This window comes from Clostridium sp. (genome assembly GCF_050717535.1).
Lineage (GTDB): Bacteria > Bacillota > Clostridia > Clostridiales > Clostridiaceae > Clostridium_AD.
In genome coordinates this window covers 1-57,671 of sequence record NZ_JBOITM010000092.1, presented here as the reverse complement: position 1 = coordinate 57,671, position 57,671 = coordinate 1, and the positions used below count along the sequence as shown (strand labels likewise).

General features: G+C 31.6%; 46 protein-coding genes and 1 pseudogene (1 of these 47 running past the window's edge). 42 read left to right on the top strand and 5 right to left on the bottom strand.

Going from position 1 to position 57,671, the window contains the following annotated elements; translation table 11 throughout:
* From ACREVU_RS20425 to ACREVU_RS20305, 25 genes are all read left to right on the top strand, one after another.
* On the top strand, positions 1–516 hold the end of the coding sequence (locus tag ACREVU_RS20425; protein ID WP_431553441.1) for a tagaturonate reductase. Its footprint begins 933 nt before the window's first position; 516 of the gene's 1,449 nt are visible here — the last part of the coding sequence; the start codon falls outside the window, past its left edge; the stop codon is at positions 514–516.
* A 19-nt stretch (positions 517–535) separates the two neighbouring features.
* Entirely contained in the window at positions 536–2,023 is a 1,488-nt protein-coding gene (locus tag ACREVU_RS20420; protein ID WP_431553440.1) for a UxaA family hydrolase, read from the top strand.
* A 55-nt stretch (positions 2,024–2,078) separates the two neighbouring features.
* Positions 2,079–2,528 carry a NanQ anomerase/TabA/YiaL family protein gene (locus tag ACREVU_RS20415; protein WP_431553439.1) on the top strand — a complete coding sequence of 150 codons (450 nt, stop codon included), beginning with the start codon at positions 2,079–2,081 and terminating at the stop codon, positions 2,526–2,528.
* Positions 2,529–2,564: 36 nt separating this feature from the next.
* Positions 2,565–2,990, top strand: a complete 426-nt coding sequence (locus tag ACREVU_RS20410) for an HIT family protein (protein ID WP_431553438.1) — start codon at positions 2,565–2,567, stop codon at positions 2,988–2,990.
* 164 nt (positions 2,991–3,154) lie between these two features.
* A complete protein-coding gene (locus ACREVU_RS20405; protein ID WP_431553437.1) occupies positions 3,155–4,663 on the top strand; it encodes a sensor histidine kinase in 1,509 nt (502 codons plus the stop codon).
* Entirely contained in the window at positions 4,641–6,191 is a 1,551-nt protein-coding gene (locus tag ACREVU_RS20400) for a response regulator (protein WP_431553436.1), read from the top strand. The genes ACREVU_RS20405 and ACREVU_RS20400 overlap by 23 nt, the downstream gene beginning before the upstream one ends.
* Before the next feature lie 188 nt (positions 6,192–6,379).
* Positions 6,380–6,703 (top strand): cupin domain-containing protein, encoded by a 324-nt coding sequence (locus ACREVU_RS20395; RefSeq protein WP_431553435.1) that lies wholly within the window; start codon positions 6,380–6,382, stop codon positions 6,701–6,703.
* A gap of 178 nt (positions 6,704–6,881) precedes the next feature.
* Positions 6,882–7,937, top strand: coding sequence for a TRAP transporter substrate-binding protein (locus ACREVU_RS20390; protein WP_431553434.1), 1,056 nt, complete (start codon positions 6,882–6,884; stop codon positions 7,935–7,937).
* A 108-nt stretch (positions 7,938–8,045) separates the two neighbouring features.
* Positions 8,046–8,579 carry a TRAP transporter small permease gene (locus ACREVU_RS20385; RefSeq protein ID WP_431553433.1) on the top strand — a complete coding sequence of 178 codons (534 nt, stop codon included), beginning with the start codon at positions 8,046–8,048 and terminating at the stop codon, positions 8,577–8,579.
* The gene (locus ACREVU_RS20380; protein WP_431553432.1) at positions 8,569–9,861 is read left to right on the top strand and encodes a TRAP transporter large permease; all 1,293 of its coding nucleotides are present in this window, start codon (positions 8,569–8,571) and stop codon (positions 9,859–9,861) included. Before ACREVU_RS20385 ends, ACREVU_RS20380 begins: the two co-directional genes overlap by 11 nt.
* A gap of 8 nt (positions 9,862–9,869) precedes the next feature.
* Positions 9,870–10,340, top strand: a complete 471-nt coding sequence (locus ACREVU_RS20375; RefSeq protein ID WP_431553431.1) for a YcxB family protein — start codon at positions 9,870–9,872, stop codon at positions 10,338–10,340.
* Positions 10,341–10,607: 267 nt separating this feature from the next.
* On the top strand, positions 10,608–11,639 hold the full coding sequence (locus ACREVU_RS20370; RefSeq protein ID WP_431553430.1) for a TRAP transporter substrate-binding protein: 1,032 nt from the start codon (positions 10,608–10,610) through the stop codon (positions 11,637–11,639).
* Between the two features lie 248 nt (positions 11,640–11,887).
* A complete protein-coding gene (locus ACREVU_RS20365; protein ID WP_431553429.1) occupies positions 11,888–12,874 on the top strand; it encodes a LacI family DNA-binding transcriptional regulator in 987 nt (328 codons plus the stop codon).
* Between the two features lie 29 nt (positions 12,875–12,903).
* A complete protein-coding gene (kduD, locus tag ACREVU_RS20360) occupies positions 12,904–13,686 on the top strand; it encodes a 2-dehydro-3-deoxy-D-gluconate 5-dehydrogenase KduD (RefSeq protein WP_431553428.1) in 783 nt (260 codons plus the stop codon).
* A gap of 63 nt (positions 13,687–13,749) precedes the next feature.
* The gene (gene kduI, locus ACREVU_RS20355; protein WP_431553427.1) at positions 13,750–14,580 is read left to right on the top strand and encodes a 5-dehydro-4-deoxy-D-glucuronate isomerase; all 831 of its coding nucleotides are present in this window, start codon (positions 13,750–13,752) and stop codon (positions 14,578–14,580) included.
* A gap of 503 nt (positions 14,581–15,083) precedes the next feature.
* On the top strand, positions 15,084–15,272 hold the full coding sequence (locus ACREVU_RS20350) for a hypothetical protein (RefSeq protein WP_431553426.1): 189 nt from the start codon (positions 15,084–15,086) through the stop codon (positions 15,270–15,272).
* A 1-nt stretch (position 15,273) separates the two neighbouring features.
* Entirely contained in the window at positions 15,274–16,329 is a 1,056-nt protein-coding gene (locus ACREVU_RS20345) for a Gfo/Idh/MocA family protein (RefSeq protein ID WP_431553425.1), read from the top strand.
* A gap of 118 nt (positions 16,330–16,447) precedes the next feature.
* The gene (locus ACREVU_RS20340) at positions 16,448–17,440 is read left to right on the top strand and encodes an NADH:flavin oxidoreductase (protein ID WP_431553424.1); all 993 of its coding nucleotides are present in this window, start codon (positions 16,448–16,450) and stop codon (positions 17,438–17,440) included.
* Positions 17,441–17,618: 178 nt separating this feature from the next.
* The gene (locus ACREVU_RS20335) at positions 17,619–18,911 is read left to right on the top strand and encodes a VTT domain-containing protein (protein WP_431553423.1); all 1,293 of its coding nucleotides are present in this window, start codon (positions 17,619–17,621) and stop codon (positions 18,909–18,911) included.
* Positions 18,912–18,971: 60 nt separating this feature from the next.
* Positions 18,972–19,772 carry a M50 family metallopeptidase gene (locus tag ACREVU_RS20330; RefSeq protein ID WP_431553422.1) on the top strand — a complete coding sequence of 267 codons (801 nt, stop codon included), beginning with the start codon at positions 18,972–18,974 and terminating at the stop codon, positions 19,770–19,772.
* Between the two features lie 142 nt (positions 19,773–19,914).
* On the top strand, positions 19,915–21,249 hold the full coding sequence (locus ACREVU_RS20325) for a ferredoxin reductase family protein (RefSeq protein ID WP_431553421.1): 1,335 nt from the start codon (positions 19,915–19,917) through the stop codon (positions 21,247–21,249).
* An 806-nt stretch (positions 21,250–22,055) separates the two neighbouring features.
* Positions 22,056–23,291 (top strand): DUF3798 domain-containing protein, encoded by a 1,236-nt coding sequence (locus ACREVU_RS20320; RefSeq protein ID WP_431553420.1) that lies wholly within the window; start codon positions 22,056–22,058, stop codon positions 23,289–23,291.
* 142 nt (positions 23,292–23,433) lie between these two features.
* Entirely contained in the window at positions 23,434–25,059 is a 1,626-nt protein-coding gene (locus ACREVU_RS20315; RefSeq protein WP_431553419.1) for a sugar ABC transporter ATP-binding protein, read from the top strand.
* A complete protein-coding gene (locus ACREVU_RS20310) occupies positions 25,047–26,081 on the top strand; it encodes an ABC transporter permease subunit (protein ID WP_431553418.1) in 1,035 nt (344 codons plus the stop codon). The genes ACREVU_RS20315 and ACREVU_RS20310 overlap by 13 nt, the downstream gene beginning before the upstream one ends.
* A gap of 3 nt (positions 26,082–26,084) precedes the next feature.
* A complete protein-coding gene (locus tag ACREVU_RS20305) occupies positions 26,085–27,194 on the top strand; it encodes an ABC transporter permease subunit (protein WP_431553417.1) in 1,110 nt (369 codons plus the stop codon).
* 195 nt (positions 27,195–27,389) lie between these two features.
* Here the strand turns inward: ACREVU_RS20305 and ACREVU_RS20300 are convergent, their stop codons facing one another.
* A complete protein-coding gene (locus ACREVU_RS20300; RefSeq protein ID WP_431553416.1) occupies positions 27,390–28,106 on the bottom strand; it encodes a YesL family protein in 717 nt (238 codons plus the stop codon).
* 426 nt (positions 28,107–28,532) lie between these two features.
* On the opposite strand from ACREVU_RS20300, the gene ACREVU_RS20295 reads away from it, so the two are divergent.
* From ACREVU_RS20295 to gnd (ACREVU_RS20280), 4 genes are all read left to right on the top strand, one after another.
* Positions 28,533–29,384: a MurR/RpiR family transcriptional regulator gene (locus ACREVU_RS20295; protein WP_431553415.1), complete on the top strand. Its 852-nt coding sequence runs from the start codon at positions 28,533–28,535 to the stop codon at positions 29,382–29,384.
* 137 nt (positions 29,385–29,521) lie between these two features.
* A complete protein-coding gene (locus ACREVU_RS20290; protein WP_431553414.1) occupies positions 29,522–30,865 on the top strand; it encodes a GntP family permease in 1,344 nt (447 codons plus the stop codon).
* A 202-nt stretch (positions 30,866–31,067) separates the two neighbouring features.
* Positions 31,068–32,591, top strand: a complete 1,524-nt coding sequence (gntK, locus tag ACREVU_RS20285) for a gluconokinase (protein ID WP_431553413.1) — start codon at positions 31,068–31,070, stop codon at positions 32,589–32,591.
* A gap of 18 nt (positions 32,592–32,609) precedes the next feature.
* On the top strand, positions 32,610–34,025 hold the full coding sequence (gene gnd / locus ACREVU_RS20280; protein ID WP_431553412.1) for an NADP-dependent phosphogluconate dehydrogenase: 1,416 nt from the start codon (positions 32,610–32,612) through the stop codon (positions 34,023–34,025).
* A gap of 69 nt (positions 34,026–34,094) precedes the next feature.
* Here gnd (ACREVU_RS20280) and ACREVU_RS20275 read toward each other — a convergent pair whose 3' ends face one another.
* Positions 34,095–35,552, bottom strand: a complete 1,458-nt coding sequence (locus ACREVU_RS20275; RefSeq protein WP_431553411.1) for a polysaccharide deacetylase family protein — start codon at positions 35,550–35,552, stop codon at positions 34,095–34,097.
* A 333-nt stretch (positions 35,553–35,885) separates the two neighbouring features.
* Here ACREVU_RS20275 and gnd (ACREVU_RS20270) point away from each other — a divergent pair, with 333 nt between their 5' ends.
* Positions 35,886–37,301 (top strand): NADP-dependent phosphogluconate dehydrogenase, encoded by a 1,416-nt coding sequence (gene gnd / locus ACREVU_RS20270; RefSeq protein ID WP_431553410.1) that lies wholly within the window; start codon positions 35,886–35,888, stop codon positions 37,299–37,301.
* Between the two features lie 71 nt (positions 37,302–37,372).
* Here the strand turns inward: gnd (ACREVU_RS20270) and ACREVU_RS20265 are convergent, their stop codons facing one another.
* The 3 genes from ACREVU_RS20265 to ACREVU_RS20255 all read right to left on the bottom strand — a co-directional run bounded on the left by ACREVU_RS20265 (position 37,373) and on the right by ACREVU_RS20255 (position 40,138).
* Entirely contained in the window at positions 37,373–38,620 is a 1,248-nt protein-coding gene (locus ACREVU_RS20265) for a hypothetical protein (RefSeq protein WP_431553409.1), read from the bottom strand.
* Between the two features lie 115 nt (positions 38,621–38,735).
* A complete protein-coding gene (locus ACREVU_RS20260; protein WP_431553408.1) occupies positions 38,736–39,506 on the bottom strand; it encodes an ABC transporter permease in 771 nt (256 codons plus the stop codon).
* Between the two features lie 2 nt (positions 39,507–39,508).
* A complete protein-coding gene (locus tag ACREVU_RS20255) occupies positions 39,509–40,138 on the bottom strand; it encodes an ABC transporter ATP-binding protein (protein WP_431553407.1) in 630 nt (209 codons plus the stop codon).
* A gap of 306 nt (positions 40,139–40,444) precedes the next feature.
* Here ACREVU_RS20255 and ACREVU_RS20250 point away from each other — a divergent pair, with 306 nt between their 5' ends.
* The 12 genes and pseudogenes from ACREVU_RS20250 (at position 40,445) to ACREVU_RS20195 (ending at position 57,118) form a co-directional block, all read left to right on the top strand.
* Positions 40,445–43,396, top strand: a complete 2,952-nt coding sequence (locus ACREVU_RS20250) for an EAL domain-containing protein (protein ID WP_431553406.1) — start codon at positions 40,445–40,447, stop codon at positions 43,394–43,396.
* A 196-nt stretch (positions 43,397–43,592) separates the two neighbouring features.
* A complete protein-coding gene (locus tag ACREVU_RS20245) occupies positions 43,593–44,627 on the top strand; it encodes an ABC transporter substrate-binding protein (RefSeq protein WP_431553405.1) in 1,035 nt (344 codons plus the stop codon).
* Between the two features lie 91 nt (positions 44,628–44,718).
* The gene (locus ACREVU_RS20240; RefSeq protein WP_431553404.1) at positions 44,719–45,828 is read left to right on the top strand and encodes an ABC transporter ATP-binding protein; all 1,110 of its coding nucleotides are present in this window, start codon (positions 44,719–44,721) and stop codon (positions 45,826–45,828) included.
* Entirely contained in the window at positions 45,818–47,482 is a 1,665-nt protein-coding gene (locus ACREVU_RS20235; RefSeq protein WP_431553403.1) for an ABC transporter permease, read from the top strand. Before ACREVU_RS20240 ends, ACREVU_RS20235 begins: the two co-directional genes overlap by 11 nt.
* 24 nt (positions 47,483–47,506) lie before the next feature.
* Complete coding sequence (locus ACREVU_RS20230; RefSeq protein WP_431553402.1) at positions 47,507–49,192, top strand: sensor histidine kinase; 1,686 nt, start codon at positions 47,507–47,509, stop codon at positions 49,190–49,192.
* 3 nt (positions 49,193–49,195) lie between these two features.
* Positions 49,196–50,011 carry a response regulator transcription factor gene (locus tag ACREVU_RS20225; RefSeq protein ID WP_431553401.1) on the top strand — a complete coding sequence of 272 codons (816 nt, stop codon included), beginning with the start codon at positions 49,196–49,198 and terminating at the stop codon, positions 50,009–50,011.
* 243 nt (positions 50,012–50,254) lie between these two features.
* The gene (locus tag ACREVU_RS20220) at positions 50,255–51,007 is read left to right on the top strand and encodes an NYN domain-containing protein (protein ID WP_431553400.1); all 753 of its coding nucleotides are present in this window, start codon (positions 50,255–50,257) and stop codon (positions 51,005–51,007) included.
* A 206-nt stretch (positions 51,008–51,213) separates the two neighbouring features.
* Positions 51,214–52,230: a LacI family DNA-binding transcriptional regulator gene (locus ACREVU_RS20215; protein ID WP_431553399.1), complete on the top strand. Its 1,017-nt coding sequence runs from the start codon at positions 51,214–51,216 to the stop codon at positions 52,228–52,230.
* Positions 52,231–52,387: 157 nt separating this feature from the next.
* Positions 52,388–53,629: an ABC transporter substrate-binding protein gene (locus ACREVU_RS20210; RefSeq protein ID WP_431553398.1), complete on the top strand. Its 1,242-nt coding sequence runs from the start codon at positions 52,388–52,390 to the stop codon at positions 53,627–53,629.
* 118 nt (positions 53,630–53,747) lie between these two features.
* A complete protein-coding gene (locus tag ACREVU_RS20205) occupies positions 53,748–54,596 on the top strand; it encodes a carbohydrate ABC transporter permease (protein WP_431553444.1) in 849 nt (282 codons plus the stop codon).
* Positions 54,596–55,423 (top strand): annotated as a pseudogene (locus tag ACREVU_RS20200) (carbohydrate ABC transporter permease). Before ACREVU_RS20205 ends, ACREVU_RS20200 begins: the two are co-directional and overlap by 1 nt.
* Positions 55,424–55,438: 15 nt before the next feature.
* Complete coding sequence (locus ACREVU_RS20195; protein WP_431553397.1) at positions 55,439–57,118, top strand: glycoside hydrolase family 13 protein; 1,680 nt, start codon at positions 55,439–55,441, stop codon at positions 57,116–57,118.
* Positions 57,119–57,671: the final 553 nt, after the last annotated feature.

Here is a 57,671-nt window from a genome sequence, read left to right as displayed (position 1 = left end):
ATTGGAAAATTTATTAAAGACACAATATACGAAGAAATAATCCCTACACTAGATCTACCAGAAGAAGAATTATCATACTATGCAAAAGTTGTTCTAGAAAGATTTATGAATCCTTTTGTTAAGCATTATTTAATGAGTATATCTTTAAATTCAATGTCAAAGTATGAAACAAGAGATTTACCTTCATTACTTGAGTTTGTAAAGATAAAGGGTGAACTACCTAAAAGGTTAGTATTCTCACTAGCAGCACTTATAGAATTCTATAAAGGAAAAAGAGGAGAAGAAACAATTAAATTATCTGATGACACCGTTGTTTTAGAGCTTTACAAAACTCTCTGGGATAATTATGATGGAAGTGAATCAGCATTAAGAAATCTAGTAACTAAAGTACTTAATTATAAAAAAGTTTGGAAAATGGATTTAAATGAGGTTCAAGGTTTAACAGATGCAGTAACACATTATTTAACAAACATTGAGAAACTTGGTATGCAAGAAGCTATTAAAAAAGTTCTTTAATGAAAGTGAGGGTGTGCTCATGAAAAATATAATACAGATAAATGAAAAAGATAATATAGTAGTGGCTTTAACTGATTTTTTAAAGGGTGAAGTGATTTCTATAGGTAATAGTGAAGTAATATTAAAAGAAGATATTAAAAGAGGTCATAAAATAGCTACTCTTGATATTAAAATAAATGATAATATTATAAAATATGGATTTCCTATAGGACATTCAATTATTGATATTTCAAAAGGACAATGGGTTCATACTCATAATATAAAAACAAATCTAGATGGAATAAAGGAATATATTTTTAACCAAAAGCTTACAGAAAATAGTTTTATAAATAGAAAATTAACATTTAGTGGATATAAAAGAATTGACGGAAATGTAGGCATTAGAAATGAACTTTGGATAGTTCCTACTGTAGGTTGTGTAAACGGTATTGGGGATAGAATTATCGATAGGTTTAAAGAAATGGTAGGGAATGAGTCTATAGATAATACTTTTATATTAAAGCATAATTATGGTTGCTCACAGCTTGGAGAGGATCATATAAATACAAGAACTATATTAGGCGATGCGGTTAAACATCCCAATAATGGTGGAGTCTTAGTATTAGGGCTTGGATGCGAGAATAATAGTATGTCTGATTTTAAAAAATCCCTAGGCAAATTTAATGAAAAAAGAGTAAAGTTCTTAATTTCTCAGGAAGTTTCAGATGAAATAGAAGAAGGTGCCAAACTTCTTGTAGAACTTTATGAAAACATGAAGGGCGACGTTCGGGAAGTTTGCAGTTTATCAGAGCTCAAAATAGGATTGAAATGTGGAGGATCTGATGGGCTTTCGGGTATAACTGCAAACCCTCTTGTGGGAAGATTTTCGGATTTCCTTGTAGCTCAAGGTGGAACCACAATATTAACAGAAGTGCCTGAAATGTTTGGAGCAGAAACACTTTTAATGGCTAGAGCTGAAAACAAAGAAATATTTAATAAAACAGTTCATTTAATTAATGACTTTAAAGAATATTTTATGGGTTATAATCAGCCAGTATATGAGAATCCTTCTCCAGGAAACAAAGCAGGGGGCATAACTACTCTTGAAGATAAATCACTAGGTTGTACACAAAAATCAGGTACGGCAACCGTGATGGATGTGCTTAAATATGGAGAAGTTTTAAGGAAAAGTGGACTTAATCTTTTAAGCGCTCCTGGGAATGATTTAGTAGCATCCTCTGCGCTAGCAGCTGCTGGTTGTCAAATGATTCTATTCACAACAGGAAGGGGCACTCCATTTGGAAGTTTTGTACCTACAATGAAGATTTCAACAAACAGTCAAATATATGAATTAAAACCTCATTGGATTGATTTTAATGCAGGAGGATTAACTAAGGATAAGTCCTTAGAAACCTTGACTGAGGAATTTATAGAATATGTAATCAAAGTAGCTAGTGGTGAACTAACTAACAATGAGAAAAATAATTTTAGAGAGCTTGCTATATTTAAAAGTGGAGTTACACTTTAATTAATATTATTTTGATGAACGATAGGATTAGATAAAAATATTGGAGGAATAACAAATGGTAATAGATAAATTAAGTAATGCGGCACAATATTATGGTCTTTCTAGTAGAATAGAAAAAGCTTTGAAATATTTACAAAATACAGATTTAAAAAAGCTTGAAATAGGAAAACATGAAATTGATGGAAAGAATGTTATCGTTGTTGTATCTGAATACGATGCAAAAAATATAGAGGCAGGTAAGTGGGAAGCACACAAAAATCATTTAGATATACAATATGTGGCTTCAGGGAAAGAAAAGATTGGGTATGCTAGTATTGATGAGATGAAAATGATTGGTGAATATAATGAACAAAAAGATGTAATGTTTTTACAGGGCGAAGGCGATTTGTTATTACTTAATGAAGGTACTTTTGCTATATTCGCACCCCAAGATGCACATATGCCAGGGATAAAGGTTAATAACGGACAACATGTTAAGAAGGTTGTTGTGAAGATTTTAGCATAGATATTACTGGAAATTCAAATAAAAAGGAGATTTAACATGAATTTTGATAAAAATTGTTTTTACTGTGTTAAAGATGAAAGACTTACTGATTTAATGATTGAAATATGTAAGCTTGAATCTTCAACCTTATATTTATTTAAAGAACAGACTTATAAGGGAAGATGTGTTGTAGCATATAATGGACATAAAAGTGAGCTTTTTGATTTAAATGATGATGAGCGTTCACTTTACATGAAGGATGTGGCTAAAGTTGCTAATGCTTTAAGTAAAGCATTTTCAGCTGATAAAATTAATTACGGTGCTTATGCTGATACTATGACTCATCTTCATTATCATATAGTTCCTAAATATAAGAATGGACCTAGTTTTGGAGGAACATTTGAAATGATGCCTAGTGATAAGGTTCTTCTTAAAGATGAAGAATATAATGTGTTAATAAACAAAATCAAAGAAAACTTATAGATTTTATTTAATGATTAAATTGTAATAATATATATTGAACCTCAGACAAACTTTTTAGGCTTGTCTGAGGTTTGGTTAAATATACTAAGGATAAAATATTGATTAATATTTATCATAATGTAGAGCTAAATAATTATTTGTTATTTTATTTTAAGGAGTTTAAAATGAAATTTAAAAAAGCTGTTAATAAAAAATCTATAGCAAAGATATTTTTCAATAATTTTATACTTATTATTTTGATAATGGGCATTGGTTTTGCTTTTTCACTATATGAAAGTAAGTTTACCTCTCAGAAGTATGATGAGGTTACCGAGATAAATATTAAATTGAGTAAGCTGTCTTTAGAATTTAGTAATAGTTGGGGTTTTTTTGATATGTTTATAAAAACCAGGGATACTGAAAATATTCAAAAATATGATGAGTCAAATAATAAAATTAAAAATTTAATAATAGAAATTGAGCCATATATTCGAGAGGACAAAGATAGTGGTGTTTATTTACGAAATTTAAATAATATGTTTGGCTCTTATAAAGACCAATCCTACCAGTTAATGAGTAAAGTAATATATGCCGAAACATTAGATTCAAAAAGTTATGATAAATTAACGGAACTAAAGACATTGTTTACTTATATAAATAAACATTCTAAGTCATTAATGGTCTCATATTTGAATTACTCTAATTTACAGTATTCTACTACAATTGTAAGGTATAAAAATACAGAAATAAAAATCTATATTGCATTAATTTTAATCCTATTAATTAGCTTTGTATTTACTATGATTGTAAGTAGAGACTTGAACAACACTATGGGTAGGCTCCGAAAATATGCAGGTCTGTTATCAGATGCAAAATGGGAAATACCAGATCTTGAAGATCAAAAATACGATGAGTTAAACAGTCTGGCAAGGGCTTTTGATAAAATGAAACATAGTATTCGTGAATTTATTGAGGAATTAAATGAAAAAACTGAGATTGAAAAGAATTATCATATAGAACAACTTAAAAATGTTGAAAAGGACAAATTAATTAAAGAAACCCAATTATCAGCCCTACAATCACAGATGGACCCTCATTTTTTATTTAATACACTAAATACTATTAGTAGAGTTGCTATGTTTGAGTACGCAGATGAAACTGTGAAACTAATAGAAGCCACCTCAAAAATACTTAGATACAATTTAGACTGTAAAGACAAAATGGTGAAATTAGAAGAAGAAATACGCATGACAAAGGCTTATGTTATTATACAAGAAACTAGATTTCAAGATCAAATGAGCTTTAACTTTGATATTGATAAAAACTTATATGAGGTAAAAGTGCCTCCAATGCTCATTCAACCTATAGTGGAAAATGCAATAATTCATGGTCTTAGGGAAAAAGATAGTGGTGGCATAATAAGTATTACAGTAAAAGAAAAAAACAGTTTTATTGCTATTAGTATTAAAGATAATGGTGTAGGAATGGACAATGAAAAAATAAATACTCTTTTGAATGAGGTTAAAGACGAATCAATGGGACTTGGAGTGTTTAATGTGAAAAAGAGGGTAGGACTTTACTTTAATAGAAGTGATTTATTTATGATCAAAAGTCAAAAGGGAGAAGGTACAGAAGTGGTAATTTTGATTCCAATTGATGGGGGTGAAGATAGTGTTAAAACTTTTAATAGCTGAGGATGAGGCATTAGAAAGAAAAGCGCTTAGATTTCTTTTGGACAAATACTTTTCTGATAGTATTGAAGTAGTTGCTGAAGTAAACAATGGTAGGGATGCTGTAGAGAAAGCTAGTTTATTTAAACCTAATATTGTATTAATGGATATTCATATGCCTATAATGGATGGACTAGAAGCATGTAGTCTTATTAAAAATAATTACAAGGAAACCGAATTTATAATACTAACTGCTTTTAATTATTTTGATTATGCTAAAAAAGCAATACATATTGGTGTAAGTGATTATTTACTTAAGCCATTTTCAAATGAGGAATTTGTGAGTTCTCTAAATAAAGTAATTCTTAAAATTAACTCTAAAAATTCAATTATAAACAATAATAATGAATTGAAGGAAACTTATAAGAAAATTTCCCCTTATGTTGAAAAGCAGATGGTGGCAAACATAGCTTATGGTGTTACCTTAACTGAAATTCAATTTAATGAATACAAGAATATACTAAATATTGATAGTACTAAGTTTTGTTGCATAATATTTAATTTAGATAAGAAAATTTTTAATGAAAATAGTATTGTTGTGATAAAAAATAAATTGAGTATTTTATTCCCTAAAATGGTTGGAGGGTTATGTTTAAATCATATTATATTATTTGTTTTTGATGAAGCGGTAGGAAATAAAATTCTAAGTAAAGTTTTTAATGATTTGTTAAATAATCTTCAAGAGAATTTTAAACTAAACTATGAGGCAACTTTATCTATAGGTGTCTCATCAACGTATGTGGGTTTTAAACAATTATATCTTTCTTATAAAGAGGCAGAACGTTGTTTTAAAAAGAAAATAAATAAAAATTCTCTTTCGGAAAAAGAAGTTATAAACAATAATAACAATGTGAAAGAAGTTAATCATATTATAAGTTGTAAAATTGTAAATGAAGATTTAAATGGAGCAATAATTGAAGTTGATATTATGTTGAATAATTTACTTTGTGCAAATGATTGCTCTAATCTTTTAGTTACTAAAAAAAATCTTTTAGTTATTTTGGATAGAATTATTGATGACATAACTGAATTTGTTGGCAAAGATTTTAAAAGCTTTAACAAAGATAAAATATTGAATGAATTGGTTAATTTAACAGAAATTCTAGATCTGAAGAATTGTGTAAACATGGTATTGAAAGATCTTATACATTACATATCAAGCTATAAAAGAAGCAAAAATATTGATTTACTAGAAAAAGTGAAGATTTTTATTGAAAATAACTATATGAATGATATAAGCTTAGATAATCTAGCACAATATGTTTCAATGAGTAGCTTCTATTTAAGTAGAATATTTTCTAAGGCTTACGGCATGAACATTAAGGAATACATAATTAAAATTAGAATGGAAAAAGCAAAGTGTTTGCTTATGGAAGGAAATAAATCTGTTAAACAAATTGCTAGTGAAGTTGGATACTTAGATCAAAATTATTTTAGTAAAGCATTTAAAAAATATACTAATATTTCACCTAAGGAATACTGCAATTTATAGTTTTAACGACATTTCAGAAGGAAAGTCTCCTACTTCTATAAGTGGGAGTTACATGCTGTAACAAAGAGAAAACTTTAGTGGGAATCTAAATCTCCTTCTGAAGTCGTTAATCTGCAGCTCCGCAGGAGATGATTTAAGGATATGAAAATAGTGATTACTAATTAAATATAAAATAGGGGGAAAGATATATGATAGTAAGAAATGATAATGTGAAATTAAGTGATCTTGGCAAGGGGGTATCCCGCAAGATATTAGCACATGTGGAGAGCATAATGATGGTAGAGGTAAACTTTATTAAAGGCTCAGTTGGAGAAATTCATGCGCACATACATGAACAAATTAGTTATATTATAAAAGGAAGTTTTGAGGTAAATATTGATGGAAAAAAGGAGATAGTAAAAGCTGGTGATACTTTTTATGTTGTGCCAAACGCACTACATGGTGTTTTAGCACTGGAGGATTCAACCATATTAGATGTTTTTACTCCACAAAGAGATGATTTTCTAAAATAAGTAGCATATCGTTTACTTCCTCCATATCCTGTGTTTTTCGCAGGATATGGAGGATTTTTTTAATAGGACAATGAATTACATATAATCGCAAGTTATTCGTCTAGTAAAGGGTTACACCAAATAGTATGATAAGTACATAGATAAAACATAAATAAAACAATTAGTAGGGGGGAAAATTATGAATAAAAAGAAATTTATCGCTATATTTTCATGTCTTGTACTTACTGTAGGAATGCTTGCAGGTTGTGGTATGAAAACACCAACAAAAACAGAGGTAAAAGAAACAACAGCTGCAGCAGCAGGAACGGCAACAGCACCAGAGGTAACTCTAGTATATGCAGAGGTTAATCCACTAGATACTATTGTTGGTCAAACAGATACTAAATTTAAAGAAGAAGTAGAATCACTTTCAAAGGGAAAGATTAAGATTGATATTCAGGCAAGTGGAGTTTTAGGAGCAGAAAATGATGTGCTTGATTCAATGCTTGGTGGTGGTGGAACAATTGATATGTCCCGTATCTCAGCATTTGCTCTTACAAGTTACGGTGGAGCAAAGTCAAAACTGCTTTCCATTCCTTATACATTTGTAAGTCGTGAACATTTTTGGAATTTCGCTACATCTGACTTAGCTCCTGAATTCCTTATGGAGCCTCATGAAAATGGTAAGGGTATTAGAGGCTTATTCTATGGAGAAGAAGGGTTCCGTCATTTCTTTACAGTTAAACCCGTTAAAACTATAGCAGATTTAAAAGGTATGAAAATAAGAGTATCAAATGACCCTGTTATGAATGGTATGGTAAAAGGTCTTGGTGCTTCGCCTACAGTAGTATCTTTTGGTGAACTTTATTCGGCACTCCAAACTGGTGTAGTAGATGGCGCAGAACAACCTATTGCCAACTATAAATCAAATGCGTTCCAAGAAGTTGCACCGAATATGATTCTTGATGGCCATACACTTGGTGCAGTACAAGTAATCATTACAGATAAAGCTTGGGATAAACTTACAAAAGAACAGCAAGATGTTATTACAGCAGCAGGTAAAGCTGCATCGGCATATAATAGAAAGATATCTGCAGAAGCTGAAAATAAAGTACTAGTAGATTTAAAAGCAAAAGGTACTAAGATTATAGAAGTTAAGGATATCAAACCTTGGCAGGAAGCATGTAAAGCTGTGATTGATTCTTCTACAAAAGACAATGCTGCACTTTATCAAAAAATTCTTGACATGAAATAAGATTCACAAAAGGGTAGATTGAAAACCAGTACAAGTAGTTTTAATAGATGTTTATATGAACACAGAGGAGGATTACAACCTCTGTGTTTAATTTTGAGGAGGTAGCGAATGCCTAAAATTTTTAATACAATGGATAAGATTCAACCGGCATATGATTTGGCTTATAAGATTGTTCTTTTCTTATGCAAGTTACTTTTAATAGGGGATATTCTCATTACTACGATGTCGGTGGCTGGTAGATATATTTCTTTCATTCCAGATCCAGCATGGAGTGAAGAAGTGGTTTTAAGTTGCATGGCATATATGACAGTTCTTTCTGCGGCTTTAGCCATCAAAAGAAATGCACATATTCGTATGACAGCATTTGACAGATATTTGCCAAAACATTTGCTAACTGTTTTGGATATTATTGCAGATGTTGCTGTTTTAGGACTTGCTTTGGTTATGATAATAGTAGGTTGGAAATACGCAGTGCAAATCGGTAAAGTAGGAACTTATGTGAGTATGCCAGGTCTTTCTAGATTTTGGATGTATTTTCCGGTTCCGGTGGCAGGTATAGCAATGGTTATTTTTGAAATAGATTCTATATATAATCATATTAAACAATTTTTTGTAGAGAAGGAGGGTATTCATGGATGTTAATAGTATGGCAATATTAATTTTACTTGGTACATTTTTCATAATGGTATTTTTAAGATTTCCTATTGCTTATGCGGTAGCGCTTTCATCACTATTTTGTCTTTTGTACCTAGGACTTCCACTTATTACTATTTGTCAACAGATGGTAAAGGGAATTAGTTCTTTCAGTCTTATGGCTGTACCTTTCTTTATTACAATGGGATGTCTCATGGGATCAGGAGGTATCTCTGAAAAACTGATTGCACTAGCCACTGCTTGTGTTGGCTGGATGCGAGGAGGTATGGCCATGGTTAACATTGTTGCATCATACTTCTTTGGAGGTATTTCTGGTTCTGCAGCTGCGGATACGGCATCTCTTGGTAGTCTTTTAATCCCTATGATGGTAGAACAAGGCTACGATGCTGACTTTTCAACGGCAGTTACCATTACTTCATCTGTTGAAGGACTCTTGGTTCCACCAAGTCATAACATGGTTATTTATGCCACAACTGCAGGTGGTATTTCGGTGGGAAGTCTTTTCCTTGCAGGGTATATACCGGCCGCAATACTAGCAATATCCCTTATGATAGGATCCTATATCATTTCTGTTAAAAGAAACTATCCAAAGGGTGACAAATTCAGAATGAAGATTTTGTTAAAACAATTGAGTATTTCTTTTTGGGCTCTTGCCGCCGTTATGATAGTTGTAGTGGGAGTAGTATTTGGTGTATTTACAGCAACAGAGTCGGCAGCTATTGCAGTTATTTACAGTTTGCTTGTTAGTTTATATATTTATAAAGGCCTTGATTGGAAGGGTGTTTGGAAAGTTCTTGAAGGTTGTGTAGATATACTTTCAATAGTTCTCATACTGATTGCGACTTCTAGTATTTTTGGATATTGCCTTACTTTCTTGCACGTTCCAGATTTAGCAGCAAAAGCAATTATAAGTATTTCGGATAATCCAATTATTTTAGCACTGCTTCTAAACCTTATTCTTTTAATACTTGGATGTATTATGGATATGGCTCCAATTATACTGATTGCTACCCCAATTTTGCTACCAATTGCAACTTCAATTGGAATTGATCCTATTCAGTTTGGTATTATAATTGTCTTAAATTGTGGGATAGGTCTTTTAACACCACCTGTTGGTGCCGTGCTGTTTATTGGCTCTGCAGTTAGCAAGGTGTCCATGGAGCGAATTGTAAAAGCCACATTACCATTTTATTTGTGTATGATCATTACACTTTTAATGCTTACATTCATTCCGGAAATTAGTTTGTTTCTTCCATCATTATTTAACTAAGGAGAGATATGAAATATAAATTTACTTATCAAACAACAGCTTTTGATCTTTGGAAGTTATCCATGTACTCTACTTATGCTTCAATAGTAGGGATATGTAATATTATATTTACATTTGCCATGATTCTTGTGTCGATAAAGGTTTGGGAAGATGTAAATAGTGTTATGAAAGTACTTTTGATAATCGTGATATGTTTATTTACGGTTATTCAACCCACAGTCGTTTATAGAAGGGCAAAAATGCAGGTAAGAGCAGTTTCCCATGATATGGAGATAGGTTTTGATGATAGTGGGATTCATGTAAAAACTAAAAATCAAAGTTCAGATTTATTATGGAATACGGTAAAAGGTGTATCAAAAAAGATGAACATGATTGTTGTATTTTCAACGACTAAGCATGGTTTTGTACTAACTAATAAAGTGCTTGGAAAACAAAAAAAAGACTTTTATGAATATGTAGTTTCTAAGATTGAAAAATGAATATAATTAATTGCCTATCATCTTTCTACGAAATGATGATGGGCAATTTTTCATTCATTATATAGTGTAACAGATAAACTCAGTAGTAAAGCAATTGACTTATTTTACTGCTAGATTCATAATAAAATCATAACTTTATTTAAGTTATGATTTTGTTCAAAAGAATTGCTTTTGCTTTTTCAATATATAAAAGAAATATTACCTCTGAGAAGTATTATAAATACATAGATGAAAAAACAAACAAAAAACGATTAAGAGGGGGGAATAATGAATAAAAAGAGATTTATTGCAATATTTTCGTGCCTTGTACTTACTGTAGGAATGATTAGTAGCTGTGGAAACAAAGCTGATAATACAAGTAAAAAGAAGGAGACACTTAAGGTAGAAACAAAATCAATTACTTTAAGATTATCAGACAATCAACCTGATGGTTACCCAACAATACTTGGAGATCAAGCATTTGCAAATGAAGTAGAAAGAAATACTAATGGAAGAATAAAAATTGAGGTATATGGAGGAGCTCAACTTGGAGATGAAAAAAGCTCTATAGAACAAGCTCAATTTGGAGCAGTTGATATAATACGTATAGGTGCTGCACCACTGGCTGAAGTTAATAAGCAAGTGGGTGTTTTAATTCTTCCCTATCTTTATAAGGACAAAGATCAAATGTTTAGAGTTTTAGATGGAGAGATAGGAGATAAAATATTTGCTGATTTACAAGCAAATAGTAAAATTGTAGGACTTTGTTGGCTAGATTCTGGAGCAAGAAATTTTTATAATGCAAAAAGAGTTGTAAAAACACCAGCTGATTTAAAAGATTTAAAGATTAGAGTACAAGAAAGTAAGCCTATGATGGATATGGTTAAAGCTTTAGGTGCATCACCTACTGAAATGGCTTATGGTGAAGTTTATAACGCAATGCAAACTGGAGTAATTGATGGAGCTGAAAATAATTGGCCTAGTTATTTATCATCTAATCATTATAAAGTAGCAAAGTTTATTACAATAGATGAACATACAAGAGTTCCAGAAATGATAGCTTTTAGCAAGATTTCTTGGGATAAAATATCAGCAGATGATCAAGTAATAATAAGAAAAGCTGCGGATGTAGGTGCAAAGGTAGAGAGATTTGAATGGCTTAAACAGTCAGATGAAGCAGAGGCTAAAATAGTGGGAAAAGGTGGAGTTACAATTACCAAACTAGATGATAATCAAGTATTTCAGAATAAAGTTAAAGGTATGTATGCAGCGCATCCTGAATGGAAGGTTTTAATTGATGAAATAATATCTACAAAATAATATCTACAAAATAATTAAAGTAAGGTATTTAATAATATTTATGGAATTGACAATGGGACTTGTACCATTGTCAATTGTTTTAACAGCGAAGAAAATAAGGTGAATTTATAGTCAATCATTTTTTTTGGTAATTACGTTATCGTTAACGATTTATCTATATAAGTATTGTATTATATATTGTTAAGTGGTATAGTTTATATAGAACGTTAACGTTAACGAAAATACTAGTTAGTATTGAGGAGATAAATATGGTAGGAATAAAGGATATAGCAAGAGAATGTAATGTTTCTGCTACAACAGTATCTAGGGCATTAAATAATAGTAGTGAAATTTCTAAAAAAACAAGAGAGCTTATATTGAAAACCTGTGATGAAAGAGGTTATATTCCAAATTCTTCTGCTAGGAACCTCATATTGAATAAAACAAATATGATAGGACTTTTAATACCAGATATAACCAATCAATATTATGCTTATGTGAGTAAGGGAGTTAGCTCATATTTAGAAAAAATAGGTTATGGACTTGTTCTTTGTAATAGTGATAGAAATAAAGAAAATGAAACTAGATACATTAATTTTTTATCACAGAAAAGGGTTGATGGTATAATTCTTATTCCTGTAAAGCCTAAAGCCTCTGATTATAAAAAGATAATTGAAAATGTTCCACTGGTAATGGTAGATAATTATGTTAATGATTTAGATATAAGTTATGTAGGAAATGATAATTATGTTGGGTCTAGAAAAATAGTTTCGCACATGTTAAGTAAGGGATATAGAAAAATCGGAGTAATACTTGGCGATGAAAGTTCCTCTGCAAGTAACGAAAGGTTAAAGGCTTATAGAGACTTGTTAATAGAAAATAACATAGAAATCAATGTAGAAATTTTACTAAATAGCAGTGCGACATTTGAAGATGGATTTAAGCTTGCTAAAATACTTATAGACCAAAAGGTAGATGCAATTTTTACTATAAACGATACGGTAGCAATGGGAGTTATGAAGTACTGTCATATGAACAATATTCAAATACCGAGAGATATTGGCATTGCAGGTTATGATGATATTGAGCAGGCTGCTATGTTACCCGTTCCACTAACCACAATTCATCAAAGAAAATTTGAATTAGGAAAAATTGCAGCAAAAATATTAATGGATGAAATCAATAATAATGAAAGTGCAAAACAAAAGATTATATTGCAACCTGAGCTTATTATAAGAAAATCTTGTAATGAATAAAAAATAAATATGGAAAAGGAGTTAATAAAATGAGTACAAATATAAATGAATTTTCAATGGATTTTTTTTCACTAAAGGGTAAAGTAGCAATTGTAACCGGAGGTAATACTGGACTTGGACAAGGCTATGCAGTAGCACTGGCGAAAGCAGGAGCGGATATTTTTATTCCTACATATGATACTAATTGGGATGAAACTAGAACTCTTGTAGAAGAACAGGGAAGAAAAGTTTCTTTCTTTCAAGCTGATTTATCGAAAAGAGAAGAAATAACTGCCACTGTAGAAGCTTGTGTAAAAGCATTTGGCAGAATTGATATTTTAGTTAATAATGCAGGTACTATTAGACGTGCACCACTACTTGAATACAAAGATGAAGATTGGAAAGCAGTACTAGATATAAACTTAAATGCGGTTTATTTTTTAAGTCAAGATGTTGCAAAGATAATGGTTAAGCAAGGATCAGGAAAAATTATAAATATTGCATCTATGCTTGCATTCCAAGGTGGAAAATTTGTACCAGCATATACTGCAAGTAAACATGCGGTAGCAGGGGTAACTAAAGCTTTTGCAAATGAGCTTGGAGATAAAAATATTCAAATAAATGCTATTGCACCTGGATATATAGCAACTGATAATACAGCACCAATTAGAGCAGATGAAGCAAGAAATGCAAGCATTTTAGATAGAATACCAGCAGGCAGATGGGGAGAGCCATTTGATGTAATGGGAACTGTTGTATTTTTAGCAAGTCGTGCTTCAGATTACGTTAATGGTCATATTTTAGCTGTAGACGGTGGATGGTTAGTAAGATAATTCAATTAGTAATGTTCCAATAATAAAATGTTATAGAAAAAATTAATATTAGGAGGAATTATAATGGAAATTAGATATTCAAGTCATAATGAAGATGCTAAAAAATATGATACTACGGAGCTCAGAAAACACTTTTTAATTGAGGACCTATTTGTACCTGGAGAAATAAAGATGGTTTATAGCCATATAGATAGAATAATAGTTGCAGGTATAGTACCAACAGATAAGGTGCTTTCACTAGAAGGAAGTAAAGCTTTAGGTTGTGATTACTTTCTTCAAAGACGTGAGCTTGGAGTAATTAATATTGGTGGAGCAGGCATAGTTACCTTAGATGGTAAAAAATATGATTTAGGATCTAGAGACGGCCTTTATGTTGGACAAGGAATTAAGGAAGTTACATTTGAAAGCATAGATGCTAAAATCCCTGCAAAATTTTATGTGAATAGTGCTACAGCACATAAAAGTTATCCTACAGTGAAAATCGGCTTAGCTGATGCTAAAAAAGTAAAAGCTGGTAGTGATGAAGAATGTAATAAGAGAGTAATAAATCAATATGTACATCCAGCAGTTTGTAAAAGCTGTCAATTAGTTATGGGAATGACAATACTTCAGCCTGGTAGTGTATGGAATACAATGCCTTGTCATACACATGATAGAAGAATGGAAGTATATTTATATTTCGATATGGATGCAGATAATGTAGTATTCCATCTAATGGGAACTCCTGATGAAACAAGACATATAGTTATGAAAAATGAACAAGCAGTTATTTCTCCAAGTTGGTCAATACATTCAGGTGTGGGAACAAAAAATTATACTTTCATTTGGGGTATGGTTGGGGAAAATCAAGAGTTTACAGATATGGATGCAGTGTTAACTAAAGATTTAAGATAATTTATTTAATGTAAATTAAGTAAAATTTGTACAATACATAATCACTATATCAACTTAGATTTTAAGCTGCTATAGTGATTATTATTTAAAACTGAATTTATATAGCTGTTTATATTGCTTAAGGGAAATATTTTTGTAATCTTTAAATTGCTTTATAAAATACACCTTCTATTATGGTGAATATTTGATGCTTTTTTTAAATTTACTATATCATATAATATTTAATTGTGTTAATTTGTAAGTATAAGTACTTATACAATAGAAAGGTACTGCTTTTTATTGTTTCTAAAATTCTTGAAACAATATATGAATCTACAAATACAGGTAAAGCTATATACTTTCAATAAAAGGAGGAAAAAATCATGTTAAATAAATTATCAGCACAACTATAGTCAGTTAAAGATTATACAAATAGTGATTTTTTTGGAACACTTGAGGAAATATCTAAAATAGGTTATACAGGTGTTGAATTTGCAGGATACAAAGATATAACAGCAAAATATATGAATAAAAAGCTTAAAGAGCTTAATTTAATTGCTTTGTCTGCACATGTTGGAATAAACAGCCTTAAAGACAACTTAGATGCTGAAATAGAGTATCTTAATACTTTAGGTGCAAAATATATAGTCTGTCCATATGCAGAAAATATGGAAAAATCATTTGAATATATAATGGGAAAGAGGGTATTATAAAATGTTTAATTTAGGAATTATAGGTTTTGGAGGTATGGCAGAGTATCATTTCAAATCTCTTAAGGATTATAAGCGACTTAATGTAAAAGGTGTGTTTGATATAAATCCAGAAAGATGTGATTTTGCAAAAGAGCAAGGACTTAAGGCATATGGTTCAAAAGAGGAGCTATTTGCGGATTCCGATATTGATATAATTCTTGTTGCTACAACTAATGAGGTGCATAAAGAATTATTGATTGAGGCGATGAGAGCTGGAAAACATGTAATTAGTGAAAAACCTGTAACACTATCCTCAGTGGAACTTGAGGAAGTAATAGCCGCATCTATTAAGTATAATAGAGTATTTACTATTGATCAAAATAGACGAACAAATAAGGATTTTATTTTAATGAAAAGAAGTGTTGAAGAGGGGCTACTTGGAGATGTGTATGCTATAGAATCTAGAGTTGAGGGATCCCGTGGAATGCCAACTGGTTGGAGAACTATCAAAAGGCTTGGTGGCGGTATGATGGTAGATTGGGGGGTACATTTAATTGATCAAATGATGTATATGGTCCATGAGAAAGTTACAAATGTATTTTGCAAAATGTACAATATTGAGTACAGTGATGTGGAAGATAACTTCCGTCTTACATTGACATTTGAAAGTGGATTAACAGCTCATATTGAGGTATCTACCAACAATTACATAACACATCCAAGATGGTATGTTCTGGGGAAAAAAGGTACACTTCAAATTGATAATTGGGATTGTAATGGGAAAATAGTAAGGTGCATAGATAAAGAAAGTGTTTGGGTAGATGAAATTGTTTATACCAAAGCTGGACCTACTAAAACTATGGCGCCAAGAAACGCAAATTCTACAGAAGAAATAACTCTATCTGAGCCTATGGATGTTGTGGATAATTTAACAGTTGTGTATGATGGGCTTTTGGATGCTATTGAAGGAAAAGCAGCTCTTAAAATAACACCGCAGCAAGCAATGCGTGTTATCAAAGTAATGGAAGCAGCATTCTTATCTAGTGAAACGTCAACTGCGGTCAATGTTGAAATATAGAGTATATAGGATGAAAAATTGAAACATTGAAACATTGAATTCTGTGGGTAAATTTGATAGAATAAGAAACAATGATAAATATTTAAGGATAATGATTAATTATATCAGGAGGTAGAAAATGTCATATTTACTTAGACCACTAGAACAGTGCAAATTAATGTTGAAAAATAGATTGGTTATGCCACCAATGGCTACTTCTAAATCTGAACTGGATGGAAGGGTCAGTAAAGGAATGTTAGATTATTATGATGAAAAATCCCAAGGTGGGTATATTTCGTTGATTATTATCGAACATAGCTTTATAGCCCAGCAAGGTAAGGCTAGTGAAAGAATGCTTTCTATAGCAGATGATAGTATTGTGGAAGAACTAAAAAAGCTGGCAAATGTTATTCATAAAAATGGTTCTAAAACAGTAATGCAAATCAATCATGCTGGAAGTGCAGCAAATAAAGAGATTACAGGATGTGATCCAGTTGGACCATCGGCTATAGCTAATCCACGCTTAGGCAATGTTCCAAGGGAACTTAGTAAAAGTGAAATTAAAATTATAATTTTAGAATTTGCTAGTGCTGCAAGGCGTGTTAAAGAAGCTGGCTTTGATGGAGTAGAAATTCATTCTGCTCATGGATATCTTCTCAACCAATTTTTCTCTCCTCTGACTAACAAAAGGACTGACGAATATGGTGGAGATATACTCGGAAGAATTAAAATCCATTTAGAAATTATTAAAGCGGTACGTGAAGCTGTTGGTAATGATTTTCCAATCCTGCTTAGATTAGGTGCTTCTGATTATATGGAAGGTGGTAGTACTATTGAAGATAGCAAAACTGCAGCCTTAGAATTTGAAAATGCAGGTGTAGATATCCTAGATATTTCAGGAGGCTTTTGTGGGTATACTATTCCAGGTAATACTAGTCAAGGTTATTTTTCACCATTAACTGAAGCTATTAAGGAGGTTGTATCCATTCCAGTTATATTAACAGGAGGAATTAATGAAGTTCTCGCAGCTGAAAAATTGTTATCTTCTGGAAAGGCAGATCTTATTGGTGTAGCTAGGGCTATATATAAAGACTCTAAGTGGGCTAAAAATGCTATTGAAAGTTTAAAATAGATATTTAAAAAAATCATCAAATAAAAAAAGACATTAAGGGAGAAAAAACCTTGATGTCTTTTTTTGCATTTTACATAAAAAAATAGCCTATTATATAAATTATGGTATAATAATAGCAGTAAATAGTAGTATTAAAACCTGTTGAGATATAATCGCTTATTAAGTGAGGTGTGATTTATTGAACTCTGTCATAGGACTAATTAATCATTATGGATATATTATTTTGTTTACTTCACTAGTTCTTGAATTAATTGCATTTCCTCTACCAGGAGAGTTAATGATGACTTATTGTGGATTTCTTGTGTATCAATCCAAAATGAATTGGATTATAAGCATTATTGTAGCTACTTCTGGTGTAGTAGTAGGAATTACAATATCATACTTTGTAGGTGCCAAATTAGGAATAAAATTTTTTGATAAATATGGTTCCTATATTCATCTTGGACCCAAGCAAAGGGAAAAAACATCAAAGTGGTTTAAATCATCCGGTAATAAATTGTTGATTTTAGCATATTTTATACCTGGAGTTAGACATATTACGGGATATTTTTCTGGCATAACGGAGATTACATATAAAAGATTTGCAATAAATGCTTATTTTGGAGCTTTCCTATGGACTACTACTTTTATTTCACTTGGTAAGGTTCTTGGACCAAACTGGGATAAATTTCATAGTTATATATCAAAATATTTAATTATTGGCAGCTTAAGTATAGCTCTTATTTTCATTATTGCGTATGTTTATAAAAATCATAAGATACAAATAATGGAAAGCACTTATAAATTGATAAATAGAACTATAATTACCTTTCATTCCATGGGAAAAATCAAAGTTGTTATAGCTGGTGTTGCAGTTGCTTTCTTGGGGTTTGTGGTGCTTGTAATTGCTGTAATCCAAGATTATTTATCGCATGAATTCCTGCAATTTGATCTTGTAGTATCTTATTTAGTAAAAGCAATTTTTCCAACAGATGGATCTCATATTATCCGTTTGTTTCAAATGATAACTTCAATTAAAATCTTAGTACCGCTTACTATTCTCATATTTATATGGATTATAAGAAAAAATAGAAAGCCTGTTCTTGAATGTGAGTTTCTATTTATTGTAATAGCTGGAGGAGAGGTTTTACAATTTTTATTAAGATATATTTTCAGGCGCAGGGGGCCTTGCATCATAAGGATGCTGGGAAATAGTCAATATACTTTTCCTAGTGATAAGTCATTAATGGCAATTGTAGCATATGGTTTTTTCGCTTTTTTAATAATGCGAAACTTAAAGAAAGCTTGGATTTCAACTGCAGTGGTAATTATGACATTACTTATTTGCTTATGTGCAGGACTAAACCCTATATTCTATCAAACTGCATATCCAAGTGATGTTTATGCGGGGTATATTTTTGGTGGAGTTTGGCTTACTATAAATATTGTTTTATTGGAAGTCTATCGAATACTACCTGAGATAGAAGTATAAAGTAAGCCCAAAAGGCTTCCTTTATACATAAAAACTGTAGGCATTAGAAAGGGTGATTTAATGGATTTTTTAGTTAATTTAATAATAAAGACAATTTTAGATACTTTATATTTGACAGGAATGATAATTTTAGTAGGATTTATTCTTGGATTTTTGAGGGAACATTCAATGGAAAATTTTCAGAGGAGTTTTGGATGGAAGGCGATTGCTATTACAGCTGTTATAGGTGTGCCAATTCACGAAATGTCACATGCTATTTTTTGTGTTCTCTTTGGACACAAAATAAAAAAAATAGTTCTTTTGCAAAAGAGAGATGAAAATGGTGTGCTTGGTTACGTAAGTCATGCTTACAGCCCTAATAGTGTATATCAACAAGCAGGTAATTTTTTCATTGGAATTGCACCAATTTTTGGAGGAGTTTCTTCTATAATAGCACTAATGTATGTGATAATCCCTAAGACATATAATGAATTTGTAACTATATCTATGAATAATTTGAATATAACCAAAATAAGTAATGTTGCACTAAACGGCATATTGAATTCTTATGTGGATTTAATAAAAATAATTTTTTCTATTAATAACCTCACCAATCCATACTTTATATTATTCTTATTTTTAGCTATATGTATTTCAGCTCATATATCCTTAAGCACTGCGGATATTAAAGGGGCTTCTAAGGGATTAATTATAATATTTTTATTAATATTACTTGTAAATAGCCTTGGATTTTCTAGATTTGTTTTGGCTGAAAGCATATTGAAATATAACATTTTATTAATAGGGTTTCTCATAGTAGCCTTGATTTTTTCATGCATAACATACTTAATAAGTTTGATTCTAGCAGCAATAAAGAATTAATACAGTATAAAAGCACAAGCTGGTAGTCTCTATTAGATTACCTGCTTGTAATTTTATAAGTTCTCATAATCCTAACAAATTAATAGGGAATTATGGTATAATAATTTAATTGTAAAACTAGTATAAATAAGGAAGTGTTTGTATGAAAATAAAAAAAGCATTTTGGATCTTATTATATTTCCTTGCACCCGTATTACCTGTATATTTTTATGTGGTCCAAGCGTCAAAAAGTAATAAGGATTTTATATTTTTATTAGGTGGAGCACTAGGAATTTGTTCTTACGTTATTTTTGTTAATCAATTTATAATTACGGCTAGGCCAAAGTTTATTGAAAAAAACTTTGGCATGGATAAAATGTATAGATTCCATATGGTTATGCCCATAGTTGCTTTTATTCTAGGACTTATACATAAGCAGCTTAAAGAAAATTATTTTGGTGAATCTTTTCAAACATCTTTAGGAGATGCAACTCTTGTAATATTTGGCGCTATAATTGTTATTAGTACTTTGTTAATGGTTAATAAGCTATTTTTCAAAATAAAAATAGTGGATGAGGTAAGAAATTTACTTAAGAAAATTTTAAAGCCAAAGCACGAAGTTCTTGTTACGGTCCACAATATTACAGTACTAGGAGTTTGCGTTTTATTAGTTCATATACTTTTGAGTAGTGCTGTAAAGGTCAATATTCCATTAGAGATAACACTTGTATCTTACTTTGTAATAGCCTTATCCATGTATTTTTATCATAAAATATTAAAAAGAAATATGGCTAAGAGCAAGGAATATACTATATCGGAGATTATAAAAGAATGCGATAATATAATCACTTTAAAATTCAAACCTAAAAATCATGAATTATTTAAATATAAACCAGGACAATTTTTATATGTTAAAATTTACAATGAAGAAATTCCAAAAGATGAACATCCATTTACCATATCATCAAGCCCCATAGTAGTGGATTATGTTTCAGTAACAGTTAAGCAACTGGGAGACTTTACTAATAGCCTTGTAAAAGCCAAGGTAGGAGACAAGGCATACATTGATGGCAGTTTTGGAAGCTTTACTCATTTAGATTTACCAAAAGATAATAAGTTATGTTTCATTGCTGGGGGAATTGGAATAACACCATTTTTAAGTATGCTAAGATACTTAAACTTAAAGGAAAAAGATAGACAAGTTGTTTTGATTTGGGGTGTTCGCGATAGTAGTGAACTAATTTGCAATGAAGAATTAACTTTAATAGCAAATAACATGGAAAATTTAATCATTATACCAGTTCTATCTTCAGATAGAAACTATAATGGAGAGCAAGGATACGTTGATTTCAGTAGAATTAAGAGGTTATTAAAAAATGATTTTGATTATGACTTTTTCATATGCGGACCTCCAATTATGCTTGGAAAGGTGGTTTCTGATTTAAAAGCCTCTAATATTGATTCTAAGAAGATTCATTTTGAAAGATTTTCAATTTAACGACATTTTAGAAGGAAAGTCTCCTACTTCTATAAGTGGGAGTTACAAGCTGTAACAAAGAGAAAACTTCAGTGGGAGTCTAAATCTCCTTCTGAAGTCGTTAATATGCAGCTCCGCAGGAGATGATTTAATAAGTAATTTTAAGAAAAAACAGCATTTCTGTAATAGCGGAGGTGCTGTTTTGTTATTTGTTAATGAAACAGCCTTTTATTCGTAGAAGGGTTAATTGCATAAAGTATGAATATCATGTTCATTTGACAAGCAATTAGCAAAAACATTTAACAACCTAAACAAAGTAATAGAATACATAATTTAGGATTTAACTTGCGGATTAGTATTAGAATAAAAGAATATAATAATCAAAAAATTCATATATTATTTTGAAGGTGATACTAGTATATGTAGCTTTTAATATAGACGAGTTCATAATTTATTTATATCTTGACAAAGAATATTAAACCTTGTATTATTATAAATAATAATAATACAAATAAATACAATATTTAATTAAATGAATTTCATATTAAGCATTAATTCAATTTGGAGTAGTAGAGGGACAACCTATTTATCGAAAAGAAGTGTTTTATAGTAAATGATGGAATGATATGGAGAATAAGTGAATGAAATCACAATATGAATTATTATGAGCAGTAAATTTCTCTGAAACCATTCAAATTTTTACAACTTATAACTTTGGATGCTAAATTCTTTGTAAAACTAATTCCTTATGAACAAGGAGATTTTTGACTTAGAATTTTTGTATTATAAATGAGCTTTGCTCTGAAAAATAAAAAGGGGGATTCTAGATGTTAAAACGATCATTAGCAATTGGTTTAAGTTTAATTCTAACATTTGGTATGGTAGGATGCGCAAAAAAAACACCAACAACAGGAACTACAACGGCACCTGCTGTAACTGAAGCGAAAAAGATGCATATTGGTATTGTTACTGGTACCGTATCACAAGGTGAGGATGATCTGCGTGGTGCTGAAGCAATGATTGCAAAGTATGGCGATGCTGCTTCCGGTGGAATGATAAAGCATGTTACTTATCCGGATAATTTTACACAAGAACTAGAAACTACTATTAGTACAATTACTGGCCTAGCAGATGATGAAGACATGAAAGTAATAGTGGTAAATCAAGCAGTTCCAGGTACTGTGGCAGCATTTAAACAGATTCGTGAAAAAAGGCCCGACATATTACTATTAGCTAACTCTTCTCAAGAAGATACTGCTATGATTGAAGAAGCTGCAGATTTAGTTGTGGATCCTGATAATGTAAACCGTGGATACCTTATGATACTCGCTGCGAAAAAGATGGGTGCAAAAACTTTTGTGCACATATCTTTCCCTAGACATATGAGTATAGAACTTCTTTCACTCAGAAAAAACATTATGGAACAAGCTTGTAAAGACTTAGGGGTAAAATTTGTATTTGAAACAGCTCCAGACCCAACGAGTGACGTTGGAGTTCCAGGAGCACAACAATTTATTTTAGAAAAAATGCCTGCATGGGTTGAAAAATATGGAAAAGATACAGCATTCTTCTGCACAAATGATGCTCAAACAGAGCCATTATTAAAACGTGTTGCAGAACTTGGTGCTATATTTGTTGAACCAGATCTTCCTTCACCAGTAATGGGATATCCAGGAGCATTTGGTATTGATTTAAAAGCAGAAGCTGGAAATTGGCCTGCAATTCTAAAAAAAGTTGAAGAAACTGTAGTTGCTAAAGGTGGTTCAGGAAGAATGGGTACATGGGCATTTTCTTATGGATACACAGCTAGCGAAGGTCTAGTAGAATATGGTAAGAATGTAGTAGAAGGCACAATGCAAAAGGGCAATCTTTCTGATGTAATAAAGGCATTTGGTGCATATACACCAGGAGCTGAGTGGAATGGTTCATTGTATACAGATAGAGTTAGTGGAAAAGAAATTTCAAATCACGTAATGGTTTATCAAGATACTTATGTATTTGGAAAAGGATACTTAGGTAATAGTAAAGAAGTTGTCCCAGCAAAATATAAGCTTATAAAATAAATTAAAAAAACAGTGAACATTAGGAAGCGGTCTATATAGACTATTCTCAATGTATTATTATAACCAAATAAGTGTGAATTGCTTTGCCTGCATATGTGTGCAAAGCAATTTTTCTTATGTTGGAATATAAGAGGTGAATTTATTGGCTACAGAAAATGTACTACTTAAAGTAGAGGGTGTTGGCAAAGAATATGACGGAAACAGGGTGCTTAAAGATATAAGTTTCACATTGGAAAAGGGTAAAATATTAGGACTTGTAGGAGAAAATGGAGCAGGCAAATCTACACTGATGAATATCTTATTTGGTATGAAAGTAATTTCTGAAACCGGTGGGTACGAAGGTGCTGTTTATTTAAATGGAGAGAAGATTGATTTCAAAAGCCCTGTGGATGCTTTAAAAGCGGGGATAGGTATGGTACATCAAGAATTTTCACTAATTCCTGGGTTTACAGTAGCAGAGAATGTACTTCTCAACATGGAAAAGACCAAGAAAAGTTTGATTTCAAAGGTAATTGGTAAACGAATGGAAACTATAGATTTACCAGAAATTCGAAAGAGTGCTCAAACGCAAATAGATAAATTGGGGGTTCAGCTAGATACAGAAACAATGGTATCTGAGATGCCAGTTGGACATAAACAATTTATAGAAATAGCACGTGAAATTGGCAGAAATGAGGTTAAGCTTATTGTTTTAGATGAGCCAACTGCAGTACTTACAGAATCTGAAGCTGAGGTTCTGTTAAAATCTATGAGAATCCTTGCAGATTTGGGAATATCTATAGTATTTATATCTCACAGACTTCATGAAATAACAGCCATTTGTGATACGATTGTTGTACTTAGGGACGGTTTGGTTGTGGTAGAAACACCATCAAAAGGTGTGGATGTAAGGAAAATTGCTGAATGGATGGTAGGTAGAGATGTTGATGCAGAGGCCAAATATAAAAGGTCTGTAGTGAATGTTGACGAAAAGGATATAATTTTTGAAGCTCGGAATCTCTGGGTGGACATGCCTGGTGAAACAATTAAAAATGTGTCATTAAAGGTTCGCACGGGTGAGATTTTAGGAATTGGAGGTCTTGCAGGGCAAGGTAAGCTTGGAATTCCGAATGGAATTATGGGACTTTTTGCGAGCGGTGGAGAAATTTTCTTTGAGGGTAAATCACTCCAGTTAAACAATACGTTAAATGCTCAACAAAATGGTATAGCATTTGTATCTGAGGACCGTAGAGGGGTTGGACTACTTTTAGATGAACCTATTGATTGGAATATTGCTTTTAATGCCATGCAAGTTCAAAATAAATTCCTTAAAAGTTATTTGGGGGGATTGATCAAATGGCGTGACGAGAAAGCTATGAAAGTATGTGCACTGGAATACATAAAGTCACTAGAAATAAGGTGCACTAGCGAGCGTCAAAAGGCAAGAAATTTATCAGGTGGAAACCAACAAAAGGTATGTCTTGCTAAGGCATTCGCTATGAAGCCAAAGCTATTGTTCGTCTCTGAACCTACCCGTGGTATTGATGTTGGAGCAAAAAAATTAGTTTTAGATGCGTTAAGAAAATATAATGAAGAAAACAACACAACTATAGTTATAATATCCTCAGAATTAGAAGAACTTAGATCTATCAGTGATAGGATAGCTATTGTTTGTGAAGGGAAAATATTTGGCATTTTGCCACCGGATGCTCCAGTAGTTGATTTTGGGTTATTAATGGCTGGAGAATTTAAGATAAACGAAGAGGGTGAAAAAGTATGGCTCAGATAAATAAATTCATCAAAGACTTTGGATGGGCTCGTATCATCATTGCAATTTTTCTTTTAGCATTATTTATTGTGGCTCCTATTTTTGGGGTAAGGATTGATGCATCTTTAAATGATGTTATTGTGCGTTTTGGTATGAGTGGTATCATGGTGCTTTCTATGGTGCCTATGATTCAATCAGGATGCGGTCTGAACTTTGGCGTTCCGGTAGGGCTTATATCAGGAATGATGGGAGCTGTGGTGAGTCTAGAGTTTAATCTTACAGGAATAGCAGGGATTGGAGTGGCGTTTCTAGTAGGGCTGGCTATGGCCGCAGTTTTTGGCTTTCTTTATGGATTGCTTCTAAATCGTGTTAAAGGTGATGAGATGATTATAGCCACATACGTGGGTTTCTCATTCGTATTTTTAATGAACATAATGTGGCTTAAACTTCCATTTAAAAATCCAGCAAGTGTTATGGGTTTCAAAGGTGAGGGGCTTAGGGTAACAATTAGTCTTGAAGATTACTGGATACATGTACTTAGCGATATCTTAAAAATATCTGTTTCAAAATATCTAATTATCCCTGTAGGAATGATTTTATTTTTTATGCTTATGTGTTTGATAGTTTGGGGATTTTTTAAAACAAAGCTTGGCACTGCTATTACAGCGGTGGGTTCTAACCCAGATTACGCAAGGGCCTCAGGAATTAATATTGATAAAATGAGAGTGGTATCAGTAATGCTGTCAACAATGCTAGCAGCGGTTGGCATGATTGTTTTTCAGCAAAGTTTTGGTTTTGTTCAAATGTTCAACTCTCCCTTAGCATTTGTATTTCCATCAGTAGCAGCGGTTCTACTGGGAGGCGCTTCAGTTAATAAAGCAACCATTCCCAATGTAGTTATTGGAACATTTTTGTTTCAAGGTATTTTGACAATGACACCGTCAGTCATAAACAGTGCGATTAATATTGACATGTCTGAAATCATCCGAATAATAGTTTCTAACGGATTGATTGTATATGCACTGACGCGGAAAGGGAGGTAGGACATGAAATTTGATAAGAAAAAATTAGGCCCATTACTTACGGGCAGTGTTGTGCCATTAATGTTTTTAATCATCAGCATAATAGCAATACCGCTCTCGAGGTACTCAACAGGTTATTTGGTGGATCAGATTATAACGAGACTTGCAAGAAACACTTTTCTAGTATTATCACTGCTACTTCCTATTATGGCGGGCATGGGTATAAACTTTGGTATGATTTTAGGAGCTATGGCAGGCCAAATTGGATTGATATTTATAACTGACTGGGGTTTTACTGGAGCTCCTGGACTATTACTTGCTGCACTTGTTGCAATGCCTGTAGCTATAGGACTTGGATATTTTTGTGGAGTAGTACTAAATAGGGCAAAAGGTCGTGAAATGATTACTTCTATGATTCTAGGTCTTTTTATTGCAGGTATCTATCAATTCTTTCTTTTATACATGTGTGGATCAATAATTCCATTTAAAACCAGTTCAATGATACTTTCTAAAGGATATGGTGTACGGAATGCCTTGAACTTGAAAGTAGCTAAAGGATTTGATAACCTGATTTTAATAAAAATAAATGGTATAAATATTCCAGTTGGAACATTTCTAATTATAGGCTTGATTTGTGTCTTCACAGTCTGGTTTAGAAAAACGAAACTAGGACAGGATATGAAAGCTGTAGGACTTGACATGAATGTATCTAGTACAGCTGGAATTGCTGTTGATAAAACTCGTATTCAGTCCGTTGTAATTTCAACAGTTCTTGCTTGTTTTGGACAAATAATTTATCTTCAAAATATAGGAACAATGAATACCTATAATGGAGCGGACCAAGCGGCACTTTTTGCAGCTGCATCACTTTTAGTTGGTGGTGCAACGGTTACTAAAGCCTCTATCCCAAATGCCATTGTTGGTACAGCACTATTCCATTTAATGTTTATAGTTATGCCAATGGCAGGTAAATATATTACTGGATCGGCTATGATTGGGGAATACTTTCGTATGTTTATATCCTATGGAGTTGTTACCTTAGCATTAGTTCTTCATGCTTGGAAACGTCAAAAAGATAAAGAGATGGAGCGTCACAGTTTTCAGCTAGACATGGAAAAACAGGCTAGTAAGTAATAAGCATAAAAAAATCATGGTGATTTAAAAAATTACTGTGATTTTTTATTTTTTAAATTCTGTTTGTATTTATACATATTTTTATCTGCAATGCCTATAAGTTCATTATAGTCGATTCCATTTAGTGGGAAGGTGGAAATGCCAGAAATTGTAGAAAGAGGAAATCGTTTTTCAACTTTATTTTTAAAATATATTTTATTGTTGATGGGTATTAGCATTATCCTTTAATTTTTCTTCGATTTCTATTAATATATTTTGCTGGTAGAACATTAATAAATAACAGATGATACTTGAAATAAATACTAGCACAAAGGTGGAAATTTTAAAAAATATAAATCCTACAACTAAAAAGCTAGCAAAATTTAAAATTGTAATATGAAATTTCTTAATGGTGTAGTATGCTGCAGTTTTAAGAATGTCTTTTATACTTAAATAAAATCTTGAGATTATTGGGAATACATATAGACTCATTGAAAAAACAAAAGCAATAATTATAAAAATAGAAATAGTTAATATCCGTGGGTAACTATTTGAAATTAAAAATCTAATATCAATAAAAAGTATGAATATTAAAAGTATTTCTAGAACCCCAAAAAATAATGATTGAAAGAAACTAGCTTTATAAGCCTTGAAAAAGTCTTTTGAAATGCTTATATCTTTTTCTCGAATAAGTTTTCCCATAACACTAAGAAGTGCTGTTGTGGCAGGTGCTATGGGTATACAACATATTATAAAAATAGTGGCAAATCCTGGCGGAAGTGATTTTGTGCCATTAGATAAAAGCACAATTAATATGAAAAGTAATGGGATATTAAGAAGCAAAAAGTAAAAATTACCCTCAAAAAACCAAAATATATAATTAGTTATTGTGTAAATAGGTCCTTCTCCAAATTCTCTTTTTGATTTAGTCATTTTTTCCTCCAAATACGTTTATGAAATATTACTATTTAAGTAGATAAAAATAAGAAAATAGAAATATTTATAGAACGTTTTTATAAACAATATAAATATAACATAATTTGTACAAATTTTAAATAGTTAGAAATTAAAAATATCAACATTGTGCCATATATAAATTTTATAAGTTGTTCCCATTTAAATAAAATATGGATAATATAATTTCAATACTTGTGTTGCAATTGATTAAGAAAGTGCAGATGTAATTTGTAAAAAAATAGAAGGGGGCAATAAAATGGATAAGTATAAAAAGGAGAGACATAATAATGAAGATTTTTATAAACCCAATACTACTAGGGCATATTATAGTATAATGGAAAGTATGAATGAGTTTGTGCGATGAAGTCGCAAATAAAACAATAAATACTGTTAGGCGGTAATATGATGAATGATATAGGTGGTATAGAAATCTTAAGAAGTATATATTCGGAACTTAAAGGAGCGGAAAAGAGAGTGGGGGAGTACATCCTTAAAAACCCGAAGGATATTATCCACTACTCTATTACAGAACTTGCTGAAAATTGCAAATGCGGAGAAGCTACAGTGTTTAGACTTAGTAAAAAACTAGGCTTTAAAGGATACCAGGATCTAAAGATAAGCATAGCTAGTGAAATTGTAAAGCCTCTAGTAAATATCCATGAAGAAATAAAAGAGAATGATGATACCTTGGTTATAATGCAAAAGATATTTAATTCCACAATTAGTTCTCTTAATGAGACTTTAAGAATAAACGATAGCAAGGAGCTAGATAAGGCAATAGGATATATTCATAGCGCAAAACGAATAGCTTTTTTTGGTATGGGTGGATCGGCAGCAATAGCGCTTGATGCATATCATAAGTTTATGAGAACAGGCAAGTACTGCATATTTCATGATGATTCGCATTTTCAAGCGATGATAAGCTCCATGTATGATGAAAATGATTGTATAATTGCAATTTCAAATACTGGAAGTAATAAGGAATTAGTAGAGAGTCTGCAAATTGCCAAAGAAAAAGGCGTGAAAATTATTTCCGTAACTTCAAATTACAAATCGCCTATATCAAAGGAATCAGATGTGGTTCTTCTATCCTATGGTAAGGAAAACCTATCGAAAAGCGAAGCAATGGATGCAAGAATCAGTGCTCTATCACTTATAGACTGTTTGTTTGTAGGCACTTGTTTGAAGGATAAAGAGAATTATTATAAAGCATTAGGGCAAATAAGGGAAGCTATAGCAATTAAAAGATATTAAAAAAATTTTCATACACTCAGTTAGAGTGTATTTTTTTTATTGTTTATGAAAATTATTTTCAAAAAACACTTGATTAAACCTTTACATTATAATATACTAATAAAAAAGAAATAAATTTTCAAGAGGGGGATTTTTTTATGTCAAGTGCAGTTTATTTATCTTTAGTTATTATTTTGGCAATTGCTTTACTATTATTCTTAATTATGAAGCTAAAGCTTCAGGCCTTTGTTTCGTTATTACTGGTTAGTATGGTGGTAGCAGTAGCAGCTGGAATGCCTTTAGACAAGGTAATGGGATCAATACAAAATGGTATGGGTGGAACACTAGGCTTTATTGCCGTGGTAGTTGGGCTTGGTGCTATGTTTGGACAAATGCTTCAGGTATCTGGTGGAGCAGAAAGATTAGCTAGAACATTAGTTAAAACCTTTGGTAAGGATAAATCACAATGGGCACTTATGCTTACTGGATTTATAGTTGCTATACCGGTGTTTTTCGATGTTGGCTTTATAATATTAGTACCACTCGTTTATTCTTTAGCAAAAGAAACTAAGAAATCACTTCTTTATTATGGTATTCCACTTCTAGCAGGACTAGCAGTTACACATGCATTTGTGCCACCTACTCCAGGACCTGTAGCAGTTGCAGCATTAGTAAATGCTGATATTGGTAAAGTTATTCTTTATGGTTTAATTGTAGGTCTGCCAGCAGCAATACTAGCTGGACCAGTATTTGGTAAATATATTGCAAAGAAAATTCATGCAGAAGTTCCAGAATATATGTTGCAGGAAACAGATGCTACTATAAAGGAAGACAAAGATCTTCCAAGTTTTGGATTTGTACTCTTTACTATATTAGTGCCTCTTATATTAATAGTATTTAATACTTTTAGTAATGTGTTTTTGCCAAAAGAAAGTTATTTAAGAACCGTTATGGGTTTTATAGGACATCCATTTGCTGCCTTAATGATAGCTACTTTAATAGCATTTGTAGGACTTGGAAGATTTAGGGGGATGAGTCGTGAGAAGATAAATGAAGTTGCTACATCATCACTTGCGCCAGCAGGACTTATTATTTTAGTAACTGGAGCGGGTGGTGTTTTCAAACAAGTTTTAATAGATAGTGGTGTAGGTAAAATGCTAGCTGAAGGTTTAGCAGGTTCTCACCTTAGTCCGTTAATACTTGCTTTCTTAATAGCTGCTGTAGTAAGAGTTGCTGCAGGTTCAGCAACAGTTGCTATGATGACAGCCGGAGGTATTATAGCTCCAATGCTTGGCGCATTTAGCGTAGAGCCAGCACTAATGGTAATAGCAATAGCTTCAGGTGCTACAGTGTTATCTCATGTAAATGACAGTGGGTTCTGGTTAGTAAACAGATACTTTGGGATTTCAGAGAAGGATACGTTAAGGTCCTGGACCGTTATGGAAACTATTATTGGCGTGGCAGGACTATCTGGTGCATTGATTCTCAACTTGTTTATATAAAAGGAATACACTCAGTTATAAATACCCTATAAAGTAAATAGTTAATAAGTTTACTGAGTAGGGTATTTTACTTATAAAAAAAAGTGTATTTGAATTTATTATTTATTGTGATATGATTAACTATAGGAAAATATTTTTCAATAAAATGAAATTATACACATAATACATGTATGAAAGAAAATTTATTTCGAAGGGGGATATCATGGAATATTTAATCGGACTAGATATTGGAACAAGTAGTACTAAAGCAATTGCCTTTGATTTATTGGGAAAGGTAATTTCAAAATGTAATATAGGTTATCCTATAATAAACCCTGAGCCTTCTTTTAGTGAGCAAGATCCAGGAGAGATGTTTGAGGCGGTAATCAATACTATTAAATTTGTAGTAAATGAAAACAATAATAAGGGAAATAAACTACTTGGTGTTAGTTTTAGCGCTGCTATGCACGGTATAATTGCTGTAAATGAAGGTGGAGAAAAATTAACTGATTGTATTATTTGGGCAGATACCAGAAGTGTGGAATATGCTGAGGAAATTAAAAATAGTAAAATAGGCCATGAAATCTACATGAAAACGGGTACACCCATTCATCCAATGTCACCATTATGCAAGCTTGCTTGGATGAAAGATAATATGGAGGAAATATTTAAAAATACATATAAATTTATTGGAATTAAAGAATATGTTTTTTTAAAACTGTTCAGAAAATACGTTGTGGATTATTCCATTGCATCTGCTACAGGTTTATTTGATATTTATGAACTTGCTTGGAATAAAAATTCATTACAAGTTGCAGGCATAAACGAGGAGAAATTATCTAAACCAGTATCTCCGACCCAGGCTTTTAAAGGTATGGATAAAAAATATGCGGATTTAATGGGAATAGACTCAGAAACCCCCTTTATAATTGGAGGAAGTGATGGATGCCTTGCAAATCTTGGTGCTAATGCCATAAAACCTGGAGATGCAGCGGTTACAATAGGAACTAGCGGGGCTATAAGAATAATAGCAGACAAACCTAAAAATGATGAGAGTGAAAGGATTTTTAGTTACATTCTTACTGAAGATCATTTTGTTCTTGGTGGACCTGTAAATAATGGAGGAATTATTTTTAGATGGTTTAGAGATAATTTTTCCCATTTAGAATTAGAGAAGTCACAATCTTTAGGTGTTGATCCTTATGAATTATTGACAGAGGTGGCATCTAAAGTACCTGCAGGAGCTAATGGGTTAATATTTTTGCCATATCTACTTGGAGAAAGAGCTCCACATTGGGATGCAAATTCAAAGGGTGTTTTCTTTGGTATAAATATTACACACAAGAGGGAACACTTTTTAAGAGCACTTTTAGAAGGAATAATGTTTGGGGTTTATAGTGTGGGAAAAGCATTAGAGGAAACAACTGGTAATATTGATACAATTTATGCGACAGGTGGTTTTGTTAGATCTGCACTTTGGGTTCAAATGCTAGCAGATGTATTTAATAAAAAGGTAGTAATAGCAGAAAGTTATGAAAGTTCCTGTCTAGGAGCTGTGGTGCTTGGAATGAAGGCAATAGGCCTTATAAATAATATTGAAGAAGTAGATAAATTAGTTCCTATTTCTAAAACATATAAACCAAATATAAAAAATCATGAAGTTTACATGAAAACTTTCGAAATTTACGAAAGGTTATACTTAAAATTAAAAGATGAGTTTGTATGCATTGGTTTATTACAAAAATAAGATGTAGGAGTGTATATTATGAAAAAACGACAATTTGGAGTTATAGGCATCGGTGTTATGGGGAAAAATCTAGCATTAAACATTGAAAGTAGAGGAATCTCAGTTTCAGTTTATGATAGAGACAAGATTGCCATAGCGGAGTTATTAATAGAAACAAAAGAAAAAAGTATTGGTGGGACATATACTGTAGAAGAGTTTGTAAATTCTCTTGAAACTCCAAGAAAAATACTCGTCATGATTAAGGCCGGAAAATCTGTTGATGATGTTATTGAGGAATTAATACCATATATATCAAAGGGAGACATATTAATTGACGGTGGTAATTCATTTTTTATGGATACAGTACGCAGAAGCAAAAGGCTTCAGGGATTGGGATTTAAATTCATAGGTACAGGTGTTTCTGGAGGAGAAGAGGGAGCTTTAAAAGGTCCTGCACTTATGCCTGGAGGGGATATTAAAGCTTATAAAATAATAGAGCCAATTTTTACAGCTATAGCTGCAAAAGTAGATGGAGAGCCTTGTTGTACTTATATTGGAGGAAATGGAGCAGGACATTATGTAAAGATGGTTCACAATGGTATTGAGTATGCAGATATGCAGCTTATTTGTGAAGCATATACACTCTTAAAAGAAGTCGCGGGACTTTCTAATGATAAACTTCATGAGGTTTTTGCTGAGTGGAATAGTGGTGAGCTTGATAGCTATCTAATGGAAATAACCAGTGAAATATTTGCACAAGTGGATAATGAATCTGGAGAGTGCATGGTAGATATTATTTTAGATAGGGCAGGCCAAAAGGGAACTGGAAAATGGACTAGTCAAAGTGCTCTAGATTTAGCAGTACCAATACCTACAATAACAGAGGCTGTTTTTGCTCGTTGCATTTCTGCCATAAAAGAAGAAAGAGTCCTGGCAAGTGATGTTTTAAAAGGACCAGAGGTGAAATTTCAGGGGAATATAAACAAGTTTATAGAATCTGTAAGAAGAGCTCTTTATACAAGCAAAATATGTTCTTATGCTCAAGGTTTTGCGCTTATGAAAGCAGCAGCTAAGGAATATAGTTGGGAACTTGAATACGGGGAAATCGCTAAAATATTTAGAGGTGGTTGTATTATTAGAGCCCAATTTCTTAACAAGATAAACGATGCTTACGTAAAAGATGCTGATATAGAAAATTTAATGTTAGATTCTTATTTCAAAAATATTCTTAGTAGTTACCAAACAGACTTACGATATGTAGTATCTACAGCTGTAAATTTAGGCGTGCCAGTTCCAGGATTCTCTAGTGCAATAATGTATTATGACAGTTATAGAAGTGCAAACCTTCCAGCAAACTTACTTCAGGCACAAAGAGATTATTTTGGCGCTCATACTTTTGAAAGAACGGATAAAGAAGGAACATTCCATCATGAATGGGTAACTAAAATCAAATAAAAATAAGTAATAGAATAAACCTGCAACTTGTATTTTAACTGCAGGTTTTTTTATTGTAGATTTTCAGGACTATATTTTTTTTATAGTTACATCATCCCAATCTATACTAGTTCCTGAGATTTTGCTGAGAGATAAAGTTATTGATTTAGTATTAGGAGGTATACCAAAAACGAACCTTACCCTCTTCCATGATGGAGCATTATTAACAACCCTATTTATTATCTTGAGTTTTTTAGAACTATTAGAATCCTCTATTTGTACCATACCGATTGTATTGCCTTTACCATGCGGTCTAAACCATCCCTCAAATACGAATTGTTCTCCTGAAACCTTTAATTTATCTAAGTAATCAATCTTTTGAGTTACTGCTGAATTAGTACAATTGCTAGTTATGCGTAAAAAATTTTCTCCTGTTCGTCCCCCACTTGTTCCAATTGTCTTTCCAGTCCATTTTTTTGTATCACCCCATGCTGTAGGACTCGCTACCGTTAAACCTTCAAAACTAGTATCAGAATTTAGTTTAAGTCTAGTACTAGTATTAGGATCTGCAAAACATAGGCCTGAAGGTGTTAAAACTTCTATTGAACCGTTATCCCATTGTGTCTTGATATAATCTAACATGGCTGTAAACTGAGAAATTGTCATATTGCCCTTTTTCCCTAAATTACCTATATGGCACATTAATTCAATACCAGATTTATTTTTAGTAGCCACATTTATGGCAGTTTTTGCAATTTCCAAGCCTTCACCTGAACCATCAGAAATAGTCATATGACCTAAACCATGAAATATATGTGATGGTAAAACTCTTGGTGCCTTATATGCATAGGCTTCAGTTATTGCATAAGTTTGCATTAGTAATTTTCCTGGTGTGCTGTTGTAATCACTTGGTTTAGTTAGCCCATTATAAGGTAAATTCTTTGTGCTAGGACGAACTCCTGGGAGTGCCCATCCAACAACTTTTATATTCTGGGCCTCTATTTCTAATTTTGAAGTTACTATTTGGCTATACAATCCTGCATATCCATGTTTGCTATAGTCCTTATGATCTGTTCCATGACTCCATATTTCAACACCATTTCTGTTCCAATTTTTCACTTCAGCCCAAGTTGTGTCCTTACCCCAGCTTTGTGCAGTGTTAAATCGTGATATTAAAGCCATACTGCATGGTAGACCGCGAGAAAGCAACAAGGGATATATTTTTGCTCCAAATGCATCTTGGTAGTCATCAAATCTTAGCGCCACTACTCCTTTTCCAGCAGTGCCAATTACCCCTCCCTTTGACATACGTTCTTGTTGCAATAAAAGTTTTGATTTGTTATACATAATGTCAGGTATTTTGGATTTAGTTTTAGTAGGCTTATGCACCGCTTCAATGTCCAAAATACTGTCGTAGTCATTTACATTATTGATCTGAGTTTGTGATAGAACTGCTTTTGTACGTTTATTTATTACTTTACTTTGCACAAAAGTAAAGCAAATAATTAATAAAGTTATCATAATTATGTTACCAAAATATTTTTTCAACTTTTAGCCTCTCCTTTATATTGTTTGCCATTCTTTTGAAATATATTTCATTCTTATTTCACATTCAAATATTATACCATTAAAAGTACATCAGATAATCTAATTTTTTCAGTAAGAAAATTTATTTTTTTTATTATTAATCAAAATGTTTTATCTTCCATTTTATATATTCCTAATTTGATGACATTGGGTATTTTAGCGGCACATTGTTTTGTAATCCTTATTAATTAATAATAAATACTATACTAATTTCAGTATTTTGAGTGTATAATTAATAAAATAAAGTAATACTTATAAGATAAGTAAATTTGTACTGTAATAAGGAGTGAAATTATGAATAAACAACAATTTGGAGTTATAGGTATTGGTGTCATGGGCAAAAATCTAGCCTTGAATGTTGAAAGTAGAGGCTTTTCAGTTTCAGTCTACAATCGGAATAGGATTAAGACAGATGAGTTATTAATAGATGAAAAAGGTAAAAACATTGTGGGAACTTATTCTATAGAAGAATTTATAAATTCTTTAGAAACACCCAGAAAAATATTGATCATGATAAAAGCAGGAAAGCCTGTTGATTATGTTATAGAGGAATTAATACCACATATGTCTAAGGGCGATGTATTAATTGATGGCGGCAATTCATTTTTCATGGATACAATACGTAGAAGTAAGCAGCTTGAGGCTTTGGGCTTTAAATTCATAGGTGCAGGAGTTTCAGGGGGTGAAGAGGGCGCACTAAAGGGCCCAGCGATTATGCCTGGTGGTGAAATTGAAGCGTATAAAATGGTTGAACCAATATTCACTGCTATAGCTGCAAAAGTAAATGGAGAGCCTTGCTGTACTTATATTGGAGAAAATGGGGCAGGACATTATGTCAAAATGGTTCATAATGGTATTGAGTATGCAGACATGCAGCTTATTTGTGAAGCTTATGCTATTTTAAAAGGAGTTTTAGGCTTATCGAATGATAAGCTTCATAATGTTTTTAAGGCGTGGAATGAAGGGGAGCTTGATAGTTATTTAATAGAAATAACTAGTGAAATATTTTCGCAAAAGGATAATGATACAGGAGAGTACATGGTTGATATTATTTTAGATAGAGCTGGTCAAAAGGGAACAGGTAAATGGACTAGTCAAAGTGCTTTGGATTTAGCAGTACCAATACCTACTATAACAGAGGCTGTTTTTGCACGTTGCCTTTCGGCCATAAAAGATCAAAGGGTTTACGCGAGTAGTATTCTAAAAGGACCAGTTGCAAAATTTGAGGAAGATGTAAATGAGTTTATAGAGTCAGTAAGAAAAGCTCTTTATACAAGTAAAATATGCTCCTATGCTCAAGGGTTCGCACTTATGAGTGCAGCAGCTGAGGAATTTAATTGGAAACTTGAATATGGAAAAATTGCTAAAATATTTAGAGGTGGGTGTATCATTAGAGCTCAATTTCTTAATAAGATTAGCAATGCATATGAAAAGGATGCTAATATTAAAAATCTGATGTTAGATTCATATTTCAAAGATATTATTAATAATTATCAAAAGGACTTACGTCTTGTAGTATCTACAGCTGTAAATTTAGGTATTCCTGTTCCTGGATTTTCAAGTGCGATAATGTACTATGACAGTTATAGAAGTGCAAAGCTTCCAGCTAACCTACTACAGGCACAAAGAGATTATTTTGGTGCTCATACTTTTGAAAGAACGGATAAAGAAGGGGTATTCCATCACGAATGGGTATCTGAATCTAAATAAAATAGAAAAAGCCTGCAGTTTATATCTTAACTGCAGGCTTGTTTTTTCAGTTATAAGATATAATTGCTTTATTATTTATGATTGGCAAAATGTTTCATGATTTTTGCCCAAATACGTTGTGTATCAAGAAATTCATTATAATGTTTATTTACATTCTTATGGTATTTTTCCATTTCTGTTAAGACATTCATAAACTCAGGCTTTCCGAAATAAGCACAGACCTTAGGTAGTGATTGATTCAACTGTTCTCTCATTTCTTTAATCTTTTCCTCGTAGGCAACGGGTTGAGTTATAAAGAGCAATAATGGTTTATAACGAATCCACCCAATACAGGCATTATAAAAACGTGTGTTAATCTTTTCTGTATCAGCTTTGATAAATTTCAACCGTATTGGGAGAACACCTTCTAATAGGGAATGATACGTACCAAACCCATCGTGGAAGGTATAACAAGGCACTCGCAAAACTTTCCTTTCACTTAAGCAGGTAGCTAAAAAAGTATCTTCACCTCTAGCCCCTGGTGGATTATAAAAAGGGAAAACACGCTCAGGACTCGTAAGGTTAATACATAGATTAGCCCCTGATATAAACTTTGAATGGTTTTCTTCCTCAACCTCTACAGCAACATGGCTAGTTAAAATCTTTGTGTCAGCATAGGTTACTCCACCGTTTTTCATAACAGATTTTAATTTGTCCCATTTAATTATATCATTGCTAATTGCCTCAATAAATGATCGGAAATCTCCTTCATTCATAGTGTCGTTAAATTCCAAATATGGGATGGGAGATATATATCCACAATGATGCCCATGGGTGATGTCAGCTTTAGTTATATTTTTAAGGTGTTCTGACAAAACAAACTGACCTCCCCAAATGGCAGAATTAAGTGTATTAGTCACTGCCATGGGGTACTCGTCATCGTCCATAAAAACCAGATAATCCATATGGTGCTTTATAGCATTATAGAGTACGGCATTACGCTTGGCTGCATAACCTTTGCCAAAAATCAACTTACATTCATTAATAGTGATGACATTCTCCCGGGTTAAATAGTCAATTTCCTTTTTTATAGAGTCACTGCCGATAAAAGTTTGGCTATCTATCTGCGAAACTAACTCTGCGTTTACATTGGTGTAATCAGTTATTTTGGTTTTATTATAATGAAGATCATAAGCAACAAAAAGATTTAAGCTGATTCTTTTATCTTCAACCAATCCAGATTCATTCCAATTTCGTATGTTGGTTCTCAGTACTTTTTGAAAGCTTTTTCTCCCAGTTGCAAAACCTATTCCAACTTTGATATCTTTGATCGTTTGCATTAAATTATCCTCCTCATATTATGTAAAAAAATTATAAAAGATACTTACATTATAGCACAATTTACAAAAAAAGACAATGAACAGATATGTGTTTTATATTAGAAATACACCAAGTTTATAAAAATTGTTTTTTACTATTATACAAAGATTTATAACCTAAGTTTAGGGATAAGAAAACTGTTATACACACAGAAGTACAAATGGCAATCATGATGGCGATTTGGTACATAATGGCTGTGGTAGGTAAGGTACCGGATAGCATTTGCCCTGTCATCATTCCGGGTAAAAAGATTATTCCCATTCCCAGCATGGAATTCATGGTAGGAATTAAGGCAGTTTCTAGTGCATTATTAGCAAAAGGCTTTAAAATATCTTTAGGTTCTACTCCTAGATTTAGTAGTGTATTAATTTTATTTTTAGAATTGCTTATGTCATCCATAAAGGTTTTGATTGCAATGTTTACTCCGGTCATAGCATTACCAATAATCATACCAGCTAATGGTATTGTGTATTGTGGGTCAAATATAGATTTTCTAACCACTATTGTAACAAAAAAGATTAGAACAAAAAGCCCTGAGAATGTTAATGAAGCTGCTATGGCAATTTTAAAATTACGGTTCAAGTCAGCTCGATGTGAAATTACACGATTAACAGAAAATACTATCATAATAACCAAAAAAAATACAGTAAATAGTGGGTTTGGATTACTAAACACATATTGAAGTACATAACCCACTATTACAAGTTGAACTGTCATTCTCAAACTTGCAACTAAAAGAAGCTTTGTTTGATTAACTTTTGACTTTTTCATTATTATTAACACTATAATTAAAAGTAGATAAATAAGTGAAAATTGAAAAAGACCCAGCGTAACTGCTCCTTTCATATTTACACCTCCTTAACCATTTCAATTTTATTTTCACAAAAATCTTCAACAATATTTTTATTGTGACTTACTATTACAATATCAATATTTTTTTCTTTGCAGAAGCTTGTTATATTTTCCATTATATTATGGCTGTTTTTATCATCCAGAGATGAAGTTGGCTCGTCCAATAATATGACCTTAGGGCAAAATGATAAAAAAATTGATGTATAAACTCTCTGACACTCTCCACCAGAAAGGGTAGTTGCAATTTGATCTAATGGAACATTTACACAGCAAAGATCCATAATATATTTCACATAATCACTGCTGGGCATAGGTTTTTGCCTTAGTGAATAAAAGGTTTTGAAATTGTCTATTATACTCTCATCAAAAAGAAAAGGTTCCTGAGAAACTAGGCTTACCTCTTGTCTTAGGGCAATAGGATCATATTCATCTATTGGTGTACCTTTATATAATAGTTCTCCAGATGCTGGATTTATAGATTGGTTTAATAGCTTTAAGAAGGTGCTTTTACCACATCCACTTTCACCAACAATGAAATTGATTTTGCCTTTTTCAATTTTTACACTGTTATAAGTTAAAAAATCTTTGTAAATTAGATTACTAGCTTGAAATAATGGTTCACTCATAATAGATCCTTCCTTATTTGTTTTTAATAGGTTTATTATATCATACTAATTTGTATGTTATAATTTAACTAAAAAAATTATAAATGGAATAGATTGTTGTAATATTTGTATCTGCCTTAGTATTATTATTCCATTTAATGTTATAAAACTAAAAAAATTACCAACTTTGGCATATTTGTATTGACATGATATCATCGCATGTTACAATAATACCTATATGGGACGTGTAAATTGTGACCAAAATTTTATAAACTAATCACTTCAGTCCAAACCATATTAAACCTAAATACTTAAGGGGTGCTAGTTATGAAACTTACTTTTCGATGGAAGTTGTTTATATATTTTGTATCAATTATATTAATTACGTCTATTTCCATAGCTTTAATAACCCACAAATATATTTATACTTATCTAAAAAATGATTTAACCTCAGATTCCAGAAAACAAATGATACAAGTGGATAATACCTTTTCGAATATGTTTAAACAAATAAAAGACAATAATAGATTTTTAGCATCTTCTGTTGATGTGAAAAAAGCTGACGATTCAATATTGGCTTTATTTAGTATGTCACAAAATAAGTCGGCAAAAAAATATTCGAAAGGAATACCGGGAGTTGAAAGCTCTATTTATAATGAAATTGAAACCTATGGAATAACTCATCCAGATGCTTATAATGTATACTTAGGTACCAAATGGGGCGGATATATCCATTGGCCAGATGGAGTAAATATTAATAATTATGACCCTAGGATAAGGTCTTGGTATAAAGATGCTTTAGCAAAATCCAGTGAGGTAGTAATTTCAAATCCATATGCGTCCGCTGATGAAGATAATTCATTAGTTATAAGTGCTTCTTCTGCAGTAAGAAATGCATCTGGGGATATTACAGGTGTAATGGGAGTTGATATAAGTCTAGACAAACTATCTAAAATAATAGATACTTTTAAGATGGGTGATAAAGGATACGTATTTCTTTTTTCAAAAGATGGTACAATGCTGGCTCATCCTGATACCAGTTTGAATTTTAGAAATATTGAGTTGCTAAATCAAAAGGGTTATAAAGATCAAAAGACTGGTGAATATTTAAAATTTACTATTAGAGATTATAATAAGCTATTCGAGGAAGATTCTAATTTCGAAACCCTTATAGATGGAAAAACGGTGTTAGTTAATGTATATTCTTCTCCTTATACAGGCTGGAAGATGGCCTCAGTTGTGCCCAAAAGTGAGCTGACCTCAACGATAACTAAAATTGAATATTTTATATTTTATACAACCTTAGGCTTGTTAATTTTAACTATGCTTTTTACTATTATTTTCACAAAATATATTACAAAACCAATTACACAGTTAACCTCTTTAATGCATGAAGCTGAAAAGGGGAATCTGACAGTTAGAGCTACTAATATTCAAACTAGAGATGAATTTGGTGAATTAGGAATTGGTTTTAATGTGATGATTAATAAAATCAGTTCTACTTATGAGGAGTTATTAGCGGTACATGAAGAGTTATCAGCCACAGAAGAAGAACTTCGTCAGCAGTACGACGAACTTCAATACAAGGAGGAGTCATTAAGAGTTAGTGATGAAAGATATCAACTTGCTTTAGAAGGGTCTAATGATTCAATTTGGGAATTTGATCTAAAATTAGGAACTTTTTTCGCTTCTAATAAATTATTTGAAATTACTGGTTATAAATCATTAAAAAAATTTAATGTAAATGTTTTTTTAGAAAGGTTGGTTCATCCAGAAGATTTATCTCTTGCTCTAAAGGATTTTGAAAATCATATTAGTAATAAAACTTCAATTTACAAATCTGAATTTAGAATGAAAATTAATGATGGTACTTATATATGGGTATCGAATCGAGGCAAGGCTCTAAGAGACTCAGATGGTAATGCGGTGAAACTCGCAGGATCTATTACAGATATAACAGAGAGAAAAAACTCAGAAGACAAAATAAAATTTATGGCTTATTATGATGCTCTTACTAAACTTCCCAATAGAACTTTTTTCATGGATAAACTGAAACAGCAACTAAAAATAGCAAAGCACAAAAATACACAAGGGGCCGTGTTTTTTATAGATATAGATAATTTTAAAAATATAAATGACACTATGGGTCATAATTATGGAGATAAATTGCTAACATACATAGCCAAACAATTAGAGTCCACGATAAATATGATTGATACTTTATGCAGGTTGGGTGGAGATGAATTTATATTACTTCATCCATTCCACGAAGAATATGAAGTAAAGGCTTACGCAAAAAAAATGTTAGCAATATTTAATAAATTTTTTGAAATTGATAACAAACAGATGTATATTACAGCAAGTATAGGTGTGGCAATATATCCAAGGGATGGAACTGATACAAATACTATTTTAAAAAATGCGGATGCAGCCATGTACAAGGCAAAAGAATTGGGTAAAAACAGATTTGCCAGGTTTGATGGAGAAATGTATCTTAAATTAGAAAGAAAAACCTGTATAGATAGAATACTAAGAAGTGCAATTGAGAATAATGAGCTAAGCATACATTATCAACCACAGTATGATGCGCAAACAAATGAGATATTTGGTTTTGAAGCCTTGCTCAGGTTAAATAGTGTGGAGTTAGGATTTGTGTCTCCTGTGGAATTTATTCCCATAGCGGAAGAAACAGGGTATATAAGTGAAATAGACAAATGGGTACTTAATGAAGCATGCAAGCAAAGTGTAAAATGGCTACGAGCGGGCTATAAATTCAAGAGTATTAGTATCAATGTTTCTTCAGTAGATATACATCAATTAAACTTTCTAGAAATGGTTAAAGGTATTCTAAAATCTACGGGGATTGATCCGAGTATTGTTGAACTAGAAATTACTGAAACGGTGCTTATGGAGTCACTTGATTCTAATGTAAAGATATTAAAGGAACTTATGAATATAGGCATTAGAATTGCTCTGGATGATTTTGGTACTGGATATTCCTCCCTTAATTATTTAATGAGGATTCCAATATCTACTTTAAAGATTGATAAATCCTTTATTGACAATATAATTTTAAATAAACAAAACAAATCAATTATTAAAAATATAATCCAAATGGCCCATAGCATGGATTTGAAAGTTGTAGCAGAAGGGGTGGAAACTGAGGAACAATTATTAATACTTAAAGGAAAACAATGTGATTACATACAAGGATATTATTATAGTAAGCCACTGACCATTGTGGATACTGAAAAACTATTAGCTTCAAACATAGTGTAATAAGTCTTAAAATTTTAAGCACCCTAGTGTTCTGGGATGCTTATTTACGTTCATGTTCATATCTAAGGAACTAATTCAAATTGTTTGTTCATTTTTAAGTATATTATTCCCGTTTTTTAGGATTGTTGACAGCTAGGGATTATGTTAATATTTAGTTAACAGATAAACGTTTACATAAAAATAAGGGGGTTAATTAATGAAAAAAGCAGTATCAATTTTAATGGCATCATTAATGATAATATCTTTAACAGCATGTGGGGCAAAGAAGGAGACAGCTAAGGATGTAGCTACTACTAAAAAGGTGTCTGATAAGTTAATTGTTTATTCACCACATCCAATAGAATTTATTGACCCAGTAGTTAATGAGTTTGAAAATCAGACAGGAATTAAGGTAGAGGTTGTAGCAGCAGGAACAGGAGAACTTTTAAAGAGAGTTGAAGCTGAAGGAGCAAATCCATTAGGAGATGTTCTATGGGGAGGGTCACTTTCCACTCTTGAACCAAGTAAGGATCTATTCGAAAAATATCAATCTGTAAATGAAAAATTTGTTGTTGATGATTATAAAAATGTAGATGGACATATAACAAGATTTACTGTTATACCAAGTGTAATTATGATTAATAAAAACCTTATAGGAAAGATTAAGGTTGAGGGTTTTAAGGACTTATTAAACCCAGAACTTAAAGGAAAAATAGCTAATGCAGATCCATCAAAATCTTCTTCTGCTTTTGAACATGTAATAAATCATTTATATGCTATGGGAAATGGAGATCCAGAAAAGGGTTGGGACTTTGAAAAAGCATTAACAAAAAATTTAGATGGTAAGCTTTTAAGCGGTTCTTCAGCAGTTTATAAAGGTGTAGGCGATGGAGAATATACAGTAGGGTTAACATTTGAGGAAGCAGCTGCAAAATATGTAAAAGATGGTGCACCAGTTTCTATAGTTTATCCGATTGAGGGTACTATTGCAAAGGCTGATGGAGTTGTTATTATAAAAGATGCTAAAAACATGGAAAATGCTAAGAAGTTTATTGATTACGTTACTAGTAAGGAAGGACAAACACTAATAGTTAATAAATTAAATAGACGTTCAGTTAGAAACGATGTTCCAGCAGCAGCAGGTCTTAAACCACTAGATCAAATTAAGATAATAAAAGATGACGAAGCATGGCTTAAAGAAAATAAACAGAAAATTTTAGATAAATATAAAGATATAGTTACAAGTAACTAAAAAAATGAGCCCTAGGACTTTTAAATATAATATTATTAAAAAGTCCTAGGGATTTTTTTATAAAATCTCAAGTTAGGAAGGAGTTTAAATTATGAGTACATCCATTGAATTCAAAAATATAGTAAAAAGATATGATGATATAACAGTAATTCCAAAGCTTTCACTTAAAATTAAAGAAGGCGAATTTTTTACACTACTTGGGCCTTCAGGTTGTGGAAAAACCACACTTTTAAGGATGGTAGCTGGATTCAACTCAATTGAGGAAGGAGAGATTAGTTTTAATAAAAAGGTAATCAATAATATTCCAGCACATAAAAGAAATATAGGTATGGTGTTTCAAAACTATGCAATATTCCCTCATATGACGGTATCAGAAAATATTGAATATGGGCTTAAGCTTAGAAAACATAGTAAGGAAGAAGCGAAGAAAAAATTAGAGGATATATTAAAGGTCGTAAAAATATATGAATATAAGGATAGAGCACCAGATAAGTTATCAGGAGGACAACAGCAACGTGTTGCACTAGCAAGGGCCATTGTAATTCACCCAACTGTACTTCTTATGGATGAGCCTCTATCTAACTTAGATGCAAAGCTTAGAATAGAAATGAGAAGTGCTATAAGAGAAATACAAAAAAACATAGGTATAACTACAGTTTACGTAACTCATGACCAAGAAGAAGCACTTGCTATATCAGATAGAATTGCAATTATGAACAAAGGCGCTATTCAGCAAATTGATACACCCAGAAAAATTTATTTAAGACCATCAAATGTATTTGTTGCTACCTTTATTGGTCACTCTAATGTATTTAAGGGAAAAATGCTTATAGAAGAGGAAAAGAACTACGTTGTTTTTGAAAATGGATATAGAGTACCAATGGATAATTTAAAAAGTGATGTTAAAAACGGAGAAGAAATCAAAATATCAGTAAGGCCAGAGGAATTTATAATAAGTGATAATAATGAAGGAATTAGAGGGGTAGTTCATTTTAATACATTCCTTGGAAAATATATAAATTATGAAGTAAAGCTAGATAATGGCGAAATAATTGAATTAACACAGGATACTAGTACTAATGATGCCTTTCATGAAATTGGACAAGAGCTATATCTAAAAGTTTATAATAAAAAAATAAATATTTTTAACAAGGACGGAGATAGAAGTCTTATTGCTGGAGTGGAGAAATATGAAGAATAAAAAAAATAAAAAAATAAGATTTGATTTTTGGACAATAGTAATTATTCTTGCTTTTTTATTATTTGCTGTATTTCTAATTTATCCACTAGGTTCATTGTTTTTGACTAGTTTTCAAGATGTGGATACTGGAAAATATACCTTAGACAATTTTGCTAAATTTTTCACTAAAAAGTATTACTATGGAACACTTATGAATAGTTTTACTATAAGTATTATAGTAACTGTTTTAGCTATATTAATTGGTGCACCCTTAGCCTATATTATGGCTACAGTAAAAATTAAATTCAAATCAATTGTAGAGGTGCTAATTATAATATCTGTATTATCGCCACCTTTCATAGGAGCATATTCTTGGATATTATTACTTGGAAGAAACGGAGTTATTACAAATTTCTTTATGAAAAGCTTAGGAATACATCTGCCTAGTATTTATGGATTTAAAGGGATTTTGTTAGCATTTACCTTAAAACTATTTCCATTTATATATTTGTATGTTTCAGGAGCATTAAAGAAAATAGATGTTTCGCTAAGTGAAGCTGCAGAAAGTTTAGGTTGCAGTGGAGTGAAAAAAGTCTTTACTATTATACTACCACTTATACTTCCTACAATAATGGCAGGTTCATTATTGGTATTTATGAATTGTATTGCTGATTTTGGAACTCCAATGCTTATAGGCGAAGGGTTCAGAGTTATGCCAGTTTTAATTTATTCAGAGTTTGTATCTGAGGTAGGCGGTCAAGCAAATTTTGCAGCGGCTCTAAGTACAATAATGGTAATTATAACAGCAGTTATTTTTTTAGGACAAAAATATGTAGTTAATAGAAAGTCATATGTTATGAACTCTTTAAAGCCCATATCTGCTAAAAAAGTTGTGGGATACAAAAATGTTTTAGCACATGCATATGTTTATATTGTGGTAGCACTAGCTGCAATTCCACAGGTAACAGTAATATATACATCTTTCTTAAAAACAAGTGGATCAAGGTTTGTTAGTGGATTTTCACTAAATAGTTATAAAACCGTAGTTTCAAAACTTGGAAATTCAATCTTGAATACCTATGAATATGGTATAATAGCTATAATAATAATAATACTACTAGGAATGCTTATATCTTATGTATCTGTACGAAGAAAAAGTGCATTAACCTCTTTTCTAGATACGTTAACCATGTTCCCATATATTATTCCAGGATCTGTTTTAGGTATTACCTTATTGTTAGCATTTAATAAGCAACCAATGGTGCTAAGTGGTACTTTCATTATAATGATAATTGCGTTTGTCATAAGAAAACTGCCTTATACAATTAGGTCCAGTGCGGCAATACTTATGCAACTTAGTCCAAGTCTTGAAGAGGCATCAATTAGTTTAGGATATTCTGAAATGAAAACCTTCTTTAAGGTTACTGCAGTTATGATGATGCCAGGGGTATTTGCAGGAGCAATTTTGAGCTGGATAACGGTAATAAATGAATTAAGTTCATCAATTATTTTATACACAGGGACTACGAGAACCTTGTCAGTTGCCATATATACTGACGTTATAAGGGCGAGTTATGGTACAGCAGCTGCCTTATCAAGTATACTTACCATTACAACTATTGTTTCACTTATAATATTCTTTAAAGTAACTGGCAAGAAAGAAATAAGCTTATAAAAACTTAGGTAGGAGGAAATACGTATGAAAAATATAAAAAGAAAATTCTTCAAGGAAGAAATAAGAAAATCTTTTATATTATACGCATTGACTCCTATTATAATTTTGTCCTTTATTTTTTATAATTTATTATTTTGGTACAGTAGTAAAAGCATTGAGAGAAGTAATAAAAAATATAACAGCAACATATCAAATGTTATAAGCAAAGAGTTTATAAGTTATAAAGGAGAAGTAGAGGATTTAGTTAAATGGGATGAAATAAAAAAAGTTTTTTATAGTAAGCAGGATGAAGCTAAGATATATGAGAGGCTTTATAATGTAGTTAATATGCACAAAATAAGAAGCATTTTTTATATTTACAACGCAAAGGGAGAAGCTCTAATAACCAATGCTAAAGGAGAACCTCAATATGCCAAAAGTGATGACCTGTTTATGGGTGGAGTTTTTAAAAAAATGAAAGACAATCCGAGTAAAGCAGTTATGATGCTTAATAGAGCTCAACTTGATGTAAACACAAGAACGGTATACTCTATAGGAGAAGCTATTATTGATAACAATAAACAGGTTATAGGGTTTGTTGTTTTTGATGTTTTAGAAAATGAGTTGAATAAAATAGTTCATAGTAGTACAAATCATCATGCTGTAATAACTGATAGATATAATAATAATATAGTTACCACTAATACATCACTTTTAGATGGTATAGGTAAATTGAAACCGTTTTTAGATGAGGAAAATAATTATATACATAATAATTCTATAATGGATGGTAATATATACGTTTATACTATCACATACCTAGACTTTATAAAGAATATCTATCTCATAGGTGAAATATTTTTAGTTATAGTATTTTTAATTTTAGTATACTCTATGTTATTTATAGCTAAGAAAATAGCTGTAAGTAAGACAAAATCAATTGATGAATTGTTGTCTGCTATAAAAAGTGTTCAAGAGGGCAATTTAAATACTGTTGTCTCTATAAATTCTAATGATGAATTTCAAGTTATAGGTCAGTATTGTAATGAGATGATAATAAAAATAAATGAGCTTGTAGAAAAAAATAAAGAAGAGGCAAGACGAAATGCACTATCTGAGCTTAAGGAGTTAGAAGCACAATTCAATCCTCACTTTTTATTTAATACCCTTGAAATGATTAAATACATGATAAAAACAGACGACAAGAGCGCCATAAAAACCATTGTTTCATTGGCTAATTTGTTAAGGTATAGTATAAATAGAAATTTTGATAAGGTGAAAATAGTGGAAGATATTAGATATATAGAGGATTATCTTGTAATACAAAAATTTAGATTTGATGACAAGTTCGATTATAAAATAAATTTAAGTAAGGGAGCAGAGGAATGCCTGATACCTAAACTTATAATACAACCCATTATTGAAAATAGTATAAAATATGGATTTGAATCAAAAGAATATTTAAAGATAAATATAGATTGTAGAGTTGAAAAAGAAAATTTGATAATATCTATTGCGGATACTGGCGAAGGCATGAGTTATGAAAAATTATCTGAAATATTAAAGCTAATAGAAAACAATGAAAATAATACAAACCATATAGGACTTTACAATGTTGAAAAGAGAATTAATCTGATATATGGTAGGTCGTATGGGATAAATATATATAGTAAACTCTATGAAGGTACGGAAATAGTAATTAACCTTCCAGCTTATGAAAGTGAGGAGTAGAATATGATTAAAGTACTTATTGTAGAAGATGAAAACTTGATAAGAAAAGGGTTAATAAATACTATAGACTGGCTAAGTATGGATTGTATAATTGCAGGGGAAGCAGCTAACGGAAAAGAAGGGCTAAAAGCTATTATAGAAATTAAGCCAGATTTAGTCATTACAGATATTAAAATGCCATTAATGAATGGTATGGATATGTTAGAACAAGCTTCTGAAGCTTATGATTTCGAAAAGATTATTTTAACTAGTTATGGAGAATTTCCATATGCAAAAAAAGCTATAGATTTGAGAGTCTTTGACTATGTACTAAAACCAATTGATGAAGGTGAATTTAAAGAGATAATTGAAAAAGTTGTGAATAAAATTCGCGATAAAAAAATATATGATGAATTTAAAAATGGTTTAAAAGATTATAAAACTATTGATGTCTTAAATTTAGATTATTACTTAAAATCTAATAAAAAAAGATCTCATTATACTGATGCAGCAATTTCTTATGTGAAAGCTAATTATTCTAAAAAAATCACTATCGAGGATGTTGCAGAAAAATTAACAGTAAGCGCAAGTTATCTAAGCAGAAATTTAAAAGAGGGTACAAATCAAACATTTCATGACTTTCTAAATAGATATAGAGTACAAAAGTCAATTGAACTACTTATGAGTGGCGAATATAGGGTTTATGAGATATCTACATTGGTGGGTTTTACTGATTATAAACATTATTCTACTGTATTTAAAAAATATATAAATGCTTCACCTTTAGAGTTTGTGAAAGCTAATGTATACATTAAAGATGAGGATGAAAATAAGGAATAAATTGAGAGGATATTGAAGAGAGATGAGCACAATCAAATGTTCTCCATAGTTAACAATAGTGGAGATTTGATTTTATTTATAATATAATGGAGATAATTATGAATGATTACAATAATTATAGAAATTTAGAAGGAATATTTAGGGTTTTGTAGAATTGTATAGAATAGTATGTTATTTTAAAGTATGGGATAATAAATTTCATGTAAAAGAGACTAAAGACATTAAGGTGTGAAGGAGATAAAAATGGAAAAAGATAAAAAGATTGCAGTTTTAATTGATGCTGACAATGTATCTGATAAGTATATAAAGTATATAATTGACGAGATTTCAAATCATGGAACACCTACTTATAAAAGGATTTATGGAGATTGGACTAAGCCTCAATTGGCTTCATGGAAGAATGTATTGCTTAATTATTCCATTAGCCCAATACAACAATATAGTTATACCACAGGTAAAAATTCAACAGATGCAGCTCTTATAATTGATGCCATGGACATACTGTATTCAAATAATGTTGATGGGTTCTGCATTGTCTCTAGTGATAGTGATTTTACTAAACTGGCAGCCAGGCTTCGCGAAGCTGGTATGTATGTTATTGGCATGGGTGAAAAGAAAACACCTACACCTTTCATCTCAGCTTGTGAGAAGTTTAAATATCTTGAAGTGTTAGCTTCAATGGCTGCAAAAAATACTGAAACCATTAGCATAAAAGGAGTACCACTACAAGAAGAATCAAAAGGTGGCATGATAACTTCTCAAAAATTAGTGGAGGCTATCAAAACTATCATAACAGAGATTTCAGATGAAGATGGATGGGCGTTTTTAGGTGAATTAGGTAGTACTCTTAATAAGAGGTATCCGGATTTTGATACAAGAAATTATGGCTATACAAAGCTTACACCATTTGTAGCATCTTTAAATCAGTTTGAGATTAGATCAACAAAAACTAGTAATCCTAGTATAAGCCTTAAGTATATTAGAAATAAAGAGTAAAATATAAGGAGGCTATACATGAAATTATAATTTTATGTATAGCCTCGATGGATAGCTTGTTTATGAATTTATGTTATCAGTGTTTGTTGCAACCATTACTTTATGTATTAGTATTGCAAGAATATTCTAAAAAAATATAGACAAAATTTCTTATATATGGTAAAGTGAGTTTAGGTTAATCGTTTACTGAAGGAGTAGTTAAAATTATGAATACAACAATGAAAAAACCAACAATTAAGGATGTAGCAAAAGAGGCTAAGGTTTCTGTAGCTACTGTTTCTAGAATTCTTAATGGTCTAGAGGGCTACTCTGAGGCAACAAGGCAGAAAGTAACTGCTGTAATAGACGAAATGGGATACAGGAGAAATGCTATTGCTAGAAACTTAAAGACAAAAACTACCAAAACTATAGGGGTATTGTTACCTAAAGTTGAAACTACTTTTTATGTGGAAATTTTAAGTGGAATAGAGGATATGGCACATAAAAATAATTACAGTGTTGTTATTTGTAATACAGGAAATAGTTCTCATTTGATGCCTTACTATTTAAATGTACTATCAGAAAGACAAGTAGATGGCATTATTGTTTGTAGTTTATCACCTAAAGATATGTATGATAGGGATATTGTTGACACTAAAATACCTTGTATTCTCTTATCAACATTTTCTACCCGCTATCCAATTCCATATATTAAAGTGGATGATTTTCAAGCTTCTTTTGCGGCTACTAGTTATTTGATAGAAAATGGACATACTAAAATAGCTATGCTAGGTGGAGAGAAGGAAGACCCAGTTGCAGGTATACCAAGGCTAGAGGGATATATGAAAGCTCTAAAAGAACATAATATTCCTATTAATGAAAGTCTTATAAAACATAATGGGTTCAGTTTTTCACAGGGGAAACAAGCGATGGAAGCACTTTTAAGCGAAAATATAAAATTCACTGCAATCTTTGCTTCCTGTGATGATATTGCTGTTGGCGCAATGTTCATAGCACATAAAAGGGGTATTTCAATTCCAAAGGATTTGTCTATAATAGGCTATGACAACACTAAAGTAGCAGAAATGGCTTATCCACCGTTAACAACAGTAGCTCAGCCTTCCTATGATATGGGTCAAAAGTCAGTTGAAATGCTAATTAAAACCATTACTACAAATAAAAAAAGTGAGAGTATAATAATGCCTTTTGAAATCATAGAAAGGGAAACTGTTAAAAAACTTTGATAGTTTTTTATACTATTTACGTAATCGTTTAACTAAAATAGTTGTAAATAGTGTAATAAATTTATATATTTATAATGTTTTTAGTTTGAACCGTAGTAATAACAACATTCTATTTACGTAATCAATTACTCAAAACAAAATTTTAGGGGGTATAAAAATGAATAAAAAATTAAAAACTCTAGTATCATTAGTGCTTACACTTGCACTAGGTTCTTCTTTATTGGTAGGTTGCTCTAGTAAAACTGCAGCGGATGGAAAAGTAAAATTAGAGGTATTCTCTACTAAAGCAGAAAATAAAACACTTTATCAAAAGATGATTAGTGATTTTCAAACTAAAAACCCTAACATTCAAATTGTTCTTAATGCTCCACCAGATTCAGCAACAGTTTTAAAAACAAGACTTACTAAAAATGATATGCCTGATGTACTCAGCATGGGTGGTGACAATTTATATGGTGAGCTTGCATCTAATGGCATTCTACTAGACCTTAGCTCCGAAACTTTTATGAGTAATATACAGACAGCTTATATTGAACAAATGAAAGATCTTTTAACAAATGGAGATGTAAAATCCTATGGGGTACCTTATGCAACAAATGCTGATGGTGTTTTGTATAACAAAGAAAAATTTACAAAGCTAGGAGTAGAAATTCCGAAAACTTGGGATGAATTTATTGCACTTTCGCAGAAGGTAAAAGCTAGTGGAGAAACTCCTTTTTACCTTACACTTAAAGATGCTTGGACTGGTATGTGCTTCTGGAACGTACTAGCCGGAGATATTCCAGCGGAAACATTTCTAGCAGATAGAAAAGCAGATAAAACTACCTTCGCAGATACTCATTCGGAAGTAGCAGATAAAATGCTTGAAATTATTAAATATGGCCAAAAAGATATATATGGAATGGGATATAACGATGGTAATACAGCTTTTGCTCAAGGTAAATCAGTAATGTATCTTCAAGGTAACTGGGCTATTGCAGATATTAAAAAAGCAAATCCAACCATGAAACTCGGAATGTTCCCACTACCAGCAACAAATGAGGCTAGTAAAAATAAAATTGTTTCAGGTGTGGACGTATTACTTGCGGTAACGAAAAGCTCAAAGCACCCTGCAGAAGCTAAAAAATTTATTGAATATATGTTACAAAAGGAAAATGCACAAGCTTATATAACTGATCAGTTCGCATTTTCAGCTGTTAAGGATGTGGTGCAGAAAGATGAAAGTGTTACAGATTTGACAGAAAGTTTTAAAAGTGGAGAAATTGGAAGTTTTCCTGATCATTATTATCCAACTGGTTTAGATACAGCATCTATTTTGCAAGGATTTCTTTCTAAAAAGGATAAAGCAGTTTTCTTAAAGCAACTTGATACAGAATATAATAAAAACAATAAAAAATAATTGTTAGATAAGTAATGAGAGATGATTTTTAAATTATTTCTCATTACTTAACTATAGTAAATTTTATTTTATATGAGGTATAAGGAGTGTGAATAAATTGAAAAAAAACAAACAAATAATGGTTTTTTATATTATGACAATTCCTGCAGTAATATTATTTTTTACCTTTCACACCTTACCATTAATAAAAGGTATATTTTATAGCTTTACTGACTGGAATGGTTATGGTGATTGGAAATTCATAGGGCTTAAAAATTTTATAAATGTATTTCAGGATGATACCATTAGAAATGCTTATGGATTTACCTTTAAATTTGCAATAGTTACCACGATAATTGTTAATGTAATAAGTCTAGCAATAGCCGTTGCTTTAAATTCAAGTATTAAATTTAAGAATACTTTAAAAGCGATATTCTTTTTCCCGAATGTACTAGGAGTTTTAATTGTTGGATATATATTTAATTATGTATTCGCTCATTTATTACCGCCACTTGGAGAATATTTAAATATTAGTTTTTTAAGTTCAAATATACTTGGGAATCCGGCTCTTGCCTGGCTTGGTATAGTATTTGTAGCATCTTGGCAGTCAATAGCCTTCAACACTATAATATATCTTTCGGGACTTCAAACTATAGATCAAGATATCTATGAAGCAAGTGATATTGATGGGGCAAATAAATGGCAAACTTTTAGAAAAATAACATTTCCATTAATAGCTCCTTTTTTTACAATAAACATGGTGTTAAGTATGAAGGGTTCTTTAAATGTATTTGACCAAATTATAGCAATGACAGGTGGCGGGCCTGGCAATGCTACTCAATCAATTACATATGTGATTTATCATTTTGGATTTTCTGGCGGTAATTTTGCATATCAATCTGCAAATGCTGTGATTTTCTTTATTGTAGTTGTAGCAATCTCACTTTTCCAAATGAAAGTACTTGCAAAACGGGAGGTTGATTTATAATGCAGAAAAAGAAAGATAATAGGCTTCTTACGGTAATACTTATAATCTTAGCAGGAGTATTTATCTTATTTCCATTATATATTTTAGTAAGTACCGCATTAAAATCTCCTGCGGATATGATGAAATCTACATTGGCACTTCCTACGACCTTTCGTTTTGATAATTTTACCCAGGCAATTAAACTAACAAATTTCTTTGATGCATTCACAAACACTGCAGTAATAACATGTGTTTCAGTGGTTTTTATAATAATTTCAAATTCCATGGTAGCTTATGCAATAGCTAGAAATCAAAATTTAAAGTACTTTAATCTACTTTACTATTATTTCTTAAGTGCCATGTTTGTACCTTTTCAAATAATAATGCTACCACTGGTAAAACAAGTAAGTGCACTGCATTTAGATAATGTACCAGGGATTATAATCCTATACATTGTTTATGGACTGCCAATTAATACCTTTTTATATGTAGGTTATTTAAAGTCTCTTCCAAAATCACTGGAAGAAGCGGCTACAATAGATGGTGCTACCATCTGGCAAGTGTTTTTTCGCATAATATTTCCACTGTTAAAACCAATAAATGCTACAGTAGGAATATTAGCCTTCTTAGGATGCTGGAATGACTTTATGCTTCCACTTGTTATATTAAGTAAGCCAGAATAGGCAACATTATCTCTCGTACAATATATTTTTCAAGGACAATTTAGTACAAACTATAATTTAGCTTTTGCTTCTTATCTTTTAGCATTATTACCAATCATAATAGTGTACGTATTTGCTCAAAGATTTATCATAAGCGGAGTTACCAATGGAGCAATAAAACAATAGAAAGAAGGAGATCTTATGAATAAATGTTGGTGGAAAGAGTGTGTAGTTTATCAGATTTACCCAAGAAGTTTTAAAGATAGTAATGGAGACGGAATTGGAGACTTAAGAGGAATAATTGAAAAACTTGATTATCTTGAAGAGCTTGGAATTGATGTTCTATGGTTATCTCCAGTTTATGAATCTCCCAACGATGATAATGGCTACGATATAAGTAATTATCAGGGGATAATGAAGGAATTTGGAACTATGGAGGATTTTGATTTACTGCTAGCTGGTGCGCATAGTAGAAAAATCAAGATAATGATGGATCTTGTTATAAATCACAGTTCTGATGAGCATAAGTGGTTCATTGAGAGTAAGAAATCTAAAGAGAATAAGTATAGAGATTATTACATTTGGAGAGACGGAAAAAATGGGTTGCCTCCAAATAATTGGGGCGGCAGTTTTGGAGGTTCTGCTTGGGAACTGGATGCACAAACACAAATGTACTACTTGCATTTATTCTCAAAAAAGCAACCAGATTTAAACTGGGAAAACAAAAATTTAAGAAAAGATATTTATGGAATGATGACATGGTGGTTAGAAAAAGGGGTCGATGGTTTCCGTATGGATGTTATCAACATGATTGGAAAAGACCAGAGCTATCCTAATGGAATTGTTAATGGACCTAGTACCCATGCAGATCCAGGCAGATCAAGTAAAAACTATCCAAAAGTTAATGATTATTTAAAAGAAATGAACAGGGAAGTTCTAAGTAAATATGATATTGTGACTGTAGGTGAAACCCCAGATATAAATCCTGCTCAAGCTGTTGAATATGTAGGTGAAGATAGAAACGAATTAAATATGGTATTTCAATTTGAACATATGAGTATAGGATTTGGGGTAGACGGGAAATGGGGTAAAGTAATCTTTAATCTTAAGGAATTTAAAACCATTATGTCAAAATGGCAAACTCAGCTTCAAGATAAAGGATGGAATAGTCTTTATTTAAATAATCATGACCAACCAAGAATGGTTTCTCGTTTTGGAAATGATGGTAAATATAGAGCTGAATCAGCAAAAATGCTTGCAACCCTTCTTCATATGATGCAAGGTACTCCATATATTTTTCAAGGTGAAGAACTAGGAATGACAAATGTAAAATTTGAAAGTATTAATGATTATAGAGATATTGAAACGTTAAATGCTTATAGGGATTTTATGCAAAGTGGTAAAAAAACTCATGATGAAATTATGGATGCCATCTATAAAAGAGGTAGAGATAACGCAAGAACGCCTTTCCAATGGAATAATAAAAAAAATGCTGGCTTTTCTGATGTCACTCCCTGGATAAAGGTAAATCCAAATTACAAGGTTATTAATGCACAGGTGCAGTTAGGTGATGAAAATTCAGTTTTAAATTATTATAAAAAGCTTATTGAGTTAAGAAAGAAGCATGAAATAATAGTATATGGTGACTATACTTTGATTTTAGAGGATAACGTGGATATTCATGCTTATACAAGAAAACTGGAAGATGAGACATTAGTGGTGATATGTAACTTTGGTGAAAATAACACTAAATTTAAGCTTCCAAAGAACATAAAATACAATTATAAAGAGCTTTTAATTACAAATTATATTGTGGAAGATGAGTTAATAGACGAAATTATGCTAAAACCTTATGAAACGAGAGTTTATCTATTAAAATAAAAAAAGGCTGTGAAGTGGTACTTCACAGCTTTTATTATTAAAGTAAAGGGGGGACTTCGCTTTAACCTATTAAGTTACTAACCTATAATTGAATGATAACATACAAATGTTACGGCATTATTAAGAATATGTGTAGTATTTGTTAAATATTTGACATGCTGAAAAAGAAGCATATTTAAAACCATTAACCTGCATAATTAAAGTGATTTAAATAATTATGAATTTGTTGATTTAATTGAAAAATGACGGCTTATAAAAAAAAACATTCAATTTCAGCATTTAATTTTGATTATTAGGCAATTTTATACTATAATAGATAAAACCAGTTAAAAGTGCAAGGAATATTCACAATAATCTATACACTTACTTCATTTAGTTTTTAAACATAATTTGAAGATTTAAAGATATTCACTATAAAAATCATGAAAAGGAATCTAGTGTAACTAAATAGGTAGTATTTATAGTATTTTAAAGTTCATTTCTATATTAAAAATGAACTTTGAGTACTGAAAAAATAGTCTGATTTTGCATAGTAGTTGTAGTTTTAACACAC

Excerpts from the sequence above, each read along its gene's own strand:
- ACREVU_RS20245 (WP_431553405.1), top strand. The coding sequence starts at position 43,593 with ATGAAAAAAGCAGTATCAATTTTAATGGCATCATTAATGATAATATCT.
- ACREVU_RS20385 (WP_431553433.1), top strand. The coding sequence starts at position 8,046 with ATGCCTAAAATTTTTAATACAATGGATAAGATTCAACCGGCATATGAT.
- ACREVU_RS20305 (WP_431553417.1), top strand. The coding sequence starts at position 26,085 with ATGAAATTTGATAAGAAAAAATTAGGCCCATTACTTACGGGCAGTGTT.
- ACREVU_RS20325 (WP_431553421.1), top strand. The coding sequence starts at position 19,915 with ATGAAAATAAAAAAAGCATTTTGGATCTTATTATATTTCCTTGCACCC.
- ACREVU_RS20290 (WP_431553414.1), top strand. The coding sequence starts at position 29,522 with ATGTCAAGTGCAGTTTATTTATCTTTAGTTATTATTTTGGCAATTGCT.
- gnd (WP_431553412.1), top strand. The coding sequence starts at position 32,610 with ATGAAAAAACGACAATTTGGAGTTATAGGCATCGGTGTTATGGGGAAA.
- ACREVU_RS20230 (WP_431553402.1), top strand. The coding sequence starts at position 47,507 with ATGAAAAATATAAAAAGAAAATTCTTCAAGGAAGAAATAAGAAAATCT.
- ACREVU_RS20215 (WP_431553399.1), top strand. The coding sequence starts at position 51,214 with ATGAATACAACAATGAAAAAACCAACAATTAAGGATGTAGCAAAAGAG.
- kduD (WP_431553428.1), top strand. The coding sequence starts at position 12,904 with ATGAGTACAAATATAAATGAATTTTCAATGGATTTTTTTTCACTAAAG.
- ACREVU_RS20210 (WP_431553398.1), top strand. The coding sequence starts at position 52,388 with ATGAATAAAAAATTAAAAACTCTAGTATCATTAGTGCTTACACTTGCA.
- ACREVU_RS20395 (WP_431553435.1), top strand. The coding sequence starts at position 6,380 with ATGATAGTAAGAAATGATAATGTGAAATTAAGTGATCTTGGCAAGGGG.
- ACREVU_RS20260 (WP_431553408.1), bottom strand. The coding sequence starts at position 39,506 with ATGAAAGGAGCAGTTACGCTGGGTCTTTTTCAATTTTCACTTATTTAT.
- ACREVU_RS20370 (WP_431553430.1), top strand. The coding sequence starts at position 10,608 with ATGAATAAAAAGAGATTTATTGCAATATTTTCGTGCCTTGTACTTACT.
- ACREVU_RS20240 (WP_431553404.1), top strand. The coding sequence starts at position 44,719 with ATGAGTACATCCATTGAATTCAAAAATATAGTAAAAAGATATGATGAT.
- ACREVU_RS20350 (WP_431553426.1), top strand. The coding sequence starts at position 15,084 with ATGAATAAAAAGCTTAAAGAGCTTAATTTAATTGCTTTGTCTGCACAT.
- ACREVU_RS20255 (WP_431553407.1), bottom strand. The coding sequence starts at position 40,138 with ATGAGTGAACCATTATTTCAAGCTAGTAATCTAATTTACAAAGATTTT.
- ACREVU_RS20410 (WP_431553438.1), top strand. The coding sequence starts at position 2,565 with ATGAATTTTGATAAAAATTGTTTTTACTGTGTTAAAGATGAAAGACTT.
- gntK (WP_431553413.1), top strand. The coding sequence starts at position 31,068 with ATGGAATATTTAATCGGACTAGATATTGGAACAAGTAGTACTAAAGCA.
- ACREVU_RS20420 (WP_431553440.1), top strand. The coding sequence starts at position 536 with ATGAAAAATATAATACAGATAAATGAAAAAGATAATATAGTAGTGGCT.
- ACREVU_RS20405 (WP_431553437.1), top strand. The coding sequence starts at position 3,155 with ATGAAATTTAAAAAAGCTGTTAATAAAAAATCTATAGCAAAGATATTT.
- ACREVU_RS20415 (WP_431553439.1), top strand. The coding sequence starts at position 2,079 with ATGGTAATAGATAAATTAAGTAATGCGGCACAATATTATGGTCTTTCT.
- ACREVU_RS20390 (WP_431553434.1), top strand. The coding sequence starts at position 6,882 with ATGAATAAAAAGAAATTTATCGCTATATTTTCATGTCTTGTACTTACT.
- kduI (WP_431553427.1), top strand. The coding sequence starts at position 13,750 with ATGGAAATTAGATATTCAAGTCATAATGAAGATGCTAAAAAATATGAT.
- ACREVU_RS20375 (WP_431553431.1), top strand. The coding sequence starts at position 9,870 with ATGAAATATAAATTTACTTATCAAACAACAGCTTTTGATCTTTGGAAG.
- gnd (WP_431553410.1), top strand. The coding sequence starts at position 35,886 with ATGAATAAACAACAATTTGGAGTTATAGGTATTGGTGTCATGGGCAAA.
- ACREVU_RS20330 (WP_431553422.1), top strand. The coding sequence starts at position 18,972 with ATGGATTTTTTAGTTAATTTAATAATAAAGACAATTTTAGATACTTTA.
- ACREVU_RS20235 (WP_431553403.1), top strand. The coding sequence starts at position 45,818 with ATGAAGAATAAAAAAAATAAAAAAATAAGATTTGATTTTTGGACAATA.
- ACREVU_RS20365 (WP_431553429.1), top strand. The coding sequence starts at position 11,888 with ATGGTAGGAATAAAGGATATAGCAAGAGAATGTAATGTTTCTGCTACA.
- ACREVU_RS20195 (WP_431553397.1), top strand. The coding sequence starts at position 55,439 with ATGAATAAATGTTGGTGGAAAGAGTGTGTAGTTTATCAGATTTACCCA.
- ACREVU_RS20320 (WP_431553420.1), top strand. The coding sequence starts at position 22,056 with ATGTTAAAACGATCATTAGCAATTGGTTTAAGTTTAATTCTAACATTT.
- ACREVU_RS20265 (WP_431553409.1), bottom strand. The coding sequence starts at position 38,620 with ATGCAAACGATCAAAGATATCAAAGTTGGAATAGGTTTTGCAACTGGG.
- ACREVU_RS20225 (WP_431553401.1), top strand. The coding sequence starts at position 49,196 with ATGATTAAAGTACTTATTGTAGAAGATGAAAACTTGATAAGAAAAGGG.
- ACREVU_RS20205 (WP_431553444.1), top strand. The coding sequence starts at position 53,748 with ATGGTTTTTTATATTATGACAATTCCTGCAGTAATATTATTTTTTACC.
- ACREVU_RS20250 (WP_431553406.1), top strand. The coding sequence starts at position 40,445 with ATGAAACTTACTTTTCGATGGAAGTTGTTTATATATTTTGTATCAATT.
- ACREVU_RS20380 (WP_431553432.1), top strand. The coding sequence starts at position 8,569 with ATGGATGTTAATAGTATGGCAATATTAATTTTACTTGGTACATTTTTC.
- ACREVU_RS20295 (WP_431553415.1), top strand. The coding sequence starts at position 28,533 with ATGATGAATGATATAGGTGGTATAGAAATCTTAAGAAGTATATATTCG.
- ACREVU_RS20310 (WP_431553418.1), top strand. The coding sequence starts at position 25,047 with ATGGCTCAGATAAATAAATTCATCAAAGACTTTGGATGGGCTCGTATC.
- ACREVU_RS20220 (WP_431553400.1), top strand. The coding sequence starts at position 50,255 with ATGGAAAAAGATAAAAAGATTGCAGTTTTAATTGATGCTGACAATGTA.
- ACREVU_RS20345 (WP_431553425.1), top strand. The coding sequence starts at position 15,274 with ATGTTTAATTTAGGAATTATAGGTTTTGGAGGTATGGCAGAGTATCAT.
- ACREVU_RS20300 (WP_431553416.1), bottom strand. The coding sequence starts at position 28,106 with ATGACTAAATCAAAAAGAGAATTTGGAGAAGGACCTATTTACACAATA.
- ACREVU_RS20340 (WP_431553424.1), top strand. The coding sequence starts at position 16,448 with ATGTCATATTTACTTAGACCACTAGAACAGTGCAAATTAATGTTGAAA.